Genomic DNA, 57671 nt, shown 5'->3' with positions numbered 1-57671 from the left:
AGATGTGCAGACGTTTTTCACAGAGCCAGATGCAGGAGTAAATACGATTCCGAATGCTCCTTTATTAACAAGTCCTTCATTGGGGGATAGCGTATCAGGCACCAATATCACTTTGGATTGGGATGCTACCGATGGAGATAACGATCCTTTAACCTTTGATCTTTACTTTGGAGATACAAACCCACCGGTTTTAGTTTCAGAAGACATGAATGTTTCAACATTTGATGTGACTATATCAACCAATACTACATATTATTGGAGAGTTGTGGTTAAGGATGATAAGCAAGGGGCTACTATAGGTCAGATATGGAATTTTAGAACGGAATAATTAAAACTATAATAACAAGCAGTTACAGAGGTATGTGGCCGTAACACTTTTTCATCAAAACCACTCAATTATTTTGAGTGGTTTTGTTTTTTCAAGAGGTATGAAGAATACCTAAAATGATAAACTGAAATAATAGGTAATTATATTTATTAGTAAGTTTGCTAGTGATGAAACACTATATACTCTTTCTACTCTTTTTAGTATCATGCTACTTTTATTCACAAGAAGCTGATAACACGTTGGTTAGGTTAGAAAAAGAACTGCAATATGCATCTACAAGATCTGATAGTATAAATGCAATGTTGCTGTTAGGAGAAATTCAATATGATCGGGATTTTAGCATTACAGAGCAAATCATTGATAAGGCATTGGTGCTAATAGGTTTAAAAAATGATAGCATTAGTCAACAACAATTAGCAAAAGCCTATGTTATAAAAGGAGTCGTAAATAGGCGAGAAGCTGATTACCCTAAAGCTCTTGAGTATTATCTCAAAGCCCAGAAGATTTATAAAAGTCAAAATGATTCTTTGCACATCTCTGATGTATATCACAATATGGGGATGGTATACCGCTACCAGAAAGCCCATGATAAGTCCATTGATCTATATAAAAAAGCTATTACTATAAAAACACTGTTAAAAGATACACATGGTATTGCTGCGGGATACAATATGATGGGAGTTTCATACCGTCAAACCAAAAGAATAGATTCGGCACTAATTTACTATGATAAAGCAAAAGAGTTATTTAATACTATCAATAGTGCGGATGATGTACAACGGGTAAATAATAATATGGTAGCGGTGTATAGAGATAAAGGCAACTATGAAGAAGCACTTCGACTTGCTTCGGAAAATATTAGATATGCAAAACGGCTTGAAAAAAAGCTTTCCTTATGTACTGCTTATTATAATGTATCTACTATTTACAAAAGGAAAAAAGAGTTTAATAAGGGGATTAAATATGCAGATTCTTCTTTGATGATTGCGCAAGGAGAAGGTTTTAGAGAACGTATTGCCAAAGCATATCTTCGGAAAAGTTTTTTGAATCATCTTAAAGGAAATTATAAAGATGCATATTTTGATTATAGAACATTTAATCGGCATTCAGATTCGATTTTCAATATTGAAAATATAAAGAAAATTCAAGCATTAGAATTAAGCCATAAATTTGATCAGGAAAAATTAGCAGATAGTTTAGTATTTGCACAAGAGAAACGAGAAGTAACTTTATTGGCAGAAACTGAAGCTTCAAAAAAAGGGTTATATCTGGCATTGCTTTTAATAGCTGTGGTAGCTGCTTTAATAATAGGATTTTTGGTAAGAAGAAATTACCAAAACAAAGCCCGAATTTTGATCGAAAAAATAGAAAAAGAACAAGCACAAAAAGAGTTACTAGAGGCAAAAGTGAAAGCGAATGAAGAAGAAACCAAACGACTGATTGCCGATAACAGTATGCGTTTAGAATTTAAACAAGAGTTATTAGACCGATTAAAAAATGAAATAGCACCAGAAGCTTCAAATAAAGTGAAAGAAGCAATTAATTCTCTAACTTCAGAGCTACAGGTGCAGATTAAGACCGAAGGAAAATTATCTGAACTACAATCTAAAATTGAAGAAGTCAATAAAGGTTTTGATGCTAAGCTTCGCGACTTATATCCATCACTTACTAAAACTGAACGTGAAATGTGTGCATTGCTTCGCCTCAATTTATCTATCAAAGAGATTATGATCGCTCGTAATGCTTCATTAGATTCAGTGAAATCTACACGTTACCGCATCCGTAAAAAACTTGGACTTTCCTCTGGAGAAGAATTAGAACAATTTATACAGACTATTGTTTAAACTCGTATACGTAACCCTACGTAAATTGTAGCGAAAACAGGAATTTGCCACTTTTTACCACCATTAAAATTTCCATAAAAGGCGGTTGTCTTTTATTTTTGTAATCGGTTTATAATTCAACCATAAATATCGAATAGTAAACCCCTTATAAATCTAAAAAGCCCCTTATATGAAAAGAAAACTACTCTTCAGTATTGCCATCTTATTCTTTTTTGGTAACACTTTTATATATGCTCAGACCTTAAACGAAACCTTAGGAACCGGATCTGGTGTAAGTATTACAACCGGAGATTACAATACCATGTATGGAGATAGTACGGGAACTGCACTAACTTCGGCCAGTCGATCAACCTTTGTAGGCTTTGGAGCAGGAAAAAATAACACAACGAGTGACAATACCTTTATAGGGTATTATGCCGGTCATGCCAATGACAGAGGTGAGGATAATGTTTTTATCGGTTTTGAAGCAGGTGCATTAAATAACCCTGAAGGTGGTAGTACACAGGTTGGAGATGACAATACTTTTATAGGGAGTGAATCGGGAGAGCGAAATACCACAGGGTACGACAATACCTTTATAGGTGAAGAATCTGGACAAAAGAATACTACAGGGTACGAAAATGTATTTATCGGTGAAGATGCAGGGTTTGATTTTACCACGGGATATGAAAACACCTTTATTGGACATCGGGCTGGAGCCGGAACCTCATTTAGAGCCGGAAGCACCGGGTATAAAAATACAGCTATTGGAAATGTATCTTTAGAAGACATTGGAGAAGGGCATCATAATACGGCTGTAGGAGATTCGGCCGCAGTTGATATCGGTGATGGAATTTATAATACTATGATTGGTGCAGCAGCCGGGGTAGCTACAGAGTATGCCAACTTCAATACGTTTATAGGAGCCATGGCAGGGTGGGATAATAACAGAACGAATAACAGGACAGATGCAAATCGTAATACTTATGTGGGGTATTTGTCTGGAGCTTCTAATCGAGAAGGGCAAGATAATGCTGGATTCGGGGCTTTTTCTGGCTACGGAAGAGCTCAAAGAACTACTGCTGGTGGAGAAGGATATACGTATTTTGGTGGGGATACAAGAAGATACAGAACAACATTTTTTGGATCTCAAGCTATTGCTGCCCAAAATGATGTGATTACCATGGGATATTATTCCTATAATGAAGGGCAGTATGCCATTGGAATCGGTAATCAAGGAGATATGCAAAATGCAGTGGGGGCTATAGGAATGGGACATCAATTTGGTACTACCGATAATTCTGATTATTCTGTAGGGATAGGATATCAAGCTAATATTGCACAATCCAATGCGATTGGTATTGGTCGATCAGTAGATGTAGATAATACTGAAGCCATTGCGATTGGGGCCAATGCAGTAGCACAAAACAATGGTGCTATTGTAATCGGAACTGGGGCTGCTTCTAATGATCTGATTGATAATACTGATGGAGACCCAGATGCTACAAAAAATATTGCAATAGGATATAATGCAGTTGTGAGCGGTAACAATGCTATTGCTATAGGAAATGGAGCAACAGCAGCAAATGATAACACTATGATACTAGGTGGGGCTACCAATCCCGTAAGTGTAGGGATCGGTACCGATGCTCCTAATACATATGCATCCTTAGACCTAACAGGAACCGATAAAGGGTTATTCGTAAATAGAATGACAACCGCACAACGAACAGCACTAGAACCAAGATTTCCAACACAGCCATCATCTAGAGGGATTAGAGAATCGGAAGAGGGATTAACGGTATACGATACCGATGAAAAAGCATTGTACTTTTGGAATGGAACCGAGTGGAGTAGCGCTATTAAAGATAATCTGGGAGATCATACGGCAACAACCATGCTTAACATGGCAGACAATGTAATTCGTTTTGATAATGGTGAAGATAATGGGATTGAATTTAATGGCCGTGACCGTTATAAAATTTCGTATGGAGGGAGTGCTAACTATGATTATGGTCCGGTAACGGGTGTGAGCATTAAAAATTCTATGAGTACTTCTACCGCAAATGGTTGGACCTGGGGACCTTATAACGCTGCCCCTGTAGCCGCAATAAGTACAGAAGGAAAAATGCAAATTGCGAATAGCCTTAATATTGCTGGAGCCTACGAATTTCCTATTGTAGATGGTACTGCTAATCAAGTGTTGACTACTGATGGTGCAGGTGCATTAACCTGGTCTACACAACTAGATAATCAAGAGCTTTCATTAAGTACCAATACGCTAAGTATTTCTGGAGGGACTGATACTGTGGACTTATCCGGATATTTAGACAATACCGATAATCAGGACTTAAGTTTGTCTTCAAATACCCTTAGCTTAACCAATGATGCAACTTCTGTAGATTTATCAAGCTATCTTGACAATACTGATGTCCAAGCGATATCATTAGCAACGAACACTTTGAGTATTACAGGTAATGCTTCTACAGTAGATCTTTCGGGATATCTTGATAATACCGATAATCAAGATTTAAGTTTGTCTTCAAACACGCTTAGTTTAACCAATGATGCATCTTCAGTAGACTTATCCGGATACCTAGATAATACTGATGCGCAGGACTTAGATTTGTCAGGAAACGTATTAAGTCTAACGAATGATGATACCACCGTAGACCTTTCATCATATTTAGATAATACCGATAGTCAAATCTTAACGCTTACTAATAATAACCTAAGTATCTCTGATGGAAATACTATAGATCTTTCTACCTATGTAAATTCTGATCAACAGGATTTAACATTGGCTACCCTAAGTGATACAAATCTTACTATCGAAATAGAAAACGGAGCCTCGGTTACTGTGGATTTAGCCCCTATAGTTTCTTCGCTGGAAACCAATCTTATTGATGCACAAAATGAGATTACGGATTTAGAAGAGGAAAATACTACACAACAAGCAGAGATTGATGAACAAAGATCTCAAATTAATGACTTAATAAATAGAATAGAAGCTTTAGAGGGGTGTGCCTGCGATACGAGTGGTAGTATTAATAAAGGAAACTCTCCTATATTGTATCAAAACATTCCTAATCCTTTTAATGGCACTACCTCGATTAAGTATTATTTACCAGACGGCATTAACAATGCTTCAGTTGTATTTAGCAATTCAATTGGACAATTGGTGTCTACAGTTGCCATTAAGGACAATGGAGATGGTGAACTTCATATTAATAGCGATGGGTTAGCTGCAGGAACATATTTTTATACCTTATATGTGGGTAGCCGAAAAATTGATACCAAAAAAATGGTGATAGAGTAGATTAATTATTCTTGATCATCATATACGTAGCCCTACGTAAATTGCTTTAAAAACAAGGGTTTGCCACTTTTTGCCACCGTTAAAATTATCTTAAAATCAGATAAATGATATATTATTGCAAAAAAAATCAAGAACCATTTTTGTGTTGCTCTTGAATAGCATATACAGTTTTAAAAGCCCCATATATGAATAGAAAATTACACCTAACTTTTTTCTTGTTATTTAGTTATGTCATAGTTGCCCAGGAAACTTATGTGCCTGATGATAATTTTGAAAATTATTTAGAAACACATGATGTTGATGGAAATGTTGTTGCAGTAGGAAATGCATCCAGTATGGGAAATGGTGTTGCTAATGACGATCATGTAACCACTTCAAGAATAGAAAATGTTACTGATTTAGATATTTCCAGATTATTGATCGCGGATGCCACGGGATTAGAAGATTTTGCTGCTTTACAAAATTTCACCTGTTTTGAAAACTCCATAACCAGTATTGATCTTTCTAAGAATACAGCATTACAAACGATTAATGTTGGCAAAAATAGCCTTACCAGTTTAGATCTTTCAGGAAATCTAATGCTAACTTCTTTGAGTTGTAGTCGAAATGAAATTACAACCTTAAATGTATCTCAAAATACGATGTTGGAAACTTTAGGTTGTAGTAATAATCAACTTAGTAGTCTAGATGTTACCAACAATGACGCTTTAAAGAACCTATATTGTTATAGCAATCCTTTAGGAAGTTTGGATGTAACAAAAAACCTGTTATTAGAAGATCTGGATTGTGTTGATAATCAGCTTACCGTTTTGGATGTTTCTCAAAATTTAGAATTACAAGAATTACAAGCTTATGAGAACTCGCTTACAAGTTTGGATGTGAGCAAGAATGTAAAGCTGGTTGAACTGTTTATAGAAGATAACCAAATCACCAGTTTAGATATTTCAAAAAACACTGTTCTAGAGGATTTGTCCTGTGCCTATAATGCCCTAACCTATCTTAATATCAGAAATGGGAATAATACGAATTTAAACCCTAACGATTTTGATATTCGTAATAACCCGGGACTTACCTGTGTCTCAGTAGATGATCCTACCTACGCTACTGCAACGTTTACAAGAAAAGATGCACAAACCGAATTTAAAACGTCTTGTACTAAAACCTATGTGCCCGATGATAATTTTGAAACCTATCTTGAAACACATAATTCAATAGGTGGAGTAGTGCCTGTTGGTGACCCAGCCAGTATGGGTAATGGAATAGCCAACGATGATTATGTTGGGACTGAGCAAATTCAAAATATAACCTATTTAAATATTTCTGATCAGGGGATTACAGATTTTACAGGTTTAGAGGGTTTTACTGCCTTAGAAACACTATTTGTATACAAAAATATCGTTTCAAGTATAGATTTATCTGCAAATAGTAATCTAATTGAAATCAATTGTTTAGAGATGAAACTTAACAGTATTAATATTTCAGGATTAACTTCTCTGGAAATATTAAGAGCTAGAGAAAACAATTTGACAACTATTGATTTGAGTTCTAATTTGGCATTGAAAACATTAAACTTAGATAAAAATAATTTTAGTACTATAGATATAAGTGCTAATACAGCACTTGTGGATTTTAGAATACGAGAAAATACATTAACAGCATTAGATATAACTACAAATACAAACTTAACAAGATTGTTTTGTAAAGATAACTCGTTGTCTAGCCTAGATGTTACTAACAATACACTCTTAGAAAACTTAAATTGTGGTAAAAATCAATTTACTACACTTGATGTTAGTACCCTTACTAATCTTACCGATTTATTTATCGAAGATACACCAGCGCTTACATCGTTGGATGTTTCTAATAATGGTAATCTTGAAGATATAGGAGTTGATAATACATCATTATCTTTTTTGGATTTATCAAATAATACAAAATTGATCGAAGTATATATTTTTAATAATAACCAGATTACCGAATTAGATTTTAGTAACAGCCCGGATCTGGAATATATAGAATGTAATGATAATGCATTAACAAGTCTAAATTTTAAAAATGGTAATACAGCTGTTTTAGATGAAGTATATGCTACAGGAAATCCTGATTTATCATGTATTCAAGTAGATGATCCAACAGCAAGTTATTTAAGTAGTTGGGAAAAAGATGCTATGGTTAGTTTTAGCGATGATTGTAATTGGACCTATGTACCCGATGATAATTTTGAAAACTACCTAGAAACTCACGATGCTAACGGAGGTTTTGTTTCTGTAGGAGATCCAACCAGTATGGGGAATGGAATAGCCAATGATGATTTTGTAAAAACAGCTAATATTGAAAATGTAATAAACCTATTTTTGAATTTTCAAGGAATTACAGACTTTACAGGAATTGAGGCTTTTGCTTCTTTAGAGTTTGTAGTGTGTTTTGGTAATGTAATAAATACAAGTTTAGACTTTACTAGTAACACAAGTCTGAAAAGAATTGATGCTTCTGATATGGAGTTAACCGGTATTGATATTACAGGATTAACTCTTTTGGAAAGAATAGATGTTTCACGAAATAATCTTACGAACATCAATCTTTCAACAAATACGGCTCTTAAAGATTTATTTATTTCTACAAATAACTTAATAGGGTTAGATGTAAGTAATAATGTTTTACTAGAAGATTTAGAAATTCATGAAACTACATTAAGTAGTATTGATATTAGTGCTAATGTAAATTTAACTAGAGTCTCAGCTTCCTTAAATCAATTTACTACATTAAATACGGAAAATAATATATTACTTGAAGATTTAAGTCTAGGTAGAAATCCGTTTACATCTTTTGATGTAAGTCATTTAACAAACTTACAAGAGTTAAATATAGATGAAACTAATATTACGTCAATTGATATTAGTAAGAATACAAATTTAACAGAATTTAGTGCAAGAGATATAGATGAATTGGTAGAGTTGAATGCTAAAAATGGGAACAATAGCAACTTTACAGAATTTAGGGTAACGGGTTGTCCTAATTTAACTTGTATTGAAGTAGATGATCCAACTGCAGGTTATTTGTCGGGTTGGGATAAAGAGGCCATTGCAAGTTTTGCCGAGTATTGTCGATTTACAACGATTCCTGATGCCAATTTTGAAGCTTATTTAGAAACACATAACGAGTTTGGAGGAAGTGTAGCTTTAGGAAGTGCAAACAGCTTAGGTAACGGAATTATTGACGACAATCTAGTACCTACAGCAAAAATTGAAACTATTCAATTATTAACACCCAGAAATGAAGGTATCCAAGACTTTACAGGAATAGAAGATTTTGTGAGTTTAATTCGATTTTGGATTGACGAAAACTCAGTAACCGATACGAGTTTAGACCTAACCAATAATACATTATTAGAAAGTGTAACTGCGGAGAATACAGGATTGACCAGTATTAATATTGCAGGATTAACGGTATTAGAAAGCTTAGCTGCAGCAAATAATAGTCTTACCAGTTTGGACATCTCAACCAATACTGCTTTACGATTTTTGGATGTAGCAGATAATAGCCTCACAAACTTGGATATAAGTGCTAATGATTTAACGAGTCTAACGGTTACTAACAATAACTTAGGAACTATAGATGTAACTAATCAAGCTAATTTGACATCTTTATATTGTGAAAATACCAGGATTACTGCACTAAATATTCAAAACAATCCATTGCTAGAAAATCTGGAATGTGGTAGTAATGGATTAAGTTCGCTGGATGTAACTCATCTTACCGATTTATTTTATTTGTCTTTTAGCGATACGAATATTGCAAATATCGATCTAAGTAACAATGCCAATTTAAGTAGACTGGAATGCGATGATACACCGGTTACCTATTTAGATTTAGTAAAACAAACCACCCTCGATAACTTATCCTGTAAAAATGCACAACTTACAGGCTTGAATTTAAGAAGTGGAAATAATGCAGATTTAGATAATATAGATGTTACTGGTAATCCAGACTTGACTTGTATCGAGGTAGATGATCCAACTGCTCCAGTAATAGCGGGGTGGTTAAAAGATGCCGCAGCAAGCTATGCAGAATTCTGTAGATTAACCTATGTGCCTGATGATGCTTTTGAGACTTTCTTAGAAAATCAAGGGTTTGGTAATGGAGTAATTGATGATTATGTATACACTGCATTAGTAGAGATTTCAGAAGGATTTAACCTGCATAATGGATTGGTTGCAGATATGACGGGTATCGAAGATTTTAGAGATATGTGGTTTTTAGGATGTCGTAACAATACTAATTTAACAAGTATAGACTTAAGTAATAATACTAAACTGAGTGTAATTACTTTAGCCAATAACAACTTAGCAAGTTTAGATTTAACAAATAATGTACTTCTAGAACAAGTATACCTCGACGATAATGCTAATTTAGGAGATGTAGATATTTCTGAACTTACTGCTCTAACTAATTTAAGCGTATCTAATACAGGTATTAATTCTATAAATATTTCTAACAATCCATTGTTAAGACAGTTAATCTTAAATGATAATAATTTTACAGAGTTAGACATTTCTGCATACCCAAGTATTGTACAATTACGTGTTGCTAATAACCAATTAACGTCCTTAAATGTTGCGAATGGAAATAACGATAATTTCACTTGGTTTGATGCTTTAGGAAATCCTGATTTAACATGTATTAAAGCTGATAAAGTAGTTCAGTTATATCCAGATATTTGGCAAATGGATGCTACGGCGAATTTTGCGATTTATTGTGATTTAACGTATATCGCAGATGCAAATTTTGAAAATTACCTAGAAACGCATGATGCCAATGGAAATGTAGTTGCTCTTGGAAACGCTACAAGTATGGGTAATGGTATTGCAAATGATAATCAAGTAGCAACTTTAAAAATTGCGAGTGTCGTTACCTTAAATATTGCTAGTCAAAACATAGCCGATCTTACAGGAATAGAAGACTTTACGGCACTAGAATCCTTAAACTGTGATTATAATGACTTAACTTCATTAGACTTAAGCAACAATACCAGTCTAAAAGTTTTAGATGCAGCAGAAAATGAATTTACATCTATAGATGTAACAGGATATCTATCATTAGAAGAAGTAAATTTACGTTCTAATTCCATTACAAATTTATTGGTTGATAATAACCCCAACTTAAAAAAGTTAAAAGTTGGTAAAAATGCACTTACAACATTAGACGTAACAGCTTGTAGTCAATTAGAAGAACTTGCTGTTCACCAGAATTTATTAGAATCTTTAGATGTTAGAAATGGAAATAATAACTTAATCACTGATTTCTTTGTTCTTTACAATCCTAACTTAACCTGTATTCAGGTTGATGATCCTACCGCTACTTATTTAAGCAGTTGGGAAAAAGATGATATTGCTAGTTTTAGTGAAGATTGTGTTACACCTGTAATTACTTTACTAGGAGGCAATCCTCAAGTAATAGAATTAGGATCAGGATATACCGAGTTAGGAGCTACGGTTGATGATGGAGTAACCAATGTAGTGATTGACACTTCCGATTTTCAGGATACAGTTGGTAGTTATACAATCAGATATAATGCTACCGATGCTTCGGGGAATGTAGCTATAGAGGTAACTAGAACTGTGAATGTAATCAATAGCTGTCCGATCGTAAGTTTACCAGCAAATAATTTTACAATCACTACCACAAGTGAAACGTGTACCGATAAAGATAATGGAACAATTGCTATTAGTGCTGTTACCGTATTAGATTATAACACTACAATTAATGGAGTAGAGTATAGTTTTACTTCTGCATTGACAGTAGATAACCTACCACCAGGTACTTATCCTGTATGTATTGCCATAGAAGGCTTTGCAAGTTGTGAACAATGTTTTGAAATGGTTATTGAAGAAGCAGAGAGTTTAACAGGGAAAACCGAGCTACTTGCAGAAGCAGGAACTGCAAAAGTAAATGTTGAGGTAACTACAGGTACGGCGCCCTATATTGCGAAGATCAATAACAAAATAGTAGGAGAGTATACAACGAAGAATTTCATTCTAGATGTACAACATGGGGATGAGTTAGAAGTGTCTTCAAGTGTAGATTGTGAAGGCAAACTATCTACCAAAGTTAGTTTGTTTGATCAAGTAAGTATTGCACCCAATCCAACGAAGGGAGATGTTATGCTTACTCTTCCCGATACTCAGTTGCAAACGATAAATGTGTCGATGTATAATGCATTAGGGACTCAGGTTTCTTCTGGGGAGTATATTATTACCTCAGGACAAGTAATATTACCTATGAAGCAATTACCACAAGGTATTTATTTTGTGTCAATTGATCATAGAGCTACGTTTAAAATTGTGAAACAATAAAGAGAAAACCTTCATTTTTATCATTTCGACTTAACTGACCCTAAACCTGGTCCAAAGGTTCAATGTGATCGTAAAGAATAAAGAAATAGGAAATGAAAAGTATGATGATATATAGCTTTAGTAAGATACTGCTTAAAGAATATTTGGTAGTAAAATAAAGCTTCAGATTTTTTTTAAAGGATTCAAATGTGACTTTTTAAAAAAACGGTGTCCTATATTATAAAGACACTTAAACACAAATTGAAATGAGCCTTAAAATAAAAAAATCAATATGTATAGTTGCTTTATTATCCTTTAGTATATCCGTTTTTGCACAAAAAAAACCAAAAATTAAAGGCAACAGAGTTGTAAAAGAACTTACCAAAGGTATTCCTGAAACATTTAATACTATCGAAATTGATGATGAATTAAAAATAATTTTAAATCAAAATGATCAAAATGAATATTACCTAAAAACTGATGAAAACCTAATTGATATCGTTCAGTTTAAAGTAACAGATAGTGTATTAAAAATATATACAACCAATAGAATTGTGAGAAGTAGAAAACTAGAAATTAGTTTAAATGTAAAAGAGATAGAACATATTATACTTAAAAATAATGCTAAAATAAAAAGTGATAAAAAATTATTTTCTGAAAAACTATTTATCACTGGTTATGATTCTAGTTATTTGGATTTGGATATAAAAGCAGATGATGTTAGAATTACTTTATATGATAAAGTGAAAGGGAAAATCAAAATCAAATCAAAAAATGCAGCAATTACTATGAATGGCAAAACAGACCTTAAAGCGTATGTTATTACAGATAAAGTAAAAGTTGCCATGACCAAAGCTGCCGAATTAAATATGGATGGAGATACAGATTATGCTTCTTTTGATGTTAAAGATTCATCAAAACTTAAGGCAAAAAAAATGAAAACTTCTTCTACAGACCTAAATACTTATAATTCTGCAGATGTATACGTATACGCTAAAAGAAATTTAGAGCTTTATGCTCAAGGAAAAAGTATAGTGTATGTATATGGTAATCCCGAATTAGATGTTAAAACCCTTACTGATCGGACTAAAATCATAAAAAAGTAATTAACACTACATTAAATTATTTTTTATTACCAACTATAACTTGACTTGACGAAGGAGGATGCTTGATTTATCAGACATCTTCCTTTTGTTTATAGTCGATAAAGTACCAACCAAAATACTATATTTAAAGAAACAAAGAAGTGATTTCATCTGGGATCCTTGCGGGCCTTAGTGTCTCTTTGTGTAAAAAACACCAACTTGTCTTTGCAGAAACTAATACTTTTTGAGTGGTTGTATTTATAATTTTAGTATGACGCTCACTCCTAACACCTCTATAATTATCGATCCAGGTTTGTAGCGTGACTTCATCATTTTCAAAAGCAGGACTATGATATTCTATATAATGATTAAGAACTACCCAAACATAAGTATTCCTAATGCCTTCATTGGTTCTGGATTCCCAATGCTTTTTGGCAACATCTTGTACCCATTGTAGATACACTACATTATTTACATGATCCATCTCATCTATTGCAGATTTTGGAACAGTAAAATGGAATTCAAAAATTTCGGATTTCATGAATAGGAGAGTTGAACAGATTAAAAGTACGACTATTTTAAAATTTGAGAGAAGATTTGTGATCTAAAACCCTAAAATAAGTTTTGCAATATAAAAGAATAAGAAAATCCCAAAAATATCATTACTGGTTGTAATAAAAGGACCTGTGGCAATTGCAGGATCAATACCTCTTTTATCCAAAATAATAGGAACAAAAGTACCAATAAGTGCTGCTACGATAATGACACTCATAAGTGCTGCTGCTATTGTTAAGCTAAATGAGATTTCATACTTCATAATAAAACCAAAAAGAATAATAAGTAGCGCCAATGCAGCACCATTAATTAAGCTAAGACTTACTTCTTTCAGTAATCGATTTAGTAAGCTTCCTTTTACTACATTATTTGCCAAGCCTTGTACTATAATTGCAGAAGATTGTACACCTACGTTTCCTGCCATAGCGGCAATTAGTGGTGTGTAGAAAAATAGATCTCTAATTCTTGGATTGGTCATTACATCTTCAAAATCCTGCATAATGAATACACTTCCTAATCCTCCAAAAAGGCCTAAAATCAGCCAGGGTAATCGCGCTCTGGTAAGCTCCCATACATTATCATCTGCTTCTACATCTTGCGAGATACCAGCTGCCAACTGATAATCTTTTTCTGCTTCGTCTTTTATAAAATCTACGATATCATCAATGGTCACGCGCCCCATCAATATACCTTCATTATCTACAACAGGAATAGCTTCAAGATCATATTTTTGCATAATACGAGCAACTTCTTCCCCTTCGGTGCTTACATCTACATAATCTACTTTAGGGATATATACTTCACTAATATGAGTTTTTGCAGATGCAGTAAGTAAATCTTTGAGTGATAGCCTTCCTTTTAGTTTACCTTCTTTATCTACAACATAAATAGAATGTACCCGAGTAACATTTTCTGCCTGTCGTCGCATTTCTCGAACACAACCAGCTACGGTCCAGGTTTCTTTTACCTTTACAAGTTCTTTGGCCATTAGTCCACCTGCAGTATCTTCATCATAGGTGAGAAGTTCTTTAATATCTTCTGCACGTTTTTCATCTTCTATCTCTGCAATTACTTTTTCTGCCCGATCATCAGGAAGCTCGGCAACGACATCTGCAGCATCATCGGTATCCATTTCTTCCAACTCTTCTGCAATTTCTTTGGCAGAAAGATTCTCCAGAATACGCTCACGAAAATCCTCCTCTAACTCCATAAGAGCTTCAGAGGTTTTTTGACTATCTAGTAATTTAATAAGATAAGTAGCTTCAGATAAGCCAAGTTCACCAATAATTTCTGCAACATCAGCAAAATGTATTTCACTAAGCATTTCGCGCAGACGAGTATCACCTTCTTCACGGATAAGGCGTCGTACCTGTTCGATTAACTCATTAGAAACTTCAAATTGCATATACTCAGTATTTAGTGATCCCCGCACAAACGCTCACAAAGATAACCAAAGAATTTAATTGAACTTTAAGAGCGTGTTAAATCACTTAACTTGTTGTTTTTCAATCAATAATGTTAATTCTGTGAATTGATCAACAGATAATTGTTCTGGGCGTTTATTCAGGATTTCTAATGCTTTAATCTCATCATTCAATTCAAAAGTTTTGAGGCTGTTTCTTAAGGTTTTACGACGTTGCCCAAAAGCAGTCTTTACAACTCTGAAAAATAATTTTTCGTCACAAGGTAGGGCATATTCATTTTTTCTAATCAATCGCAATACCCCACTATCTACCTTAGGAGGAGGATTAAAAACATCGGGAGGAACAGTAAATAAATATTCTGCATCATAAAATGCTTGAGTAAGTACCGAAAGAATACCGTATGCTTTACTACCAGCTTTTTCGCAAATACGTTGGGCAACTTCTTTTTGAAACATCCCCGTAAATTCAGGAATTCGATCTTTGTTTTCTAATGTTTTAAAAACAATTTGTGTAGAAATATTGTATGGAAAATTACCCGTTATTGCAAATTGCTCTTTATTGAATATAACATCCAGATTAAATTTCAGAAAATCGGCCTCTATTACTCGAAACGTAGTGTTTCCTCTTAATGCTTCTGTATGCTCGAGATGAAAATTAGTGTTAAGATATTCGATCGACTCCCTGTCTAGATCCATAGCGATAACATCAATATCCTTTTGAAGAATATATTTGGTAAGAACTCCCATCCCAGGGCCAATTTCAATAACATTTTTATAGCCTTGCAAAGTAAGAGTGTCGCCAATCTTTTTGGCGATGTTCTCATCCTTTAGAAAATGTTGCCCTAGGTGTTTTTTTGCCTTTACTGCAGTTTTTTCGAAAGAAGATGTAGGGTTTGAATTGTATTTTTTATTTTTTTTTGGTTTACCCATTCCGTTCACTTACAATTTCTAACTCTGTTCTAAACGCTACAAATTTACCAGTAAAGCGATTAGATTTTGACCTAAGGCGATCTGCATCCTCATCATAGTATTTTTGTAAAGTTTCTCTATTGCTTGTAGTATATTGTACAGAATAGGTGATACCTCCCATTTCTTCTTCTACCATTACCTTGGTCATTAATGCTTTACTAAATTTTCCTGTAGAAAGCATATCTGGTATATGTTCTTCTTTCATCCAGTCCAACCATTCGTCATGGATGGTTTCTTCTATATTTATGGTAACGTTATATATGTACATGTTTATTAGTAATGTTTTTGGAAGTCGTATTTAGTATAATGATCAAGGCGCAAAGTTACAAAGAAGTAAAGAGCTACAGGTGATTTAATTTATAGCATCTCCTCTTAGAGTTCTGTATTTTTTTCGCGCTTCTACAAAATAGATACTATCAGCGTGATTAAAAATTATCTTTTCGTATAATTCTTTAGCTTTTTCAGGTTCTCCGAGCTCATTCACATAGAGTTCGGCTAGCCAATAATAAGCATCATCAACAAGAATATCATCGTTATAAAACTCGATAATTTTTAGATAATTGATTTTAGCTTTTTCGAATTGCTTTTCTTTTTCAAATAGTTTTGCCTGGCGTAAAAAAGCTTCATCCTCAATTTTTTCACCTTTATGCTGAGTTAAGATAATTTCATACATCGCAATTGCATCCTGATTTTTATTCTGAAAAGCTAATAGATCGGCTTTTGCAAAAATCTTTAAAGCGGTTTGAGTAGAGTCTTCAAGAGAATTATCACTGATAATTAGACTTAGCTCCATGGCATCATTAGCAATCAATTGAGAGGTAGAAGATTTTAGTACATCGAGCTGCGTTTGTGCCCAGGCAAAATCCCCTTTGTAGTAACTGGTTTTTGCAACTTTAAATCTGGCATCTTGTGCTAGGAAATTATTTTTTAAAGCATTTTGCACCTGAGTATAGTAAATTAATGCCTGATTAAATTTTTGATCCAATACTAGGATATCTGCAATTTTCATTTTTATTCTAGAGGATTGAAACCTTGATAGAGGTTCTCTATCCAGTATATCTTTTAAAAACCGAATAGCTTCCTGTTTTTTATCCTGATTAAAAGCTAGAAAATGTGAATAATCAATTTGTAATCCTATAGTTTCTCTGCCTTTTCCATATTCCTCAAATACGGTATTATACTGTTCTATAATAGTTTTATGCTCTTTTTTGGAAGCATTATCTACTTTTGCTTTCAGGATAATTTTATGAGCAGTAAGCTTCATATCTTTTGAAGCAGGCGTTTCTAGAATATAATTTAGAATTTCTACCGCAGATTTAATGTCTTTTTCCGAAATAGCAATTCTAGCCAGGTCTATAATACCTTCTGGGCTTTCCTGTTTACGTTTGTATATTGCTTTTTCCTGTATAAATGCTTTTTTAAATTCCTTTTGTTGTACAAAAAGCCAGCTTAGCATTTCATTGTATAAGATGTCGGGATTCTGCTGAAGTTTTTTAATCAATAATTTTCTAAATATAACATTTGCCTCACCTGTTGGGGTATCTGTTATGTAGTCACTAAAATTTCGTTGTACAATATTTATATAATTAGGTTGTAATCGCAATAGTGCCAAATAACTATCAAACATTTTTTCGAGTTTTCCCTGTTCTCCATAAATTTTGGCTAATTGTACATTAAAGTTTGCCCGGGGATTATTCTTCATCCCTTTTTCATAAATTAAAGCTGCTTCATCTAACAGGCTATATTTTTCAAAAGTTTGAGCAAGAGAATAGGCATGATTCGCATTATTGTTATCATAAGTTTCTATAGCCTTATTGTAGTAAGTGCGAGCTAGCTCTGTTTTACCTTGCAGATCATAATGATGTCCTAATTCGACTAGAATTTGGGCATTATTTGGAGCCTTCTCAATTCTCTTTTTTAGAATACCCTCAGCTTTATCAAAATGTTCTAATTGTTGATGAGATTCTACTAACCCTAATAAATAGTTAATTCGGTTTGGGTTTTTGGTATATAATTTTTGATAGATAGAAAGTGCTTTTTCGTATTGTCCCTGCTGGATATAGTTCTTTGCTAACTGCTCCGACTGCGCAATCGTCGAAAAAGTAAAGAACAGGGCAATATAGAAAAAGATAAAGCGCATTTTGCAAGTTTTTTTGTAAAGATAACAAAATGCGCTTTAGTAATATGTTATGGATCCCTTAATCTATATATTCAAACCCGCAGTAAGGAACCAGTACTTCGGGGATTTTGATACCATTTGGAGTTTGGTAATTTTCTAATATACCTGCAAGTACCCTGGGTAATGCCAATGAACTTCCGTTAAGCGTATGTGCCAACTGATTTTTTCCATTTGTGTCTTTATATCTCAATTTTAAGCGATTAGCTTGGTAAGATTCAAAATTAGATACAGAACTAATCTCTAACCAGCGATCCTGTGCCGTCGAGAAAACTTCAAAATCAAATGTTAGTGCAGAAGTAAATCCAATATCTCCACCACAAAGACGTAGTATACGATACGGTAATTGTAAATCGTTAAGAATCCCTTTTATATGATCTACCATTCCATCAAGTGCCTTATATGAGTTTTCAGGGGTCTCGATACGTACAATTTCTACTTTATCAAATTGATGCAATCGATTTAATCCACGTACATGTGCACCATAAGAACCTGCCTCACGTCTAAAACATGGAGTATATCCCGTACAGCAAATAGGAAGATCACTTTCCTGTAATAGCTCATCTCTAAACATATTGGTCACAGGAACTTCTGCAGTGGGAATAAGGTATAAATCATCGCCAGTTACATGATACATTTGTCCTTCTTTATCCGGTAATTGCCCTGTACCATATCCCGATGCTTCATTAACAAGATGAGGCACCTGAAACTCTTTATACCCGGCATCGGTATTTTTATCCAAAAAATAACTAATCAAAGCACGTTGTAATCGGGCACCTTTTCCTTTATACACAGGAAAACCAGCCCCCGTTATTTTTACACCCAATTCAAAATCAATAATGTCATATTTTTTGGCAAGCTCCCAATGAGGTAATGCACCTTCTTCTAAAACAGGAATATCACCTTCACGAAAAACTTCTTCATTATCTTCATCACTTTGACCATTAGGAACAGAATCATGAGGAACATTTGGGATTGTATATAACAATTGTATTAATTTCTCCTGGATATCGGTAAGTTCTGTTGATAATTGCTTAGAGCTTTCTTTAAGTTGTGCAGTTTTCTCTTTTAGCAGGTTTGCTTTTTGTTGTTCACCGTTTTTAAACAGTAGTCCTATTTCTTTAGAGAATTTATTAGAATCTGCTAGAGTATTGTCTAATTTGGCCTGTGTGGCACGTCGACTTTCATCCAAGCCAATAATTTCTTCTAAAACAGCAGCCGCGTCAAAATTCCTTTTTGTCAAAGCTTTTATATACGCTTCTTTGTTTGCTATGATGTTTTGTACTACTAACATGATATCTTTTTTGGGCGATTTCCGGGCTATTCGTTATATCTTTTTCTAATCATCCTCAAAACCTATCCAAGGACTTCAATGATCAGGAAAAAGGATGCCACTACTATCCCTATCGCAATGAAGGAGCAAATTTAAAGAAAAGTGAGGGTTTAGGTTATAGTTCTATAAATGAATTTTAAGAAATTTATTTAAACCTATTTGCGAGTATAAAAATTTATGCAACCGGTACTTCTATATTGATAACTGTACCTCTTTGAATTACAGAGTCTATGAACATATTTCCGGATAAGGTACTTAACCGAGTCTTTATATTTTTAAATCCAATTCCATCAACTGCTTTTCCACTTTCGAAACCTACTCCGTCATCTTCAAAAAGCAGTTGTATCGAATCATCATGGTGATTAAGATAGATGTCGATATTTTTGGCTTTAGCATGTTTAAGACAATTAGTTAATAGTTCTTGTATGATTTTAAATAATTCTTCTGTAAGTGTCGGACTAATTTGGTTGATTTGATTTTTTGGATATGGGTGAAATGATATTTGTTGCCCGCTACCATTAATCACATTGTTTATATATTCCTTTATTAAGGAAGTAATTGGATTTTTTTGAAACTTTTTGGGGATAAGGTTGTGAGAAAAATCTCTTACCTGATTGTAAGTTTCATCAACTTGTTTAATAATACTAGCTTCTTGATCATCGGTTTTATCCGAGTTAGAAAGTTGCAGTTTTATACTTGCCAGATTGCCGCCAACACTATCATGTAACTCTCGCGCCAGACGTTGCCTTTCTTTATCTTGCCCTTCCATTGTAGCTTTGATCAGATTTAATTCCTGATCCTTCATCAATCCATATACTTTTTGAGTATTTACCTCTTCTTGTGATTTGTTGAGTGCTATTTGAGTCTTTAATTTCTGAAAATACATAAACAGCAGGCCAACTACTGGTAGGAGTACAGCGAGAAAACCGATTAAAAATGCTTTTTTGATAGTTCGTTGTCTTTCAAGCTCACTTTCTTTTAATAGTCGTTCTTCTTTAAGCGATAAGATCTCTTTTTCCTTTTGCAGCGTTTGATATTTAACCTCTAGTTCTTTTACAATTTTTTTATTTTGTTTTGTAGTGATTCGGTTAGAAATATCTACGTATTGGGTCATTAATGCATATGCATTTTTATAATTTCCGCGAGTAGCATAAAGACTTTTTAGCATCTCGATTAATCTTTTTTGTAACTCTAGCCTGTTCCATTGTACAGCATTTACATACGCAGAGTTTAATATCATCTCTGCAGAATCATAATCTTCTAATTTATAATATACCCGACCTATTTGATATACAGCTTCTATATATAAGTCATAGAAATGGTTTTCTTGAGCTTGCTCTTTTGCAGGCATAAAGTACTCCATTGCTTTGATAGTTCGATCACTAAAAAGCTCGATTCGTCCAAGTTTTAATCGAACTTCTATCGATATTTTATTTGGAGTATCGGGAAGATCATCTAGCACAGAAAAATAATATGACTTTGCCTTTTCACTATTGTTTTTATAAAAATAAATATCTCCTAAAAACTTTCCGGCCAGTATTATGATTTCTTTATTCTTGGATTCAGCAATACAAGATTCAAAAATGGGGAGTGCTAGTTCGTATTTTTTTTGCTCCAGATATACAATACCCAATCCAAGTTGATGTTTGTAATGCATGGTTTGCATTTCAGGAATAGGAGAATTAGTAATACCTTCGATAAAGTGCCTCATCGCGCCATCATAGAGCCCGTTTTTAAGTTTTCCGTGTCCGATAATATGGTTTGCAATAGAAAGATATAGTGGTTTGTTGGTGATATTTTCTTTTAGTGCTGTTGTTTTTAAAAGATCACCATAATACGTTATAGAATCGGTATTACCCGCCTGCAAGTGTATTTGAGCTATTTTTTCGATAAGCTTTAGGCGCGTGGTAACATCAGGGCTGTTTTTAAGCTGGCGATATAACTGTGCATCTACGGTATTTGGTATAATACCAAAAAAAGTATAACCAGTATCTTTCTTGTTTTTTTGACTATGCGCAGAAAAGAAAAACAATAGAAGGATGCTACAAATTCCCTTTATTAGATATGAATGCATTGTAATGATTTTTGTGAGTCCGAAATGAGCTACACAAATTAGAGTGTATAATTTCGGGTTAAAACCGTATTTCCTTGATTTTAAACTATGCAAAACTACATAAGGTTTTGCAATGAAGTGCTATTGGGGCTAAAAAATAACTTAATTTTGGCTTGTTTTATTTAAAAAAAGAACATTTTAGCTCTTTTTTATGTCGTAAATGATAAGACTATTTTATTCTTTTTCTTCATATTTGAGAATCCACGGATTTGTGGTAAAATAATTCCACGAAGCACTGGCCAAATCAACTTTTGGATCGATAAGTGTTTGGTATTTTTTACCATTAATAGATACTTTACTACGTACATAGATCGCAATATCTTTTTCTTTTGCAGCATATTCGGCCTTGAGTTTTTGTGCAAATTGCCACATAGCATCTGGTTTTGATGATACTAATCGCAATTGTTTTTTAGAGAGATAATCGTTTTTATTAATTAATTTTTGTAGCGCTTTAGGATCATTTTTGTCTACAACATAAAAATTAGTAGTGCCGTATCGACCCCTTAACATCATACGCCAACTCATTCTATGACCTTCTTCTGTCCATAATACATCTCCCGGGATAATCCAATGACGAATAGGGAGCAGGATTTGTATAACAAACCAGACGGTTAGTATAGGAAGCAAAAATTTACGGTATGAAGGGATAATTACTTCTCCGGCATTATAAAATTCCTTTTTCCTCATAAATAAATGATGTATCCTTTCTTTAGAAAAGAAAAAGACGGTAAATGCCAATGATAAATACGGAAATATTCCTATTTGAAAAACAATAGAATTAAAAAGATGAAAAAATACACTAAAACAAAAAGCAGCAAGTCGAGTTCTCTTCCATAGTAGTAAAGGGACAATTAATAAATCGAATAAAATACCATAATAGGCAATAAAAACATGTGTCCAATGTTTCTGAAGAATATTTCCTACAATAGGATAATTTGCTTTGCCAGCCATCAAGTTTTTGGCAACAGTAAAATCTAGCCAATCAGGATATAGTTTAGCAACGGATGCATAGGTGTATACAATCCAGAGTTGAATAATAATCACCAATATACACCATCTGGGCATGGCAATTTTTTTAAGTAACGGGTTCTGTTTTACATCGACTGAGAAATAATTTCCTGCAGGTAAAGTGCACATTATTATACAAAGTAGTAGCAGGAGATAGTAGTGATTGTTATAGGATGCTTTTTGCATAAAATAGACTCCTGCCCATAATATGGTATACCCAATCATGCTCCATCTATATTTAAAACCAATCATTACTAAAAGGCCAAAAATCCCCATTATGGCAAAATAATAATACATGCCATTACCGGGTAAGGGTTGTAAAAAATCTAAACCAATAAAATTAAAGGTAAATCTGGGTTCTACTAAGGTACGGGTAACCCAGCCTGTAAAAATAGCGCCAATAGCCTCTGAAGCAATCAAAAACCCAAAAAAAACTCGAAATATAATAAGAGAACTATTATCTACTTGAGTGAATAGCCAACGATTGATCATACTAAAGAATTTATAAAATCACGAGAGAAGTCTTCATCTTGCTGCATAGCATCTTGTAATTGCTCTAGAGAATTAAATTTTTTCTCATCTCGAATACGTTTTATCATTTGGATCTGAATCTTTTTGTCATATAAATTAAAAGAAGTGTCAAAGAAATGAGTTTCTATGGTTTGTTTGGTGCCATTTACTGTAGGGTTTGTACCAATATTCATCATCCCAAAATAGGTTTTGCTATCAATAAATGATTTTACAATATAAACTCCGTTTTTTGGGATTAATTTATAATCTTCTTCGATATGTAAATTAGCAGTCGGATAGTTAAGTTTACGCCCTAATCTTTTTCCTTTTACTACCTTACCGGTTAGCATAAAGCAATATCCCAGATATGCATTTGCTTTGGTAATATTTCCATCGAATAATGCTTTTCTTATTTTGGTAGAACTTACGGCAACATCATCAAGATCTTGCTTAGAAATTTCTTCTACAGTAAAATCATTTTGTACACCATAAGAAGCAAGATCTGTAATGTTAGAATTACGATTGCGTCCAAACCGATGATCATATCCTATAATAACATGTTTTACTTTAAGGCAGTCGATAAGCATCTGTTGTACATACTCTCCTGCGCTTAGACGAGAGAATTCTTTGGTAAATGGATGAATAACCAGATTGTCTAGTCCGGTCTTTTCTAAAATCTGTATACGCTCATCAATAGTATTGATAAGCTTGATATCAGAATCCTGTTGTAACACCATTCTGGGGTGAGGAAAAAATGTAAGAATAACTGACTCCAGATTATTTTTCCTGGCACTTTCTATCAGGCGTTCTATTATTTTTTTGTGGCCAATATGTACGCCATCAAAAGTACCTATAGTAACTACAGACTGAATCTGGCTATCATATGTTTTTGCATTTGTATAACGTTTCATCTGTTCATTTTTGATTTGATTTCAACTGTCAGATAGAATTCGTTAATGAATAATATAGTCTGTCTATTGCTAGGTAGATAAGCATTGGTATGATTGTTATAGCTCATTTTGAGAAGTAAGATTTTAAGCAATTGTAAAAATAAAAAATAGTTCTGAGACATTTCTTTATTTTCCGTTAAAGGTATTCATTGTATTTGATGTTCCTGCTGTGGTAAAAGATTTGATCAAAGCGATTCCTTTTTCTAATCGTTCTGGTATAGCAGATTCTTCTTCAGGACTCCACTCTCCCAAGACATAATCTACTTGCCTGCCTTTGCCAAATTCATTGCCAACTCCAAATCTAAATCTACAATATTTAGAAGTTTGTAATTGTGCTTCGATATCTTTAAGTCCATTATGACCACCGGCACTACCTTTGGATTTGAGTCGGATAGTACCAAAAGAGAGATTGATGTCATCGGTTACAACCAAAAGGTTTTCTAAAGGTATTTTTTCTTTCTCTAGCCAATATCGAACTGCTTTTCCGCTAAGGTTCATATAGGTATTAGGTTTAAGAAGTATAATGGTTCTCCCTTTGTGTTTGTATGTGGTAAGATCACCTAGTTTTTTGGTTTCAAAAACAAGATTTTCTTCTTTGGCCAAAGCATCCAGAATTTTAAAACCGATATTATGACGAGTATTGTGGTATTTTGGACCAATATTACCGAGACCGGCAACAAGAAATTTTTTCATGAGATCTTCTTGAGTTTCATGGGGTTGTTTAGAAAATAATTTTTTAATTATCGAAAACATGTTGTTTTTGTTTGCGTAAGGGATAGGAGCGGCATCCTTTTTTTGTTATCCAGAGGCTAGTCGAAGGATTGCAAAAAAAGATACAGCATATAGCCCGGCCTCCACGCCGAAGTGGGGTACGCCCCAAAAATTTCTATAAAAATAAAAAAAGCATTCTGAATTCAATTCAGAATGCTTTTATATTATATTAAAACTATAAAGATTATGCTTCTGCTGCAGGAGCTTCTGCGCCTTCGGTTGCACCTTCAGCTGCACCTTCGGTTTCTTCTTCTTCATCATCGTCTTCAACCGCTGTACGAGATGTTCTAACCATACAAACAACAGTATTGTCAGGATGTAGGATAGTAAAGTCATCACTTGCTATATCGGTAACAGTTAATTTATTTCCGATTTTTAGATTAGTGATGTCTCCTTCTATAATATCTGGAAGATTAGATGCAAGACCTTTTACTTTAATACGTCTTAAGTTAAAACGTAGCACACCTCCATTACGAACACCACGAGAATTCCCTGTTGTTCTGAAAGGAATCTCCATAGTAATTGGTTTGTCGTCAAAAATTTCTATAAAGTCGATGTGTAAGATTTTATCGGTTACAGGATGAAATTGGATATCCTGTAGGATAGCATTTATTTTTGTACCATTATCCAACGCTATTACCACGGTATGAACGTCTGGAGTATACACTAAGTTTTTGAAAGCAATTTCTGGCGCTGCAAAGTGTACAATAGTGTCTCCACCATAAATAACACAAGGTACCTGTCCAGCATTACGTAAGGCTTTTGTTGCTTTCTTGCCTACGCTTTCTCTTTGAGATGCATTGATTGTTAATGATTTCATTTTAAAAAATTTATTAATTATTATTTACATTATAAAGTTAGAACTGATCGACTGATTGTTATGAACTCGGTTCATTACATCTGCAAATAGATTTGCACAGCTTACAACTCTGATTTTACTGCTTTTTTGTTTTAGAGGAATAGAATCGGTTACAATTAATTCTTCTAGTTTCGAGTTTTCTAATCGCTCATAAGCATTACCCGAAAGGATAGGGTGAGTACAGATCGCTCTAACACTTTTTGCACCTCTCTCTATCATTAGATCTGCCGCTTTGGTTAATGTTCCGGCAGTGTCTACCATGTCATCTACTAATACTACATTTTTTCCGGTAACATTTCCAATGAGTTCCATATGTGAAATTACATTGGCTTTTGCTCTTTGCTTATAACATATTACTACATCACTCATTAATGCTTTAGAATACGCATAAGCTCTTTTTGATCCTCCCATATCTGGAGAAGCAATCGTAAGATTATCCAGATTTAATGACTGCAAGTAAGGTAAGAAGATAGTAGATGCAAAAAGGTGATCTACTGGCTTTTCAAAGAATCCCTGAATTTGATCTGCATGTAGATCCATTGTGATGATTCTTGTAGCTCCTGCTGTTTCCAACATTTTTGCAATTAACTTTGCGGCGATCGGAACTCTTGGTTTGTCTTTTCTATCCTGGCGAGCCCATCCATAATATGGCATTACTGCTGTAATATGTCTTGCAGAGGCTCTTTTGGCAGCATCAAGCATTAATAACATTTCCATAAGATGATCAGAATTTGGATGTGTTGATCCAATAATAAAAACTCTGGATCCTCTTACAGATTCTTCAAAAGAAGGTTGAAACTCACCATCACTATAGGTCGATGTAATAACATTACCTAGTTTAGCACCATAGGCAGTTGCTATTTTTTCTGCAAGTTCGGTACTTTGACTACATGTAAAAAACTTTGCTTCTGTAACTGAGGCTGGCATAGGGTAAAATGTTGTATTGTAATGAGTTAAAACTTTTTTCTAAAAACAAGGTGCAAATTTAAAAATTTATTTTCACTCTGACCTTTATTTTGTTACTTATTTAATGGCTAGAAAAAAATATTTTGCTAATTTTGCCATCCGAATATGCTCGAGTGGCGGAACTGGTAGACGCGCTGGATTCAAAATCCAGTTCTTTCGGGAGTGTGGGTTCGATTCCCACCTCGAGTACTTAGATCAACCCTTTGGTTTTCAAAGGGTTTTTTGTTTTTGAGTGCTTATTGTTTCTTTTTCTTTTAGATTTAAAATAGATGGGGTCAACTTCAATAGGAATATACAAACGGTAATATAGTCTAATCAATATCCACTTAGACAGACGAATACCTTAAATGAATTGAAAATTAATATCATTATTCAATTCAATTTATTATTTTCGACAATCCCTCAACGGTATTAATAAACTAAAATATAGGTGAACCTCAAATTTATAGAACCTGAAAATCAAGTTTTAAAAGAAATCTTATTAGGCTATTATATTACTGAGTTTGAAGAACCACTTAATTACTTAATATTTCCTAATAATAATATTATCATTTCAAGCTCTTTTAATGTAAATATTAATTATTCGGGTAGTTCTATTAGTATTAATCCATCAAAAAAAAATGATATCGTTTCTGATATTATTTGTACTTATGATAAACCATTCAAAATAATTTCAAAAGGGAGGTATAAAGAAATTACGTTTGTCTTTAATCCTCTCGGGTTTAATAGTCTTATTAAAAAACCTCTTTTTGATCTAAAAATTGGCAATAATGAATTCTCTCCATTTATTTTATTTGATGACTATACCAAACTGATTCTTGAAATATCCAATATGGATAACTTAAAAACAATAAAAGAAGAAATTGAAAAATATTGGCTTTCAAAACATATAGGTTTTAAGAATGAAACGCTAAAGAGTATAGTTAATGAAATTATACAAAATCCAAATATTGAGATAAATACCTTATCGAATAAGTATAATATTTCCAGGCAATATCTTAATCGATTATTTAAACTACATTTTTGTAAATCTCCAAGTAAATTTAAAAAAACTCAGCGGTTTCGCAATGCATTAAAAAAACATGCAGAATCTAAATTTCCTAAAAAATCATTAACCAATTTAACATACGAAAGCCTATACTACGACCAGTCTCATCTGATTAAAGATTTTGATTACTTTTCAAAAATGTCTCCATCTACTTTTTTTAAGAAAAATAATGAATTTGAAAAAGGGCTAATTAATTGGGTCTACAGTTAGTTTACATTTTTACAATTTTTACCCGTTGATCTCACTTTTCTTTGCAGTAATATAAAGATGAATGGACTATTAATTATAAATAACATGAATAAAATAGCATTATTGTTACTTTCTATTTTGACTTTATTTTCCTGTCAAAAAAACACTTCTGAAAAGGTTTTGAAAAATGAAAAACAAGAAATTGAAACCTATCTTAAAGAACAAATAAAAACTCATGAAATCCCTGGTTTGGCATTGGCCGTAATAAAAAATGGAAAAGTCATATTTGAAGGTTATTTTGGAAAAGCAGACTTAGAAAATAATCTTTATGTAGATAAGCAGACGATATTTCCTCTGTATTCTATAACTAAACTTATAGTGTCAACAGCTGTGTATCAACTTATAGAGCAAGGAAAGCTCTCTCTAGAAGATACTATATCTCAATATATTGATAATTTACCTAATGAATGGAAGGATATTAAAATAATACACCTATTAACACATTCTTCGGGATTACCTGATTTTACTTTTGAAGATAGAGAACTTACCGACAAAGAATTAAAATCAAAACTATTTAAAGAGAAAATTCACTTTGAAAAAGGAAACCAATATGAATATAATCAAACCAATTACTGGTTTATCGCACAGATTATTGAAAAAATTACAAAACAAACAGTGGCCGAGTTTGTTTTAAAAAATCAATTTTCCGAAAACAAAGGTGAAGTACTGATCTCATCCAATTTTAAAGACTCTATTCCTAATAGAGCAAACAGATATTACTTTGTCAAAGAGTTGAAACAATATCGTAATTCAAATGCCAACTTTCAAAAAAGATCTCATGCTGCAAATGGTTTGAATTCAACATTGAGAGAGTTTATCCAGTGGAATAAACGTCTTGATGAAAATTTGCTATTAAAAAACGAAACAAAATTTAACATGTGGAAACCTTTTGATTATGCAAACGGAACAGATAAATTTCTTTATGGATGGAAAATATATACTTCAAACAGTACTATTTCTTATGGACTTACAGGGGGGTTACAGACTGGTTATAGAAAATTTGTAGCAAATGATTTAACAGTTATCATATTAACAAACGGAAGCAAGTATTTCCCTGTTCATAATAGTATTATTAATAGGATTGCAGGTATAGTTGACGCTACATTATTTGATAAAAAACTAGTAGTTGAACAAATCTTAATATCATCCTTTCTAGATAAGGATTTGGATAAAGCAGTAAAAAAATATTATAAACTAAAAGAAGAAAACCCAAATATATCATTTGAAGAAAACCTTAATACTTTAGGTTATATTTTTCTAAACAACAATATGGTGAAAAAAGCTATTAAGATTTTCGAGATCAATGTAAATGACAATCCCGAATCGGCCAATTGTTATGATAGTTTAGCAGAAGCATATTTAGTAAATAATCAATTTGAACTTTCAAAAAATATATATAAAAAATCATTAAAATTAAATCCTGAAAACAATAATGCTAAAGCAATGATTGAGGCGATTGAAAAGCGAATTAAAGGATGACTTGGAGTTGACACCTTTATTCTGATTTAACACAGTTTATGTTATTGATTCTTTTACACTTTGACTACTTATTCTTATGGACAACTCTCACGCAAATCAAACAAAAACTATTTACAGCTTTCTAAGAATTTGAAGACTATATTTTATTGTCGATAAAATGCCTTTAGAAATCTGTAATTATTATAATTATAGGACGATCTTGTATTTGCAAAAAAATGTCATTTTGGTTATCCAGATAAGATATTGCGCTTCCTCACAAAATAGTATTAGGAATATAAATTCTTGTTAAAATAAGTTTTTTTTCTACTTTTTGTTAAGTATTCATTAAAAACGAACAAGATGTAATTATTTGATCCATAATGTGTTGTAATTATTTAAATCTGCTTGAAAAATGCAATGTGTTCAAATTGTTATTTATACTAGCATTCACAATAAAATTAACATAAAATTAAGAAGATATGTGAGAAAGTCATTATAATTTTACTGGTGAAATAATCTTTGTTAAAGAAACAAAGTGAAATTTCATTACCATTTCTTGTTCTGTTATTAGAAATAAGAGATGTTTAAAAGGAGAGCACAGGTCAAGCAAATTTTGCTAATTGACCAACCCCCGGTGTGATTTTCGAATCTTATCGAATTTTAATAATACCAATACCCCACTAATTACTTTTTAAAACAAATAAAATACAGTTGATTGGAAAATGCTAATTGACCAGCTTGAAGTATGCCCAATCATAAAAACACATATTCACAACCACGACAGGTCTAATTAAGGTCTCAGCTTTTTTAGTCGATCTTAATAAGATTAAAGATTATTATCAACTCTTAACAAACCAACTTAAATAATGACTACACCTAAACCACACTAGATTTTTTAAACAAATAAGAATCAGTTGATTGGAAAATGCTAATTGACCAGCTTAAAGTATGTCCAATTGTAAAACTTACATCTACAACCACACGTCTCATTAAGGTTATTTCTTAATAAGATTAAAGATTATTATCAACTCTTAAAACAAACCAACTTAAATAATGACTACACCTAAACCACACTAGATTTTTTAAACAAATAAGAATCAGTTGATTGGAAAATGCTAATTGACCAGCTTAAAGTATGTCCAATTGTAAAACTTACATCTACAACCACACGTCTCATTAAGGTTATTTCTTAATAAGATTAAAGATTATTATCAACTCTTAAAACAAACCAACTTAAATAATGACTACACCTAAACCACACTAGATTTTTTAAACAAATAAGAATCAGTTGATTGGAAAATGCTAATTGACCAGCTTAAAGTATGTCCAATTGTAAAACTTACATCTACAACCACACGTCTCATTAAGGTTATTTCTTAATAAGATTAAAGATTATTATCAACTCTTAAAACAAACCAACTTAAATAATGACTACACCTAAACCACACTAGATTTTTTAAACAAATAAGAATCAGTTGATTGGAAAATGCTAATTGACCAGCTTAAAGTATGTCCAATTGTAAAACTTACATCTACAACCACACGTCTCATTAAGGTTACTTCTTAATAAGATTAAAGATTATTATCAACTCTTAAAACAAACCAACTTAAATAATGACTACACCTAAACCACACTAGATTTTTTAAGCTAATAAGAATCAGTTGATTGGAAAATGCTAATTGACCAGCTTAAAGTATGCCCAATTGTAAAATATACTCACAACCACACACCTAATAAGGCTATAGCTTTTTTAGTGGATCTTAATAAGATTAAAGATCATTATCAACTCTTAATAAACCGACTTAAATAATGAATACAGCTAAACCTAATGAGACCATATATCCTAGATTGGTATTGGAAAGAAGAAGAAAAAGAAATGAAAAAAACTGGTATATTTTTTATACCTCACCACGTGCCGAAAAAATAGTGTACAACGATCTTTTGGCAAGAGAATATGATGCATTTCTTCCATTAACCAGAACATTGAAAGTATGGAAAAACAGACAGAAGAAACTTATAGAATCTCCACTTTTTCCAGGTTATATTTTCGTAAACACTAAAATGAGTGAGATTTATGATATTTCGAGACTTCCCAAAATAGCTACATATATTAAATGTGGACAAAATCCTTCAGTCATTTCACCAAATGATATAAATACTATCAAAAAAATGCTATTACTTGAAGAAGATGTTTCTGTCGAAACTACTTTTTATGAAGGAGAACAAGTAAAAATTATTCACGGGCCATTAACGGGCCACGAAGGCATTTTGGTAGAGCAAAAAGGTAAAACAAGATTTGGGATTCGTCTCAAAGAAATAAACCATACTGTATTTATTAATGTTTGTACCAATATTTTGCAAAAAAATAAATAGTCCCTGTCCGGTGGTTAAAGAAAGGTAACCAAACCCTCTTCCCGTATTTTCAAAATATCCCTTTGGTGTTAATCTGGATTATTATCACTATCCACACCTCATGTCTTTAAAATTGAGGTTATAAAACACGAAAAAAGCAATTTTGTGCTTAGGAAAGGGAACGAACAGATCTTAATAAATTTTTATAAAAAGTATCAGAGATATTTGTCGATTTTGTGTAGTTACTACACTACAAAAACTCAGAAAAATATTAATCATTCAGATACCTTTTCATAGTTACCATACAAGAAAATGATAGATAAAGAAATACTATTAGAATCAACAGAGTGTTATCTAAAATCTCTTATATCTGAATTTACTCAAATATCAATAGGAGATAATTGTGTATCTACTCCATTTCAGGAGTTAGGAATCGATTCATTTCGTATCCTTCAGATTATCAAGAAATTAGAAGAAGAGTTTGGGACTTTGCCAAAGACCTTACTTTTTGAAAATTTCAATATTGGTGATTTAAGCTATTATTTTGTTGATAAATATGAAGGAGTACTAAGAGAGAAATTTAAGAAAGAAAAGGAAGATAGTGATCGAGTCGTATACACTAATGAAGAATCATTAAATTCTATCGAAGAAACCACAAAAATAATTGATAATCAATTTGATCTATCTGCGAGAGAAACTCCTATTCTTATATTAGAAAAAGAAGCTAATAAACATCCAGAATTACTAAAGCTGGTAGAAAAACTATTTAACCAATATAAGAATGAAGGCTCTGCATCAAGAGGCACAAGAAATATAGCTCCTAATCTTTTTATTGGGGCAGAAAAAAAGGGATATTTTAATTATAGTCGTTATAAGGATATCATACTAGTGTATAGTTATACAGGAGCCAAAGATTATCTATCTGTTATTACAGAAGAAATATATCAATACTGTATCAACAATAATTTTGAACTCAATCTTTTCACGGTTGATCAAGTAGAATCGATAGGAGGAGTTTTATTTACAGCCACTCCTTTTGGCGTTTTGTCAAGGGTAAATATAAAAGATTTCACGCTTCAAGGAAGCAAGATGCGTCGTTTACGATATCAGGTATCAAAGTTTGAAAAAGCAGGAAAATGTAGAACCGAGGAATATCAAAATGGTTCTGATAAAAAGGTAGACAAAAATATTACCAGAATTATAGACGAATGGTGTGCACCAAGAACAATGGTTAACCCACTCATTCATATAGTCAAAGAAGAAATTCTATCTGGTAACTTAAGTGCAGAACACAGGCTTTTTCTAACATATCTCGACGATGTCCTGCAGAATGTAATCCTTATCTCAAAATTATCATCAGAAGAGAATGGATATTTAATGGATTTAGAATTCTACCCAAAGGGGATGCCTCTGGGAGGATTAGAATTTGCAATTGTAGAGATTATCAAAATTTTAAAAACCGAAGAACATTCTACTTTAAGTTTAGGAGGTACATATGGTTGTAAACTAAACTCTTCATCAAATGCAGATCCAGAATTAGATAAAACACTGGATTACCTACGTGGGCAAAATATTTTTAACGATGAAGGAAATTTGCAATTCAAAAATAAATTCAGACCAGAACATAATACTGTATTTCTCTCCAGACCCGTAGGAAGCAATCCTGATAATGTAACCGATATTATTATGATGATTGCAGATCCGATGAAAATGCAAACTTCAGACCAAGAAAATCATACATTCACCAAATTATATAAGCAAACTGCTACATTAGAATCAAAAACAGGAAAACAGGATACATTAAATGCAAATGGAGAGTATAATCAAGTAAAAGAAAATCCACAAGAAGAGAAACATGCAGTGGTGATTGAAGGAGAAGAAAGGTCTGTTATGCTATCAAATTATGGTTATAACCCTTTAAATATTCCAGATGATCAGGTTACATTTGATCTAAAAACCGATTCGTGGGCTCAACTAGAGTTACCAGCTATTCAAAATCAGTTAGGCTTTTTATACACACAGATGCAACAACCAGTTGATCTGGCCGAGAGTTTAAGAAGCATATTTCCTTTTTCTTATTTTACGTTAACCACTGCAGGCCGTACTGCAGAACATGCTTTTTGTAAATCATGGCCTAAAAAAGGGAAAGTGCTTCAGAACCTGCTTTTTCCTACCATGATTTTTAATCAGATTGAAAATGGATTTACACCAATAGAGTTACCACATCCAGAGGTATACAAGTTAGATTCTGAAGACCAATATAAAGGAAACTTAAATTGGGAAGCTCTTAAAAAACAAGTAAAAGAAGACACAGAGTCGATAGCTTTTGTTTTTATCGAAATGAATGATAATGCTGCTGGTGGAGCGCCAGTATCCTTACAACATCTCAAACAAGTCAAAGCCTTCCTTTCAGAATATGCTATTCCTCTTGTTTTTGATACTACAAGAATTGTAGAAAATGCGTTATTTATCTTAGAACATGAAAACGAATTTACTGGGAAGAATGTCTGGGATGTAGTACGGGAAATGATCTCTTATGCAGATGCAATAATTGCAAGTTTGGCTAAGAATTTTTGCGTAGATAAAGGAGGATTGATAGGTACCAATGATGTTGAACTTTACAATAAAATTCAAAGCTTTATTCAGGAAGAGAGCATTGGGCTTGATGTAATTGATAAAAAAGTTATTGCGTTATCATTTCATAACAGAAATAAGATTGAGACTCGGGTTCGTAATAGATTGCAATCTGTACAGACAATCTGGAAGGTTTTAAAACAACAAGGAATTCCTGTTGTACAACCCGCATTGGGGCACTGTATATTGATTGATGTTAAACAAATTCCTGAATTTAAATTATTTGAGCACCAAGTGGCGTCATTTGTATCCTGGTTATATTTAAATACAGGGATTCGGGCAGGAGCTCATAATGTAGGAATGCAAAAAGATACAGAAATTAATAATCTGGTACGCTTGGCTATACCTGTAGGTTTAAAACAGGAAAAAATAGAAGAAATTGCTAATAGGTTGATTAAAGCCTTTAAGAAGAAAATTAATATTCCTGAGATCTTACCAAAGGGCAATCAGTCAGAAACATTTGGTAATATACATACCAATTTCAAACTCAAAAAGTATCATAACACTTCTGGAGAAGTAGTTTCAAAAACACTCAATTCTGAAACCTCTTCAATACATAACGACACTAATACCTCTGTTGCAGAAAGTAAAGGAAAATCTACCCAGATTCATTCAGATATTAAGACAAAAGAAACAGCAGAAAATCAGAATATACTTAGTGATAAGCCATATCAAACCGCTGATATTGCTATCGTTGGGATAGCCGGCCGTTATCCTAAGGCCAAAAACATGAATGAATTCTGGAATAACCTAACTCAAGCAAAAGATTGTGTCGAGGATATACCAGATGTTCGTCTTGGGCAACGCCTTCATAATAAGTTTTCAGAAAAATATCGAGGAGGTTTCATCGATGATATTGATAAATTTGATTCACTGTTTTTTAACATATCTCCTAGAGAAGCTGAATATCTGGATCCACAGGAAAGACTTTTTCTTGAAGTGGCTTGGGAAGCTATCGAAGACGCTGGTTATTATCCAGAAACATTAGTAGATGACGATGCTTCCCGAAATATAGGGGTTTATGTAGGAGCTGTATGGACACTTTATCAGGTAATCGGTACAGAAGAAAAGCTGCAAGGAAATTTTGTTAGCCCTAGTTCACATTTATGGGGTATTGCTAATCGGGTATCATACGCTTTTAACCTTTCTGGCCCAAGTTTACCTATAGACACGGCTTGTTCCTCAAGTTTAAGTGCATTATATCTAGCTTGTGAAGCAATCTATAAAGGAGAATGTTCTGGTGCCATTGTAGGAGGAGTTAATCTTGACGTGCATCAAAGCAAAATAGACATTAATAAAAGTGGCGGAGCACTTTCTGCAGATGGCGTATGTCGTACCTTTGGTAAAGGCGCTAACGGCTATGTAGCCGGCGAAGGTGTAGGTGCAGTTTATATTAAACCTCTTGATAAAGCAATAAAGGACGGAGATCATGTGTATGGAGTGATTAAAGGTATTGCCGTCAATCACGGAGGAAAAACAAGTGGATTTATGGTACCTAGCCCTAAATCACAGGCCCAAGTAGTTACTACTGCATTAGAAAATGCTAAAATCGACGCACGAAGCATTGGTTATATCGAAGCGCACGGAACAGGAACCGAACTGGGTGATCCTATCGAGATTTCTGGTTTAACTACAGCCTTTCAGGAATATAATGTTGATAAACAAGAATGTTCTATAGGTTCGGTAAAAACCAATATCGGACACCTTGAAGCCGCAGCTGGTATTGTAGGATTGCACAAGGTACTCTTGCAAATGAAATATAGAAAACTAGTTCCTTCTCTGCATTCTTCTGAGTTAAACCCTTTTATCGATTTTGAAAATTCTCCATTTTATGTCGAGCAAAAGGTTAAAGAATGGAAACCTAAGACAGTAGAAGGTGTTCAGTACCCGCTTCGAGCTGGTATTAGTTCTTTTGGAGCTGGTGGAGCGAATGCACATGTTATCATTGAAGAATATGTAACTCCCATTGAAGAAGAAAAAACATCATCTTCAAAGTTTAAGGAGTATATCTTTCCGCTTTCTGCTAGAAATGAAGATCAACTTCAGAAAACAGCAGCTCGTTTGTGCGCATTCCTTCAGGATGATTTGTCTGGAGAAAAACTACTTACTTGTAAAGATATTGCGCATACTTTACAAATAGGAAGAAAATCTTTTGATCATCGCCTAGTTATAATTGCAAAAACAAAAAAAGAACTGGTTCAAAAACTTACTTTATTTATTGATGGTAAGCAAGATAATACGATGCTTGTCGGAGAGGTAAAAAGCAGCCAAAATATTACACGGTTATTAAATCGTAAAGAAAAAAAAGAATTTATTAAGTTCCTGTCCCAGAGTGGAGACCTAAGTAAGCTAGCACAACTCTGGAGTGTTGGATTTCTTGCAGATTGGCAAGGAATACAAGACCTAGAAGCAGGAGCAAAGATTTCTTTACCAACTTATCCTTTTGCAGATAAAAGACATTGGATTTCTGATACTTCAAAATCATCCAACCTTAGCTTGCATTCAACCACTGCTCTTCATCCGTTAATCGATTCTAATGAGTCAACATTCGAAAGACAGGTTTTCAAAAAAACCTTTCACGATAAGGATTTCTTTATATATGATCACTTGGTATCTGAAATTCCTACTTTACCAGGTGTTGCTTATCTGGATTTTGCACGTAAAGCAGGAGAACTGGCAACCGGAAGAAAGGTTCAAATAATTAAAAATATTCTCTGGTTAAGCCCGCTCACTGTAGTTGATTCGGTACCCAGAGAAGTATGTATAGAATTGAAACCTAACGGAGGATTAGTACATTTTGAAGTATTTAGTGAAGAAGAGAATAATACAAAGCAAATATATTCGCAAGGAAAACTTATATATGCAACTCATGAGGAGTTAACTGCAGAACCCGAATATATTGATTTAGAAGAGATTCGTACAAGATGTGCAAAAGTTACCCATGGTAAGGAAGCGTATCCACTTTTTAAGTCATTAGGACTAGATTTAGGACCTAGTTTTCAAGTGCTTCAGGATATTTTCAAAAACGATGATGAAATATTAGGAGAGCTTCTTATTCCTGAAATCCGAAACAATGATTTTAATGATTACTTGCTCCATCCTTCGCTTGTAGATGGTTCTTTTCAGGCAGGTATGGCGGCACAACTAGGAGCACAAACAGGTGAAATGTTTGTACCGTATTCAATCGGTGAAGTCGAAGTTTTACAACCGCTGAAACCAAAATGTTTTAGTTATGTCAAAAAAGTAGATGATCCAGGATCAAAGGTTTCCAAAGTGAATGTTTTTATTGTGGATGAGGATGGAATGATACTTGTGAAAATCAGAGAATCTATAGGAGTTCCACTGGTTAGTGTTCACGAAAAACCAGATCAAATTAAAGAAGAAGAGGAATATTCAAAATTATATTACTCTCATGAATGGCAGAAATCTCCTTTAGAACAAGAAAAAGTATTAGCTAATGAATCAGGGGCTATTTTACTTTTCAGCCCAGATGAAAAACTTCAAAAAGTTTATAAGGATCGTTATAAAAAGAATGAAGATATTATACTGATCGAACCAGGAGATGAGTATAAGAAATTTGGAAACCATAGATATAAGGTCAATCCGAAAAATCCAGCAGATTTTAAGAAGCTTTTTGAAGCTTTGAATAAAGAGGTCATCAAAAAAATATGCTTTGCCTGGCCGATAGGTGATGAGTTAAAGGACGGTGACGAATATAACGAAGGTTTTATTGAGAAATCTTTTGACTATGGAATTTATTCATTCCTTATTCTCTGTCAATCTTTGATAGAACAAAAACTAGACAATATTCAATTATTATATCTGTATTTAGGGCAAATAGATGCTACTCAACCGCATCATGAAGCGATAAATGGCTTTGCTAAAACCCTTCAGATGGAGCATCCAAAATTGTATTGTAGGATTCTAGAAATCCAGCAATCAAAGAATTCCTATGATAAAATTCTGGATATAGCTTTAACCGAATTACATTCTGATAATTCTAACGAAATGACAATTCGTTATCAGGAAGAAGAACGTTATATCAGAAAAGTAAAAGAGTTTTCTCTACTTCAGGATAAAGATGCTGATACGACTGATAGTTTTGGGCTAAAAGAAAACGGAGTATATATTATTACTGGTGGTGCAGGAGGATTGGGACTTATATTTGCAGAATATTTAGCTGCTCAATGTAAAGCACGGTTAGTACTTACCGGGAGATCGAAACTCTCAGATGAACGTAAAATCAAATTAGATAAATTAAGCGAAGCTGGTGCAGAAGTAATATATATACCAGCAGATGTTTCGATATCTAAAGATGTAGAGAACCTGATTAAGGAGACCAAATCGAAGTTCGGGGAAATTAACGGGATTATTCATAGTGCAGGTGTTTTGAGAGATTCATACATAAGGAATAAAACACGTGAAGAAATGGAAGCGGTTTTTGCTCCCAAAGTTTACGGAACGTTGTATTTGGATAGCGTAACCAAAGATGAAGATCTGGACTTTTTTGTAACGTTTTCATCTCTTGCGGCTGTCGGAGGAAATGCAGGACAGTGTGATTATTCGTTCGCAAATCACTTTATGGATTCCTTTGCAGAGAAACGTAAATTCTTACAGGGAAAAGGAGAAAGATCAGGAGTGACATTAAGCCTTAATTGGTCTTTATGGGCAGATGGTGGAATGAGGTTGGATGAACAAACTGAAATTTTCTTTAAAAAGAATCTCGGGATAAAACCTTTAAGTATCAAAACTGGCCTGGAAGCATTTGAAAAAGGTCTTCATACCCAAAAAGCACAATTTGTTGTATTAGAAGGAGTACAGGAAAAAATAGAAAGAGCCTGGGGTATTAACGAGCAGGAAACTTCGAAAGCTGAGGTAATCGACTCCGAAACTTCAACAGATTCTGAAGTACTGGTGGATCAACAAGCAGATAAAGAATTATTTACAATGGTTCGGAATGCATTATCCGAAATTGTTATGGAGATGTTGAAACTGGACCCTGAAGATATTTCGTATGATAAGATATTATTGGATTTAGGGTTTGATTCTATAGGTTTGACAACGTATTCAAACAGAATCAACGAACTTTATGAATTGGATATAACTCCGGTACTCTTTTTTGAATATCCATCAATTAAAGAAATAGCAACATTCCTCTCCAGAGAACATAAGAATGAAGTACAGAAAACTCATAAAGTTTCAGGAGGTGCTTCTTCCTCTGATGCTAGGAAAGAAGTTAGTCAACCAACAAAAGGAAAAGAGCAACAATCAGATACGGAAAAAGGCATATATGGTATCAATAAAGGGTGGAATGCAAGTGCATTGGATCCACAATCTCCTCAATCTTCGGGAATAGAACTATCCACAGAAAGCCGTTTTATAGATCAACCTATTGCTATAGTAGGTATGAGTGGCGTTATGCCAGGGTCAGAAAATCTGGAAGAATTCTGGGAAAACCTGGAGAATGAAAAGAATTTAATTACTGTGATTCCTGAAGATCGATGGAATTGGGAGGATTACGATGGAGATCCTTTTACAGAGAAAAATAAAACCAATTCTAAATGGGGAGGTTTTATGAGTGATGTAGATAAATTCGATCCTTCATTTTTCGGTATTTCTCCTAGAGAAGCCGAAATGATGGACCCGCAACAGCGAATATTTTTAGAAACTGTCTGGAAAGCTATTGAGGATTCGGGGCATAAAGTTTCTGATCTATCGGGTACCAAAACAGGGCTATTTGTTGGAGTGGCAACAAGGGATTATGCCGATTCACTAGTAGATAATCAAATTCCGCTTGATGGATATACCGCCTCAGGAAATTCACATTCTGTATTGGTCAACCGGGTTTCTTTCCTGTTAAATCTTCGCGGACCAAGTGCTCCACTGGATACAGCGTGTTCCAGTTCTTTGATTGCAGTTCATAGAGCAATAGAATCAATACATACTGGAAGTTGTGATATGGCTATAGTTGGAGGAGTACAGCTAATGCTTACACCTGCAGCTTATATATCATTTGGAATGGCAGGTATGTTAAGTGGCGATGGTAAATGCAAAACCTTTGACAAGAGTGCAAATGGATATGTAAGAGGAGAAGGCTCAGGAGCTATATTTCTTAAACCTCTGGATAAGGCAGAAGCCGATAGAGATCATATTTATGCTGTTATTAAAGCAACTACCGAAAATCACGGAGGAAAGGTTACCATGCTTACAGCACCTAATCCTGTAGCTCAAACTGATTTGCTTGTTGAAGCTTATGAAAAGGCTCATATTGATCCCTCGACGGTGGGATATATCGAATGCCACGGTACAGGTACCAGTTTGGGAGATCCTATTGAAATTCAGGCGTTGAATAAAACATTTTCAGAATTATATAAAAAACATGATAAAGTTCCTGCAAAAACTCCTCACTGTGGTTTGTCTTCTGTAAAAACTAATATTGGTCACCTGGAGACAGCAGCCGGAATAGCAGGAGTACTGAAAGTACTACTATCTCTTAAGCATAAAAAAATACCAGCAACGCTTCATTTTGAAGAACTCAATCCGTATATCAATCTTAAAGATAGCCCACTCTACATTGTAGATAAAACACAAAATTGGGAGGTTATAAAGGATGATCAGGATAACACTCTACCAAGAAGAGCAGGAGTAAGCTCGTTTGGTTTTGGAGGAGCAAATTCACATATCGTTTTAGAAGAATATATTGAGAAAGAAGACCATTCACAAGTTCAATCAGATGAATCACATATCATTGTACTTTCAGCAAAAACTGAAGATCGACTTAAAGCATACGCTCAATTACTATATAACCATATAGAAAAACACGATATTAATATTATTGATCTTGCTTTTACACTTCAGGTAGGAAGAGATGAGATGAATGAACGATTGGCACTGGTAGTACTTTCTATTGAAGAACTGAAAGAGAAACTTTCAGACTACCTAAATCAAAAAGAAAACCTTGAAGATATTTTCTATGATAGAATTAAACAAAATAGTGCAGCTGTAATAGACTCCACAGAAAGTAATGACTTCTCAGAGAACCAGATAAATAAGTACATTAATGATAAGAATTATTCTAAGCTAGCCGAAGCTTGGGTAATGGGTATTGATATAGATTGGGTACAATTTTATGAACAAATAAAGCCAAGACGTATTAGTTTACCAACATACCCTTTTGCTCGTGAGAGATACTGGTTTAATTTGGCAGATAGTGAAAAATTGAAATCTGAAGGGGAATTTGAAAAACTTCATCCGTTGTTACATTATAACTCCTCTACACTAAACCAGCAATGTTATACTTCTATTTTTAGTGGTAAAGAATTTTTTGTAAAAGATTGTAAGATACAACAGCAAAACGTAATGCCTTTTACTGCTTGTTTAGAAATGGCATATGTAGCAGTAAAAAATGCAATGCCGGATCTTAATGAATCTATATCTCTAGAATTACGAAATACTTCTTGGGCACACCTGCTTACTCTTAAAGAAAACAAAGAAGTCAATATATCCCTTTTTGAAAATGATTATAAAGGAGTTGACTATGAAATTTATAGTACAGAAGGAGAAAAAGAAATAATTCATTGCCAGGGAGAAGTTGTCATGGGAGCAAATCAAACTTCAACAAAGATTGATATCGTACAACTTAAAACTTATTTTGCAGCAGAACTATTGGATGCAGAAAAACTTTATCACATTTTAAAGCAAATGGATATGAGTTATGGCTCTTCTTTTAAAGGAATAAAAAACTTTTATAAAGGAGAAGATCAGATCCTTGCTCTATTAAGTTTACCAGAAACTATAGTAGACGATTATGAAAACTACACTCTTCATCCGAGTCTGCTAGAGAGTTCGTTACAATTGGGAATCGGTTTATTAACCGATCTGAATCCTAAATTAAATCAACCCATATTACCTGTTGACATAGGATCTATGAAGTTGTTTTCTCCTTACCAAAAAGAATTATATGCCTGGGTACGATACTCAAAGGGAAGTAAACCAGAAGATGATATAGTGAATATAGATATTGACCTCACCAATGTATCAGGAGAGATATGTATTAAAATGAAGTCTTTGTCATTCGATAACTCTTTACATAAGCAGTCTATTAAAAATTCACATAAGGATTTTGAAATGTTAATAAACGCCATACAGAATTATGATTCAAACCAAACAGAATATACTGATACAGAAGATCACACTGTAAGTTTTGATAAATTATTAAAGGATGTATACTAAAGTAAAGATAAGGTCATGATAGCAATCGACGATATATTGGAAAAAATTGTTTCAAAGGAAATAGAGAAGAAAGAAGCTTTAAGATTTTTTGAAGAATTACCCGAAAAAGAGAAAAGTTATTTGGTTTCTAAACTAAAAACGCATTTGTCAAATAATGCTAACTCGGTTGAGAATAACTTTTCTGAAAAAAAAGATAATACACTTAAAGCAGTGACCGAGCTTCAGTTAAATGAAGAACATAAAGGATTCATTGATCAAATGGCTCAGAAACTGGAAAAAATTGCATCAAAATCCAAAGAAAATGCATCCGAGTGTCAGACATATTTTGTAGACCAAAGAAGAACCGGAGGATTGAAAAAAGCGTTAAAACGCTTACAATTTCATCTAACATATAGCAAGGGTGATGGAGCATACCTTTATGATATTGATGGCAATAAATATATTGATATCGCTAGTGATAATGGAGTTAACTTATTTGGTCATCAACCAGACTTTATAAAAGAAGCTATCTCAAAACGGTTGGATAAGGGATATCCTTTGGTAGGGTATACAGAAGAGCTCTCTCAGGCAACCAAACTTTTTAGTGAACTTACAGGCCACGAAAGGGTGCTCTTTACACAATCTGGTACAGAAGCAGTTATGTGGGCAGTAAGGATTGCTCGTGCAGCTACTCAAAAGAAAAAAATAGTAATTTTTGAAGGAGCCTATCATGGGTTATCTGATACAGTACTTGCAGCCAAAGATCAGTTTGGCAATAGTATAGCAATGGGACTGGGAATGGTTCAGGAATTTGCCGATGAGCTTATTGTTCTGGATTATGGAAACATGGACGATCTGGATATTATAGAAGATAGAGCACACGAAATTGCCGGGATTCTGGTAGAACCCGTACAATCGAGAAATCCAAGTAATCAGCCTGTCGAATTCCTAAAGGAGGTACGCAAGTTAACTCTTGAAAAAAATATTCTATTAATAATGGACGAAATGATCACAGGATTTAGGGCTTCTAGTAGCGGAGTACAGGGGCTTTGGAAGATTAAAGGAGACCTTGCTACCTATGGAAAAGTTCCGGCAGGAGGAATGCCTTCTGGAATGATCGCAGGATTTACCAAATACATGAATTATGTAGACGGGGGATCATTTGACTATGATGATGATTCGATGCCCAGTGTTAAAAAAGCACTTATGGCTGGCACGCATACAAGAAACCCAATTAAACTAGCTGCAACACTAGCAATACTCATCGAATTTAAAAAAAGGTGTTCAACTTCAGGAAACAAAACTGGTGAGTCGAATTCTGACTTCTTACAGGAATTGAATGAAAAGACCAGACTCATGTGCGAAGAATTGAATTCTTTTTTTAAGATTAAAAATGTGCCATTAATAATCGAGTATTTCAGCTCATTATTCAGATTTAAATTTCTTGATGATCCCAATGGAGTAGTAAAAGAGTTAGTTTTTGTTTTGATGAGAATAAATGGTGTTGAAACCAGCCCTTCAGGCAACTGTTTTTTAACATTAGCGCACTCTGATAAGGATATTAAATCTATTATAAGAATTGTAAAAAAAAGTATTGATACGCTATTGAAACAAAACTTCTTTTATATATCTGATAATATTGAAGAAGATGAAATAGTAGAAGATATTCTACCAGTAGCAGCTGCCATTCAGGACAGAATAAACGATCCCGAACAAGGGGTCAAAAAAAATGATCAAATGGAAAAATTAAGAAAATTAATTATATCCGATTTGAATAATTTTCAAGAAAAAGGAGTAACAATATGACAGTAGCAATAACTCAAAATGTTTTACAAGAGATCATAACGATCTTTGAAACCACATTACGACTCCCTGCAGGGAAATTAGATCCTAATGCTAATTTCGAGGATTTTGGTATTGACTCCATTATCTCTATGGAATTGATCAATAAAATATCCCGTAAGTTTAACATTACACTATCCCCTTCAAAATTCGTAAATGTAAACACAACTCAAGAACTTGCTGATTTACTGGAAGAGGAAATAATCAGTGTCAAAACGGATGATATAGACAATGTGCCTGAGACAAATAATTCACCAGAAATACAGATAAAATCAGCAGTCAAAAGTCCGACAACCGAAAAAAACATCAACTCAAATTCTACAAGAGATCGAACATCTAGCGGTAGAAGATCTGTTAAAGAATCTTATCATAAATTACTACATTTTATAGATCAAAAATATAAGATAGATCTGTCACACCTTTCTTTTAGATCGATTGATGAAATAGTAGATGTTTTGTTATCTCATCATAGTGATGATTTGATGCAGTATTACAACAATTTTGATCAAAGTAATGAGAATGATTTCAATGGAAAGGAAAAACAGATGCCCATTGCAAATGTGCCAGCTAAACCATCATCCCAAAACTGCGATATAGCTATTGTTGGTCTTAGTTGCAATTTTCCGGATGCACCTAATATTCAGACATTTTGGGAAAACCTGGTTGATGGTAAAAATAGCATCAATGAAATTTCGAAATCAAGATGGAATTGGGAAGATTATTATGAAGAATCGGTCTCCCCAGGCAAGACAATCTCTAAATGGGGGGCAATGATCAATGACATTGATTGTTTTGATCCGAAATTTTTTGACCTTGATCCAGAAGAAGCAATACTGATGGATCCTCAGGAGAGATTGCTGATACAAGAGGTCTATAAAGCATTTCAAGATGCAGGTGTAGCACCTAAAAAATTAGCCGGGTCCGATACAGCTATATATGTTGCTTATGAATATTCAGAATATGAAAATTATCTAAGAAAGAACATAAATAAAATACCAGTAGGTAAATATGGGCCTGTTTTCAGCTCTTCAAGCCCTACATATTATCTGGCAAACAGACTTTCGTTTTTGTTTGATTTTTATGGACCTAGTGAATCTATAAATGTTAACTGTGCAGGATCTGCAGTAGCAATTAATAGAGCCTATTACTCATTACTAAATAATGAATGCAGTACCGCAGTTGTAGGAGGTGTGTCTTTAAATTTATTTGAAGATGATTATATCTCATTATCACAATATGGTATGTTATCACCTACAGGAACATGTGGAGTTTTTGATGATGAAGCTAATGGTTTTACTCGAGGAGAAGGAGTAGCAGCCGTTGTTCTAAAAAGATTGGATGACGCCAAAAAAGATAATAACAGAATTTATGGTGTTATCAAAACCAGTCATCAGAATAATAGAGGTAATGCCAGATTTTTGTCAGAAGTAAAACATGAAGCGATTACCAATGTTATTACTAATTGCTATCAAAAGGCTTCAATAACCCCAGAATCAATAAACTACATCGAAGTTGATGGGTACGCGACAAAATGGGGAGATTCTTTTGAATATGAGGGAATTAAAAATGTATTTAGAGAACATAAGTCAAAAGAAAAAGAATGCGCTTTAGGTAGTGTAAAAGGAAATATAGGAAATCTGGAGGCCGTTAGTGGATTGGCTAGTTTTATTAAACTGGCACTTTCACTATATCACAAAAAGTTTCCGATGACCATATCAGGAAAAAAGATAAATACCTTTATAGATATTGATAATACCTCTCATCCTTTATACATAGCTAATAAAGAGTTACCTTTTGATATATTACGCGAGCATAATGATACTCCAATTAGGGCGGGGCTTAATTCTTTTGCAGATAGTGGAGTTAATTTGCATATTGTTTTAGAGGAATATCCCATTAAAGCACCAATATCCAAAATAGAAACTACAACGTCATCTCAGTTATTTGTTCTTTCTGCAAAAGATGGTGAACGTTTGGATCAATACATTGATAACTATATTGATTATTTATCTAATACTAAGACTGATTCATCTTTAGAAGATTTGATCTATACTCTACAGGTAGGTCGTGATGCCATGGATGAAAGATTGTCTATAGTTGTTTCCTCCCACACAGATTTGCTTGAAAAGTTGATCATGATCAAAAATTCGGGTAAGGAAACATCATTGGAAAAGGAAGGAATCTTTTACGGAAATATCAATCGTAATAAAGAAAACGGAATTATCAAAATCTTAACAAAAGATATGATAAGTACTATGGTTGAGCAAAGTCTAAAGGCTGTAAAGTGGGAGCAGCTTGCACAACTTTGGACCAGCGGTCTTCATATAGATTGGACCATGGTCTGGACAAACAAAAAAGTACACCCAGTATCTTTACCAGATTATCCTTTTGCCAAAGAAAGATATTGGGTTGACATAGATGATATAGAAAAATTAGATTCTAAAGAAAAACCGCCAGTATCAAAAAGTATAAAGAATAATGATATTCAGGTAATTAACGAAAATCCTGTACAGGCAGAGTGGTTCTTTTTCAGGTCTGATAACGGTGTGGAAATTAACCTTATGAAACCCACTGAAAAAATAAAGCTTTTCCTGAAACAGGAAATAGCCTTGCAAATAAAAAAACCAATTGAAAAAATATCTGAAGATAGTAACTTCCTAGACTTAGGAATGAACTCTATTGGGCTGATAACCATGATCGCTCAGGTCAACGATTTATTAGAAATTAATATTTCACCAGCTATTCTATTTAATAATTCAGAAATTAAAACTCTTACTCAGTATGTAGTAGAGAACCATTTGGAAAAAGTTGAAAAGATACAAGTTACAAATGATAAGGAGCATAAAAGTAAAAGTATAAGTGAAAAAGAATCAAAATCAAACGAATCAACACCTGGACTTATGCGTAAAACATTAGTGCCTATGCAAGTAAAAGGTAAGAAACGACCTGTTTTTGCAGTTCCGGGTGCAGATGGAAATATAATAACCTTGCAACACCTTATTTCAGCATTAGGAATAAAACAACCATTCTATGGTTTAGAACCGGTAGGGATTACAAAAGAAAATACTACTCTTGATAGTGTAGAAGCTATAGCTAAAGCCAATATAGAAGCAATTAAAGAAGTACAGTCTACCGGGCCATACCGTCTACTGGGGTTTTCTAATGGCGGTACAATTGCCTACGAAATGGCTAGGATTTTATTGGATCAAAAAGAAACGATAGAAGCTTTAATACTTGTGGATTGTATGTCTCCTACAATAGCAGGTGGTCATATGATTGATGATTTAGTAGAAGGGATTAAATCTATTTTCATTAACGCATCTGGTCAGAACGTGATCTTGGATGCAGAGCAATTAAAGCAGGTTCCTGAAAACGAAATTGTTGATTATATATATGACAACGTTAAGAATCTAGGATTTAATTTTCCGAAAGAACAATTGGCGACAAGTATCTACACCACAATTGCGAATGATAAATATTGTCGCGCTTATACGCCTATAAAATTACCAGAAGAAATAGAAATATTGCTTTTTAAAGCCACAGATGGTTATATGGATGCATATAAAAATGCTCCCGAAGATTATGGTTGGAATGCATTATTACATAAGCCGATCCTTATCGATCCTATTGAAGCTAATCACTTTTCAATTATTGATAAGAATAATAGCAAAAAGATTGCTAAAAAAATAAATGCTTTTTTCAATAAGACTACATCAAAAAAATCTACCGTAAAGCAAAAAGTACTTCAAAAACACTAACAGATTAAAAACAGATAGTGTACGATTAACCAACTATACCAGTAGAAATTAAGCTCTATTGGATTACTGTTTAAACATGTAATAAACCTTATTATGAGCAAGAACCCAAAATCCAAAACAAATTTTTTCGAAAATGTTACGCAAATGGTTCGGAAAAAAAGACTGATTATCTGGTTAGCTTTTGTAGCTATTACAATATTTACATTTTTGGGCATACCAAAGACCAAATTTGACATGACTATTGAAGGATGGTTTCCAGAAAATGATGAGGTTTTAGTAGCCATGGATAAGTTTAAAGCAGAATTTGGAAGCAATGAAGGCGTATATATAGCTTATAAGCCTTTAGATGGAGATGTGTTTTCTACTAAATCTTTAGAGGTAGTAAAGAAAATTCGTGAGGATATTCTCCATACGAAATATAATAAAGATTCAACAGCACTAAAACATATTGTTAAAGTTAATACACTCGTTAATGCTTCTCTTTTAACGGCAGAAGGTGATGTATTGGTTTCCCGAAAATTGGTGGGGGATAATGTTCCGACCAAACAGGAAGATATCGAAGAGATTCGTAAGCTAGCGCAATCTCAAAAGTCTTTTCCATTACTTTTCTTTTCAAAAGATATGAAGTATGGAGGAATACTAATCGAAACCGATTTTGGGACTGAGTTACTAGAAGAGGAACTACCTATTGTTACAGATGAAGAACTTGTTGAAGATGCTCTGGAAATGGATGAAATGGTCATTGCCGATATGAGTGAAATCAAAAAAAACGAAGAAAGAATCCGTTTCAAACGTGCAGACTTAAGTGAACTGGTTCCTTTAATGGAGGAAATCAATACTATTTTAGATAAACCGGAGTATAAAAGTCACCTAGAATATTATGCAGTAGGAAACGCTCCTCTGGCCTATGAGCAGCAAGCTATAGCCATTAAAGAAGCAGGCCCGATTTATTTAGGACTTTTGTTGATAATATCTATCCTGTTATGGTTTTTTATTCGTTCATTTAGTGCGGTGGCCTGGTCGCTTTTAATAGTTATAATAAGTGCTGCCTGGACTGTTGGTTTGGCAGGTTGGTTAGAAGTAGAAGTAACAGTTTTTCTAATGCTAACAATTATGCTGATCCTAACCGTTGGGGTCTGTGATGCTGCACATATATTTTCGGGTTATGTATATTTCAGAAATCAGGGAAATGATCGAAAAATAGCAATACAAAAAGTTTTTGCATCAACTAACAAAGCAATTGTATTGACGGCATTTACTAATATAATAGGTATGCTGGCCTGTTTTCTGATTCCGATTCCCCGTATTCAGGTTTTCGGTATTATGTCTGCAGCGGGCGTAGCATTTGCCTGTATTCTTACCATCTTCTTTTTGCCTTTATTATTAGATGTATGGGCACCTGGAAGGGAGAATACGCAACGAAAAAAGAAATTTAGGTTATCGACAGGTAAGTATCTCCCTAATTTTTCCATGTTTTTACAAAAAAAATTAAATAGCGTACCGTCGATAGTGCAAAAGAATCCCATTGGTATTATTGTGTTATTTCTACTAGTGTTAGGAATAAATATTTATGGTGTAACTGTACTTAAAATAGATACTAATATCGCTAATCAATTTGTCGAAGGTAGCCCTTATAGGGAATCTGCAGATATTATCGATGAGAAAATGATGGGAAGCCTAAATATGGAAATTTATTTGGACTTATCTAAAGCAAACGCATTTGAAAATCCTTTTGTCCTGAATACAATCGATAAACTGCAACGCAAGTTAGAAACCAAATATAATGATGTAGTTGTTAGGACATCATCTTTGGTAGAAGTTGTAAAAAAGGCTAATAAAACATTGAATGAAGAAAAAGAGGAGATGTATACCATTCCTGACAATCAAAACGCTTTATCCCAAACCCTTTTTCTTTTTAACCTGGCAAACCCAGAAGATCGTAGAAAACAAGTTTCTGATAATTATAGTAAATCTCATATTTCTGTGCAATTATACAATGTTGGTTCTCTTAAATATCTAAAAGTATACGAAGGCATGCAAAAGGATATTGATGAAGCAGTAACCATGCTCAAACAACAATATCCCGATACAAAAGTATCCATAACAGGTGCACTTCCTATGAATATGAGATTTGTACAGGTTATTGCCAGTAATGGATTGCAGGACATTATTATGGTTTTGATTGCGGTAACCATAGTCTTGATTTTCGTTTTTGGATCTATACAGGGAGGTTTGATAGCGATTATCCCAAACCTTATTCCATCCATGTTAACTTTAGGATTGTTGGGGTTAACAGGACGTTCTGTAGATATAGATATCCTGTTATTACTTCCGGTGGTAGTTGGTATTTCTGTAGACGATACCGTACATTTTATCAGTCATTATCGTGATAAGCTAATGATAGATGGAGATATTAAAAAGGCTTTGTATCATACGATAAAAGAAGTTGGTCAAGCAGTTACTTTTACAAGTTTAATTTTGGGATTAGGCTTTGGGATACTATCCTTTTCGGCGATGGAGGGAACTGCAAATGTTGGAAAATTTGGTTCAATCGCGATTTTTTCAGCTTTGATGTGTGATCTTTTCTTATTACCTGCTTTGATCTTGGTTTTTAAACCAAAATTTCAAAAGAAAGGAAAGCCAAAATTTCAAAGAAAAATGGTCGTGCAAAAATAATTCTAAGCAAAGTCATAAAAGGTAAAATATCCTCTTCCAATACTTTCGGCAATTACATCGATTTTCCTTTTTCTTATGGTTGTGGTTTAATTATCAGGAATAAAGGTTGTTTGACCATATAAATTAGTATTAAAATTTTTTTCAACCTAAATAAATAAATAATGAAAAAAAAACAGATTGTTTTATTGGTTGTTATGGCCGTTTTGATATCGTCATTTTCAAAAAAGATATTGCCAACTCGGTCAGCAAAAGATATCATGACAAAGGTGCAAAAGGTAGCTAAAGAATCCTTTAATACATCAGTTCAGAGAATAAAATTGGCTACCTGTAAATACACTGTATCTAATAAAAGGATTGTGTGCACTGAAGAAGCAAGAAATAAATTGCTGGAAAGTGTTGCAAAAAATTATGGAGAAAACCATCGGGATAGCCGATCAGTTTCTATTATAATTGAACCTAAAAAAGAACAAGGAGTAGGTATGTTAACTTATGAATATGGTGAGCTTGGTAAGGATAATGATAGCTGGATCTACTTGCCAGAATTGAGTAAAGTTAAACGTCTGGCATCAAGTAGTGATAGTAATGATAGTAGCGGAAGTTTTTTCGGATCAGAATTCTCACTTGAAGATATGGAAGACCTGAAAATTGATGAATATAACTACAAGATTTTAAAGGAAGAAAACTATAAAGGGCGCGAAGTATGGGTTATTGAGTATACTCCCACAACAGAAAGGGCAAAAAAATCAAAGTATAGTAAAACAATATCATGGATAGATAAAGAAAGATATATTAGTTTAAAAAAGAACTTATACGTTCGGGGAGATCATTACAAACAATTGACGATGTCAAAGATTGAAAAAATAGATGACGTATGGATCGCAAGGCGATTAACGATGAATAATCTTAGCACTCGTACAATAAGTATCATGAATATGATTTCGGTAGCCTTTGATCAAGAAATTTTGGACGATTTTTTAACTACAAGGACTTTGGAGGATTTTACGTTTAGAGAACGTAACTTAATCAAACTTCGTAATAATTTGAAATAGGATATAATTATTCGATACACAAAAAAGCTTCACAAAAGAAACGATCGTAAACTTTAGAATGTAGGATGAGATCGCCAAACCATTTGGTGTAAAAGTTTGATAATCATAAGTGAAATGGGTATCAATAATAGATAATTATCATTGTGCAGAATCATGATTTATCAACATTTTATAGTTATCAATTCACTACAAACTCACAGAAACTTTATAAGGAATAGTACATATGAAATATTCAAACAATGAGGAGCATTTTGATGCTATTGTCGTAGGTTCAGGAACTTGCGGTGCTACAATTGCAAAAGAGTTAAGCAAACAAAATAAAAAAGTCTTAATCTTGGAACGAGGAGGCAATGCACCTCTTAAAGAATCCATTATGGGATATGCTAAAATTTCTAACGAAGTACGTGTTGCAGATAAACTGAAAGATTTAAGAGCTTTTACTACCGGAGGCACAACCGCTATGTATCTTGCTGTGGCAGACCTGCCACCCATAGAAACTTTCAAGAATTTAGGAATTGATCTTACAGAAGATCTTGAACAAGTGCGTAAAGAATTACCAGTCGCCGAAATTTCGGATGGATTTATTGGTAGTCAGGCAAAAAGATTGGGCGAGAGTGCCATAGAATTAGGTTACAACTGGAAAAAGAAATTGATGTTGATAGATCAGTCAAAATTCAATCATAAAAATTATTATGAAGTAAAATGGAAAGCCAGAACCTATGTAGAAGATGCGCTTAGAAATGGAGCAGTTTTGGTTAACCAGGCCACTGTTTCTAAGGCAATTCTTGATCATAAAAAGGCTATTGGTGTTGAGTATCAAATTGGCCGAAAAAAGAAGGTGTTTAAAGCATATGGAGAAAAAATAATTCTCGCTGCAGGTTCACTGGCTTCTCCTATTATTCTTAAAAATAGTGGAGTCAAAAATGTAGTAAATCAAGGTTTTTATATCAACCCAAGTATTGGTCTTATAGGTAAGGTTCCGGACCTTTCATCTGCAGAAAACTTTTGCGGTTGTATGGGAGCAAAGCTAGATAATGATATCGAATTGATGGATGCTAATTTTCATCGCTTCCTATTCAATGTAGGGATGCTCGTCTCTGGTAAACCTTTACGCATAGCCTCATATCCAAAACATATTGGGATAACGGTTAAGGTCAAAGAACCCGTTGGAGGTAGACTTACTGAAAGTGGAAAGTATCATAAGGAGCTGACAAGTAATGATCACCAGAAATTAGAGAAAGGAATGGAAGCGGCTAATGAAATATTAAAAAATGCAGGAGCCAGAAAAATCTTTAAAACCGACCTTATATCAGGAGGAGCTCTGGGAACCATAAAAATAAAAGAGCATATCGATGAGAAACTTCAGACAGAGTATAGCAATTTGTACGTCTGTGATGGCTCTGTGCTACCCGAAAACGAAAGAATAACGCCAACTCTTACACTTGTTTGCCTGGCCAAATATCTAGCCAGAAACTTGATAGCTTCTTAAAAAAATAAATAACCAACCAAACAATCTCAAAACTAGCAAAAGCTAACGGTTTTGAATTATAACACAAAAACAATAAATAATATGGAACATTCTGAGAAAAATAAGACCAATGGTTTTTTATTGATCTTAACACTTTTAAGTATTGCGGTAGGAGCTGCTGCTCCTTTTGTATGGAATAGATTTATAGATGGACAATTAGGGGTTATAACCTTAGTTCTGGTTGAAGTACTATTACTAATATTTACTTTGACCTTAGTACATTCCTTATGGAAAAATTCAGGCTCTGGCCAATGGAAAATGAAATCAGATAAGAAAGGAATGGTGGTATATACCTTAAAAGTTCCGGGAGAAACTTGGTTAAAAATTAAAATAGTAGGAAGACTTAGAGCCAGATTAGCTAGCATTTTAACGCTTATGCGAAACCCTGATGCTGCAAAAGATGTTGGTATGTTTGATTCATACTATATAAACGGATCAGACCCAAAGTTGGACGGAGCAGATCCAAGACTAGTGTATTATACCTTTAAACAGAAGCTTTTTCCTCCTTTCAAGCATAGAGAATTTGTGGTTAAATCAGAATTTTCACAAGACCCTGTTAGTAAAGAAATGAAGTTTAATTTTGTAGCTGCTCCAGATAAATTACCTATTAATAAACGGTATCATCGAGTTACAAAAATGCATAATAGATGGCGGTACACTCCTTTAAAGAATGGAGAAGTAGAATATGAATTTGTATACGATGCAGTTGATCCAGGAGGATACTTTCCTTATGCACTGGCAAACTGGTTAATCCCTAGTATGCTGCCTTATGCGTTTGCAAAAATGCCCAAAATATTAGATAAAGAAAAATACCGTAATGCTGAAGTAGATTATGTTCGGGAAGTTGACCAACCTGAAGAAATGATGATATAAAAATCGGGCATAACCTCTTTACTTAGTTTCTTGCTATAGTAGATCATACATTAGAGAAAATTTCTAAAAGAGGTACATTATATCTACACCCACCCATTTAGATTTCAAATTATATTCAATTAACCAAGGCTGTAAAAAATTTGGCATAGGAGTTTATTTCCCAATTTTTAATGATTATAAATGCAATGAATAAAGTGTCTGAAAATCGAACATATAGTTTAAACATACCACAAATGTTATGGGATGGACTGTCTGAAAACTGGTTAATGAAAGAACTAGGTGATATACATTGGAAAATGATATCAGAAGGACTGGAAACAGAATCAGACAAGTTGATTGATAGTAATGGAAATAGGCTATATGCTAGCTTTGTTCGAATAAAATGGGAATCTAATAATTGCCTGAGTGAATTCAGTGAAAACGAAGAAATAGAGATTAAAAGCCATCTATCGAAGTATGGTAAAAAGATGTTTTTTAGTAATGGTCAGGTAAGCGGACATAATAAAGATATAAAAACAGAATTGATGTCCGTTTTTTCTTCTCGAAATTCGGGAAATAACGAGAAACTCGTAAAAGGAACACCTTTAAACGTAGAGCATAAAAATATTCCGGTTCACAATAAACTTCCTGAAGTCGCAAAAAACTTTTTTAAAGCAAAATCCTGTTTTTTTCAATCCGAAAAAAATGAAGAAGATAACGATATACAAGAAATAATTCTTAATGATAGCTCTTTTAATATCTCTACCGATATAGAGCCTTTGTTTCAAAAAAAATATCAAATTGATTCTTATGATGATATCAATGGTGTTGGGCTTTTATATTTTGCTTCATATCCCAAAATAAGTGATAAATGCGAATTGAGTTTTTTTCAGAAAAAATACATTGGAGAGATTGATAATTATAATTGGGCCAAAAATAGCTCTACCATTGCTAGAGATATACACTATTATGGAAATGCTAATGCCAATGAAGAATTAGTATATAATCTAGAACATTTTTCTTTCCTGGATGAGAACACAATCAAGCTAAGCTCTTCTTTAGTAAGGGAAAAGGATGGGGTGTTGATAGCAAAGATATTTACAATTAAAAAATTATCAGAACCATTAAACATTGCAAGTATTTGGATTAGAGGAGAAAAGGAAGATGAGAAAGAGTCTTTTTCAATACCACATACACCAAATCTGGAAACTGCTAAATTTTCAGATAATCCTTCAATGTTTAATCAAAATTTTAAAAAGAATAGCGATCTAAGTGAAGAACAATTATGCGAAACTATGGTCAGCTTTTTTTCTGAAATTTTAGAAAACAAAGAGATTACTATCCATACAGACTTAAGAAGGTTTGGTGTTGAATCTATTGTATATACCGAACTTTCAGAACATCTCAATATAGAGTATGGCTTGCAAAGTAATCCAAGTACATTTTATGGATTATTTACAGTGAAAGAAATTGCATCTTTTCTGCTTTCAGACCATAGTGTTATATCTGATTTAAAAGAAGATAACGAAGTTGTAAGCACTAAGAAAAATCATATAAATTCTGATGACATTGCCATTGTAGGGCTTTCATTAAAGGTACCTGGAGCGAATAATAAGGAAGAATTTTGGGAGAATTTGGTGAATGGAAATTCTTGCATCACTACTACACCAAAAGAGAGATGGGATTGGCCAGAAAATATCGATATAGATGGTATTCATAAAGGGATCAACTATGGAGGATATATAAAAGATGTGGATAAATTTGATGCATCTTTTTTCGAAATATCCCCAAGAGAAGCAAAATTAATAGACCCGCAACAAAGAATTCTTCTGGAATTAACCTGGGAACTAATTGAAAACTCTGGATACAAACCTTCACTATTAAAAAATAGTAAAACAGGTGTATTTATAGGTGCTAGTGGGAGTGATTATGAAACTTTATTACATAAAAACCCTGAAATTAAAGAGTTTTCGGCTACGGGAACGGCGATGGCAATGCTTTCAAACAGGATTTCATATTTTTATGACCTTGATGGCCCAAGCTTAACCATTGATACCGCTTGTTCCTCATCTTTGGTTGCCATAAATAATGCAGTTGCAGCCATCCAACAGAACCAATGCGAACAAGCCATAGTTGGAGGCATACATCTTATGTGTGAACCAACAAAGAGTATTGCTTACAAAGAATCCAATATGCTAAGTGTTGATGGCAAATGCTACACTTTTGATGACAGGGCTAATGGATATGTACGTGGTGAAGGAGCAGTGCTACTTCTTTTAAAACCAATGCCAAAAGCAATAGCCGATAGTGATAATGTGCTAGCTATAATTAAAAGTACAGCAGTAAATCATGGAGGCTACTCCGGAGGGGTAACTGTACCTAATCCAAACAAACAAAAACAGCTCATTGAAGAAGCATATACAAAGGCTAATATTGATATACAAAATGTATCATATATAGAAACACATGGCACAGGAACCAGTTTAGGAGACCCTATAGAAATTTTAGGTTTGACCAAAGCTTTTCAATCATTACAAGGTCAAAAAAATAAAAAATACACGCCTTGGTGTGGAATAGGTTCAGTAAAAACCAATATTGGTCATTTGGAAGCAGCATCTGGAATTGCCGGACTACTCAAAGTAATTATGGCTATGAAGCATAATTATTTACCTCCTACTCAAAATTTCAAAAACATAAACAGCAAAATTGAAATAGAAAATAAACCTTTTCATATTCTGGAAAATGGAACGGAATGGTTAACAGGCAAGGATCAAAAGAGAATTATTGCGGGAGTAAGTAGTTTTGGAATTGGTGGAGCAAATGCCCATGTAGTTATTGAATCCTATGAAAACGATGAGATAGAGAATTCTAAAGCAATCGAGGGACCACATTTATTTATATTATCAGCAAGACGAGAAGAAATACTGAAGAGTTATGCAAAAAGCATGCTGAATTATGTGAGCCAAAACACATCTATGACTCCTTATCAATTGTCATATACCTTGCAAAGTACCAAAGAGGAGATGGAACATAGGTTAGCTTTTGCATATGATACTATCGAGAATCTCAAAACATATTTGACAAACTTTCTGGAAGGAACTTTTCAATCTAACATTTATGTAGGTAGTATAAAAAAATCAAAACTAAACCAGCTAGATAAGAATGAAGTTATCGTAGATAGCTTGGATTTGGAGCACGTAGCCGAACAATGGTGCCTGGGTAAGAATATAAATTGGAGAAAATTATATCCGATTGATACTAAGACTCTGGAAGTTCCGACATATCCTTTTAATCACAAAAGAGGGTTTTGGGCTGCTTATAAAAAGCAACAGGATATTGTTGAAAAACATCCTGAATTAACTCCGCTAAAACTACAAGAAAAGGATAATGCTTTTGGGACTTTAGTAGAACTCCCGATTCCCATACGAGTTTTGCATACTACAGATGATACTATTATTTCTTCAGGAGAGGATTTTGATAAAGTATCAGTTTC

General features: G+C 33.7%; 28 protein-coding genes and 1 tRNA gene (1 of these 29 running past the window's edge). 17 read left to right on the top strand and 12 right to left on the bottom strand.

Annotated elements, in window-relative coordinates; genetic code table 11:
* The 5 genes from Z053_RS0114640 to Z053_RS0114620 all read left to right on the top strand — a co-directional run.
* On the top strand, positions 1-328 hold the end of the coding sequence (locus tag Z053_RS0114640) for a fibronectin type III domain-containing protein (RefSeq protein WP_025665757.1). The gene continues 356 nt to the left of window position 1, outside the view; only the last 328 of its 684 coding nucleotides appear in the window; its start codon lies off the left edge, out of view; the stop codon is at positions 326-328.
* A 167-nt stretch (positions 329-495) separates the two neighbouring features.
* The gene (locus Z053_RS0114635) at positions 496-2172 is read left to right on the top strand and encodes a tetratricopeptide repeat protein (protein ID WP_081748274.1); all 1677 of its coding nucleotides are present in this window, start codon (positions 496-498) and stop codon (positions 2170-2172) included.
* 169 nt (positions 2173-2341) lie between these two features.
* Positions 2342-5470, top strand: a complete 3129-nt coding sequence (locus Z053_RS0114630) for a T9SS type A sorting domain-containing protein (protein ID WP_025665755.1) — start codon at positions 2342-2344, stop codon at positions 5468-5470.
* A gap of 185 nt (positions 5471-5655) precedes the next feature.
* Positions 5656-11823 carry an immunoglobulin-like domain-containing protein gene (locus tag Z053_RS0114625; RefSeq protein WP_025665754.1) on the top strand — a complete coding sequence of 2056 codons (6168 nt, stop codon included), beginning with the start codon at positions 5656-5658 and terminating at the stop codon, positions 11821-11823.
* Between the two features lie 245 nt (positions 11824-12068).
* Positions 12069-12908: a GIN domain-containing protein gene (locus Z053_RS0114620; protein WP_025665753.1), complete on the top strand. Its 840-nt coding sequence runs from the start codon at positions 12069-12071 to the stop codon at positions 12906-12908.
* A 124-nt stretch (positions 12909-13032) separates the two neighbouring features.
* On the opposite strand, the gene Z053_RS0114615 is transcribed toward Z053_RS0114620, so the two are convergent.
* From Z053_RS0114615 to Z053_RS0114560, 12 genes are all read right to left on the bottom strand, one after another.
* The gene (locus Z053_RS0114615; RefSeq protein ID WP_025665752.1) at positions 13033-13428 is read right to left on the bottom strand and encodes an acyl-CoA thioesterase; all 396 of its coding nucleotides are present in this window, start codon (positions 13426-13428) and stop codon (positions 13033-13035) included.
* 63 nt (positions 13429-13491) lie between these two features.
* Positions 13492-14847, bottom strand: coding sequence for a magnesium transporter (mgtE, locus tag Z053_RS0114610; RefSeq protein ID WP_025665751.1), 1356 nt, complete (start codon positions 14845-14847; stop codon positions 13492-13494).
* Between the two features lie 81 nt (positions 14848-14928).
* Positions 14929-15795, bottom strand: coding sequence for a 16S rRNA (adenine(1518)-N(6)/adenine(1519)-N(6))-dimethyltransferase RsmA (gene rsmA / locus Z053_RS0114605; RefSeq protein ID WP_025665750.1), 867 nt, complete (start codon positions 15793-15795; stop codon positions 14929-14931).
* Positions 15788-16102, bottom strand: coding sequence for a DUF4286 family protein (locus Z053_RS0114600; protein WP_025665749.1), 315 nt, complete (start codon positions 16100-16102; stop codon positions 15788-15790). The genes rsmA and Z053_RS0114600 overlap by 8 nt, the downstream gene beginning before the upstream one ends.
* Before the next feature lie 84 nt (positions 16103-16186).
* Positions 16187-17974, bottom strand: a complete 1788-nt coding sequence (locus tag Z053_RS0114595; RefSeq protein ID WP_025665748.1) for a tetratricopeptide repeat protein — start codon at positions 17972-17974, stop codon at positions 16187-16189.
* 58 nt (positions 17975-18032) lie between these two features.
* Positions 18033-19304: a serine--tRNA ligase gene (gene serS / locus Z053_RS0114590; RefSeq protein ID WP_025665747.1), complete on the bottom strand. Its 1272-nt coding sequence runs from the start codon at positions 19302-19304 to the stop codon at positions 18033-18035.
* A gap of 214 nt (positions 19305-19518) precedes the next feature.
* The gene (locus Z053_RS0114585) at positions 19519-21417 is read right to left on the bottom strand and encodes a tetratricopeptide repeat-containing sensor histidine kinase (RefSeq protein WP_025665746.1); all 1899 of its coding nucleotides are present in this window, start codon (positions 21415-21417) and stop codon (positions 19519-19521) included.
* Between the two features lie 213 nt (positions 21418-21630).
* Positions 21631-22956 (bottom strand): HTTM domain-containing protein, encoded by a 1326-nt coding sequence (locus tag Z053_RS0114580; RefSeq protein ID WP_025665745.1) that lies wholly within the window; start codon positions 22954-22956, stop codon positions 21631-21633.
* Positions 22953-23885 (bottom strand): bifunctional riboflavin kinase/FAD synthetase, encoded by a 933-nt coding sequence (locus Z053_RS0114575; protein WP_025665744.1) that lies wholly within the window; start codon positions 23883-23885, stop codon positions 22953-22955. Before Z053_RS0114575 ends, Z053_RS0114580 begins: the two co-directional genes overlap by 4 nt.
* 165 nt (positions 23886-24050) lie before the next feature.
* The gene (gene pth / locus Z053_RS0114570; RefSeq protein WP_025665743.1) at positions 24051-24677 is read right to left on the bottom strand and encodes an aminoacyl-tRNA hydrolase; all 627 of its coding nucleotides are present in this window, start codon (positions 24675-24677) and stop codon (positions 24051-24053) included.
* A 202-nt stretch (positions 24678-24879) separates the two neighbouring features.
* On the bottom strand, positions 24880-25515 hold the full coding sequence (locus Z053_RS0114565; protein ID WP_025665742.1) for a 50S ribosomal protein L25/general stress protein Ctc: 636 nt from the start codon (positions 25513-25515) through the stop codon (positions 24880-24882).
* A 24-nt stretch (positions 25516-25539) separates the two neighbouring features.
* Positions 25540-26481 carry a ribose-phosphate pyrophosphokinase gene (locus tag Z053_RS0114560; protein ID WP_025665741.1) on the bottom strand — a complete coding sequence of 314 codons (942 nt, stop codon included), beginning with the start codon at positions 26479-26481 and terminating at the stop codon, positions 25540-25542.
* Between the two features lie 146 nt (positions 26482-26627).
* Between Z053_RS0114560 and Z053_RS0114555 the strand changes: the two genes are divergently transcribed.
* The 12 genes from Z053_RS0114555 to Z053_RS30205 form a co-directional block, all read left to right on the top strand.
* Positions 26628-26709, top strand: a tRNA-Leu gene (locus Z053_RS0114555).
* Positions 26710-26950: 241 nt separating this feature from the next.
* Entirely contained in the window at positions 26951-27778 is an 828-nt protein-coding gene (locus Z053_RS0114550) for a helix-turn-helix domain-containing protein (RefSeq protein ID WP_025665740.1), read from the top strand.
* An 84-nt stretch (positions 27779-27862) separates the two neighbouring features.
* Positions 27863-29296 carry a serine hydrolase domain-containing protein gene (locus Z053_RS0114545; protein WP_035096243.1) on the top strand — a complete coding sequence of 478 codons (1434 nt, stop codon included), beginning with the start codon at positions 27863-27865 and terminating at the stop codon, positions 29294-29296.
* A 1789-nt stretch (positions 29297-31085) separates the two neighbouring features.
* Entirely contained in the window at positions 31086-31649 is a 564-nt protein-coding gene (locus Z053_RS0114535; RefSeq protein ID WP_025665738.1) for a UpxY family transcription antiterminator, read from the top strand.
* Between the two features lie 291 nt (positions 31650-31940).
* Positions 31941-42494, top strand: a complete 10554-nt coding sequence (locus Z053_RS0114530; RefSeq protein ID WP_025665737.1) for an SDR family NAD(P)-dependent oxidoreductase — start codon at positions 31941-31943, stop codon at positions 42492-42494.
* Between the two features lie 15 nt (positions 42495-42509).
* Complete coding sequence (locus Z053_RS28660) at positions 42510-44279, top strand: aminotransferase class III-fold pyridoxal phosphate-dependent enzyme (RefSeq protein ID WP_025665736.1); 1770 nt, start codon at positions 42510-42512, stop codon at positions 44277-44279.
* Positions 44276-48073 carry a beta-ketoacyl synthase N-terminal-like domain-containing protein gene (locus Z053_RS0114520; RefSeq protein ID WP_025665735.1) on the top strand — a complete coding sequence of 1266 codons (3798 nt, stop codon included), beginning with the start codon at positions 44276-44278 and terminating at the stop codon, positions 48071-48073. The genes Z053_RS28660 and Z053_RS0114520 overlap by 4 nt, the downstream gene beginning before the upstream one ends.
* A 93-nt stretch (positions 48074-48166) precedes the next feature.
* Positions 48167-50749, top strand: a complete 2583-nt coding sequence (locus Z053_RS0114515; protein WP_025665734.1) for an efflux RND transporter permease subunit — start codon at positions 48167-48169, stop codon at positions 50747-50749.
* Between the two features lie 161 nt (positions 50750-50910).
* Positions 50911-51798: an outer membrane lipoprotein-sorting protein gene (locus tag Z053_RS0114510; RefSeq protein ID WP_025665733.1), complete on the top strand. Its 888-nt coding sequence runs from the start codon at positions 50911-50913 to the stop codon at positions 51796-51798.
* A 223-nt stretch (positions 51799-52021) separates the two neighbouring features.
* Complete coding sequence (locus Z053_RS0114505; RefSeq protein WP_025665732.1) at positions 52022-53287, top strand: GMC family oxidoreductase N-terminal domain-containing protein; 1266 nt, start codon at positions 52022-52024, stop codon at positions 53285-53287.
* A gap of 81 nt (positions 53288-53368) precedes the next feature.
* Positions 53369-54199 (top strand): SRPBCC family protein, encoded by an 831-nt coding sequence (locus tag Z053_RS0114500; RefSeq protein WP_025665731.1) that lies wholly within the window; start codon positions 53369-53371, stop codon positions 54197-54199.
* A gap of 185 nt (positions 54200-54384) precedes the next feature.
* Positions 54385-57671 (top strand): Pnap_2097 family protein (locus Z053_RS30205; RefSeq protein ID WP_241459834.1); only part of this gene is annotated, 3287 nt, incomplete at its 3' end.

The organism is Aquimarina megaterium XH134, assembly GCF_000520975.1.
GTDB classification, from domain to species: Bacteria; Bacteroidota; Bacteroidia; order Flavobacteriales; family Flavobacteriaceae; genus Aquimarina; species Aquimarina megaterium.
Note: the sequence above shows the minus strand (reverse complement) of the source record. Positions and strands in the feature narration are given on the sequence as shown.

Coding starts and splice junctions, on each gene's coding strand:
- Z053_RS0114560 (WP_025665741.1), bottom strand. CDS start 26,481: ATGCCAGCCTCAGTTACAGAAGCAAAGTTTTTTACATGTAGTCAAAGT.
- Z053_RS0114620 (WP_025665753.1), top strand. CDS start 12,069: ATGAGCCTTAAAATAAAAAAATCAATATGTATAGTTGCTTTATTATCC.
- Z053_RS28660 (WP_025665736.1), top strand. CDS start 42,510: ATGATAGCAATCGACGATATATTGGAAAAAATTGTTTCAAAGGAAATA.
- Z053_RS0114635 (WP_081748274.1), top strand. CDS start 496: ATGAAACACTATATACTCTTTCTACTCTTTTTAGTATCATGCTACTTT.
- serS (WP_025665747.1), bottom strand. CDS start 19,304: ATGTTAGTAGTACAAAACATCATAGCAAACAAAGAAGCGTATATAAAA.
- Z053_RS0114530 (WP_025665737.1), top strand. CDS start 31,941: ATGATAGATAAAGAAATACTATTAGAATCAACAGAGTGTTATCTAAAA.
- Z053_RS0114625 (WP_025665754.1), top strand. CDS start 5,656: ATGAATAGAAAATTACACCTAACTTTTTTCTTGTTATTTAGTTATGTC.
- Z053_RS0114510 (WP_025665733.1), top strand. CDS start 50,911: ATGAAAAAAAAACAGATTGTTTTATTGGTTGTTATGGCCGTTTTGATA.
- Z053_RS0114500 (WP_025665731.1), top strand. CDS start 53,369: ATGGAACATTCTGAGAAAAATAAGACCAATGGTTTTTTATTGATCTTA.
- Z053_RS0114515 (WP_025665734.1), top strand. CDS start 48,167: ATGAGCAAGAACCCAAAATCCAAAACAAATTTTTTCGAAAATGTTACG.
- rsmA (WP_025665750.1), bottom strand. CDS start 15,795: ATGGGTAAACCAAAAAAAAATAAAAAATACAATTCAAACCCTACATCT.
- Z053_RS0114580 (WP_025665745.1), bottom strand. CDS start 22,956: ATGATCAATCGTTGGCTATTCACTCAAGTAGATAATAGTTCTCTTATT.
- Z053_RS0114615 (WP_025665752.1), bottom strand. CDS start 13,428: ATGAAATCCGAAATTTTTGAATTCCATTTTACTGTTCCAAAATCTGCA.
- Z053_RS0114535 (WP_025665738.1), top strand. CDS start 31,086: ATGAATACAGCTAAACCTAATGAGACCATATATCCTAGATTGGTATTG.
- Z053_RS0114585 (WP_025665746.1), bottom strand. CDS start 21,417: ATGCATTCATATCTAATAAAGGGAATTTGTAGCATCCTTCTATTGTTT.
- Z053_RS0114545 (WP_035096243.1), top strand. CDS start 27,863: ATGAATAAAATAGCATTATTGTTACTTTCTATTTTGACTTTATTTTCC.
- Z053_RS0114520 (WP_025665735.1), top strand. CDS start 44,276: ATGACAGTAGCAATAACTCAAAATGTTTTACAAGAGATCATAACGATC.
- Z053_RS0114595 (WP_025665748.1), bottom strand. CDS start 17,974: ATGCGCTTTATCTTTTTCTATATTGCCCTGTTCTTTACTTTTTCGACG.
- Z053_RS0114575 (WP_025665744.1), bottom strand. CDS start 23,885: ATGAAACGTTATACAAATGCAAAAACATATGATAGCCAGATTCAGTCT.
- Z053_RS0114565 (WP_025665742.1), bottom strand. CDS start 25,515: ATGAAATCATTAACAATCAATGCATCTCAAAGAGAAAGCGTAGGCAAG.
- pth (WP_025665743.1), bottom strand. CDS start 24,677: ATGTTTTCGATAATTAAAAAATTATTTTCTAAACAACCCCATGAAACT.
- mgtE (WP_025665751.1), bottom strand. CDS start 14,847: ATGCAATTTGAAGTTTCTAATGAGTTAATCGAACAGGTACGACGCCTT.
- Z053_RS0114630 (WP_025665755.1), top strand. CDS start 2,342: ATGAAAAGAAAACTACTCTTCAGTATTGCCATCTTATTCTTTTTTGGT.
- Z053_RS0114505 (WP_025665732.1), top strand. CDS start 52,022: ATGAAATATTCAAACAATGAGGAGCATTTTGATGCTATTGTCGTAGGT.
- Z053_RS0114600 (WP_025665749.1), bottom strand. CDS start 16,102: ATGTACATATATAACGTTACCATAAATATAGAAGAAACCATCCATGAC.